This window comes from Natronococcus pandeyae, assembly GCF_008122205.1.
GTDB classification, from domain to species: domain Archaea; phylum Halobacteriota; class Halobacteria; order Halobacteriales; family Natrialbaceae; genus Natronococcus; species Natronococcus pandeyae.
Genome location: NZ_PHNJ01000009.1, coordinates 1 through 55664 on the forward strand (window position 1 = coordinate 1; position 55664 = coordinate 55664).

Consider the following 55664-nt stretch of genomic DNA (forward strand, 5'->3'; position numbering starts at 1 on the left):
TCGTGTTGGCCCTCGGCGACCTCGTGGTGGCTCGCCTCGACCTCGAAGCCCATGTTCTCGAGGCCGTAGATGATGTCACGGCGAACGTCACTCGCGAGGTCCTTCGGTGCGAGGTCGAAGTAGCCGCCGTGGTCGTTGGTCTCGGTCGTCGCGTGACCGTCCTCGTCCTCCTCGAAGAGGAAGAACTCGGGTTCGGGCGCCGCGTTGACCGTATAACCCATCTCCTTGGCGCGCTCGAGGGCCTGTTTCAGCACGTAGCGCGGGTCGCCCTCGAACGGTTCGCCCGTCGAGGTGTTGATCACGTCACAAATCATCCGGGCGGCGGCACTCTCGCCGTTAGTCCGCCACGGGAGGACGGCGAACGTCTCGGGGTCGGGCTTGAGACGCATGTCCGACTCCTGGATACGCACGAAGCCCTCGATCGACGATCCGTCGAAGTAGATTCCCTCAGTAAACGCCTTCTCGGCCTGCCGTGCCGGCACGGAGACGTTCTTGACGGTCCCCAGGATGTCCGTAAACTGCAGGCGGAGGAAGTCGACGTCCTTCGCCTCGATCTGCTCCAGTACCTCTTCTTCTGCGGTGGTCAGGTTCCCATCTGACATCTTCTATTCGAGTAATCCAACGGAACCATCCATTAAAACTCTATTGCTCTGGGCGAATATACGCAGTCTGAGATAGAATTGGACGATTGTTTGCTAATGGTGCTGTTGATAGCGAGCAGGGCTGAAAGACGACCGTGAATCGACCGCGAAAAGTTGAGAACGTCTGGATCGGTCCGTTCTGACGGATCGATTCAGTAATCGTCAGATCGATCTCGAGCCGTCGCCGTTACAGCCGCTACTCCGGCGTCGAAGCTCGCTCGCCAGACGGAGACTGACGTTCGGAGGACTCGACTCCACGCGGCGGTGGGTCGCGGCCCCCTCCCGGAATCGGTATCCGCTGGTCGCTCGGTAATGACGGTGTTACAATCGGGACAGACGTACGCGACGGAGTGCGCCCGCACGTCGCGAATCCAGTCACCCTCGACGGGACTCGCGTGTTCGCATTCCAGGCAGTAGAGCATGGATTTCCCTCGCTCGGGTGTCTCGGAGTCGTGACTGGCGGGTGGACTCATTATCTGTCTATAGGAGGGCACAACATAAAGCACCTTTTATGGATGATTGTTGTTCGTACGTTCTATGCGCGTGCTACACTAACATATTACACTTTTACCGTATCTCGTGATCCATGTTACAGTCTTACCGGGAGATAACTTCTAGATGACCAGTCGGGTTTCGTGACGGAGGTCGGCGTCGACTGCCATCTCGAACGGTCGTTCGGGCACTACTGGTTTCCGACCGTGGGCCGTACCTGGGCTATGGACGCTCGAACCGCAAAACCGACACGACTCGAGGACGGTGAGGACCTCGACGAGTTCGTCGAGCGAAACGACCTCGCGCTCGTCGAGTTCTACACCAAAGGCTGTGAGCGGTGTAATGCGATGGAGCCGGTACTCGGAAACGTTGCGCGCGTAACGGACGTCGCTATCGGGCTACTCAACCCCGGTAACGACATCACGCTCGTCGATCGGTTCGATATCAGGTCCGTTCCGACGCTCGTGCTCTTCGAGGACGGCTCCGAAATCGGTCGGACGGCAGAGGGATTCCAGGGAACGGAGGCCGTCGTCTCCTTCGTGAACGACCACGCGCCCGAGGCCATCGAAGCGGAGTAACGACCGGAAGAACGGTTACTCGTCGTCGGACTCGAGGTCGCTCGGATCGAGGTCGCCAGCGAGGTACCGCTCGCCCTGCTCGCTGATGTCGTACATTCCGGTCGCGTGTTTCGTCACGAGGCCGTGATCGGTGAGTTCCCGGCATCGGTAGGCCACGTGGGGAACGCGGGGCTCGACCTGCTCGGCGATCTGATCGGGCATGAAGATGTCCTCGTCCTGTAGCAACTCGAGGATTTCGTCGTCCACGGGATCCATCCATTCGGCACTGTTGTCGGTCATGTCTCTCTATCGGCGTTCGCGTTCAGTAAATGGCACGGAGTCGCGGTAGCTGAGACCGTTGGTTGCACTCGAGGGAGCCGAGGTCCACCATCGTTCACTCGGCTCCGCTCGACCCGCCGATCAGCGTCGATACCTGGCGAGCAGCGCCAGCGACAGGGCGACCACGGCCGCCACGGCGCCGAACCCGGGCACGTCGTCCGCTTCGTCGTCCGACTCACCGGTCGGATCGTCGTCGTCCTGGACCGTACTGTTCTCCGCATCCGACGATTCGGATTCCGTCGACGTACCGTCGTCGTTCTGGTCGGTAGTGGTATCGTCGTCCTGATCGGTGACGTTCTCGCCGTTTCCGATCTCACCAGCCTCGCCGCCCGTTAGCTGGAGAACGACGACCGCCTGTCCATGTGAGGCGTCCGCCTCGTACGTCCAGCCGCCGGCATCCTCGTGGGGGACCGCGTCTTCGATCGGATCGACGTCGGTGTCCCAGGCGTCGTGTGCCTGCTGGACGTAGCCGACGACCTCGATTCGGTCGGCGTGCTCGCCGTCGACCTCGACTTCACCGTACGACACAGTCTCGTCCTCGGGCAAGCCGTGCCACTCGATGCAGTGCGAGTCCAGGTAACCGTCTCCCTGGGGCAGGTCGGACCTCGTCCCGAACTGGTCGGCGTCGAGCGGTCGCTCGTAGTTGTCCGTCAGCGGGTAGTCGACGACCATCGGATCCGCGTGGGTGTGCCACCCGATCGTGTCTCCGGTCGGTACCGTGACGGTCGTGTTCGGAACGGTTTCGCCGACGACCGGCTCCCCCGCCTCGTTGAGCAGTGTGACACAGATTTTCCCGGAGCCCTCGCCGAGATACGGAGACCGGTACTCGTCGCGCGGGTTGATGTAGCTGATCCAGCTCCCATCGTTCGCCGCCGCTTCGAAGTACGGATCTCCCGGCTCCGGAACGGGTTCGGTGTAGGCCTCTTCGGAGACGGCGGAACCGGTGCTCGCCATCGTTGCCCCGACGACCGCGGGGCCGACGAGGAGACCAACCGCAAGGAGTCCGGCGACCACGGCGAGGACAGCGGCGACGGCGGCGCGGCCGTCCGGGTGGGTAGTTGCACGGGCCACGGTTCACACCCTGACGACAACCGTCTCGCAGTCGTTCTCCGCCGAAGGGGTTCGCAGTGGCTCTGTCGTGACCGTCCGTCGGCGCACGATCGGCGCTTCGCGAACTGTCTCGTCTCGAGTTATTCGATCCGATGATTGTCTCGAACCTGTACTATTCATTCGAGTGTACCGCCGAGGGGATGGGTGTATACTATACGGGGCCTACTCGACGACAGGTGGCATCTACCGACTATACGAAATCGGACAGGGGGCCGTTTCGATCCAACAATGACCGCCAAACGCGAGGACGATCACGCCGGTCGAGACTTGCTTTCGCACACCGAACGAACTTACTAGTGCCGTGTGTAGCGGGTCTAATGGACTTTCGACCCGCCGACAGCGACCAAACCAGTTCGAGGGAAGGGGCGACGAACTCGCTCGTCGGGACGTTTCGAATCGGGCAGCTCGCCCGTCTCGCGATCGTCGGGGTTGCTTTCGTCGTCCTCATGGATCTCGTCGTCCGGTATCTCGAGTCGATCGGACCGGCGGCCACGGTCGACGACGTCAGAAAGCAGCGTGGCAGATCCACGCCGAAGGAGCAGACACGGATCGAGATCGGTCCGTCCGACGAGACCGCGAGGACCGATTCGACGACCGAAGCCGACGGAACCGACGCCGAAAGCGAGCGGGACGAAGCGGTCGACGACGAACAGACGAACGTGGACCTGACCGACGAGGAACGCCCGCCCGACGAGATCGACGAGCGGGCGGAATCCGACGTCCAGGACGAACCGGCGACGCCGGGGGAGATGACGATCGACGAAGACGTCGCCGACGAACTTCAGGAGCAGGACGACGCCGAGGAGGAGTAACGGTGCAGCCTCCGGGTCGCGGTCCGAACCGAGAACGTGGCGCTTATCCGCCGTTCGCCCATAGTCGTCTCGATGACTGAGGGAGACGTCGCCGCCTTTACGCACCTCGGTGCGACGGTTCGCGGGGCGCTTTCTGAACGCGGTTTCTCGACGCCGACAGCGCCACAGCGACTCGCGATTCCGCCGCTGTCGGCCGGCGAGAACACGCTCGTGATCGCTCCGACCGGGAGTGGTAAGACCGAGACGGCGATGTTGCCCGTCTTCGACCACCTGGTGAACGAGCAGCCGGACGGCTTCGGCGCGCTCTACGTTACCCCGTTGCGGGCGCTCAACCGTGACATGCGCGAACGCCTCGAGTGGTGGGGCGAGTACCTGGGTCTCGAGGTCGACGTCCGCCACGGCGATACGACCCAGTACCAGCGGGGCAAGCAGGCCGAGAATCCGCCGGACATCCTCGTGACGACACCCGAGACGCTGCAGGCAATGCTCACCGGCGAACGACTTCGGGAGGCCCTCGAAGACGTCTCTCACGTCGTAATCGACGAGGTCCACGAACTCGCGGCCTCGAAACGGGGGGCACAGCTCTCCGTCGGACTCGAGCGTCTCCACGACCTCGCCGGCGGGATGCAGCGGATCGGACTCTCGGCGACCGTCGGCGACCCCGAGGCCGTGGGTCAGTTCCTCACCGGCGGCCGTGCCTGCGAGATTCGAGAGATCGACGTCGGTAGCAACGTCGACGTCACCGTCCGCAGCCCGGAGATACTCGAGGAGGACGAGGACCTCGCCGGCAAACTCGTCACCGATGCCTCGACGGCCAGTCACGTCCGGCTGATCCGGGATCTCGTCGCGGAACACGAGTCGACGCTGATCTTCGTCAACACCCGCCAGACCGCCGAGGCACTCGGCTCGCGGTTTACCGAACTCGACCTGCCGATCGGGATCCACCACGGCTCGCTCTCGAAGGAGGCCCGGATCGATGTCGAGGACCGGTTCAAGGCCGGCGAACTCGAGGGACTGCTGTGTACTTCCTCGATGGAACTGGGCATCGACGTCGGACGGGTCGACCACGTTATCCAGTACCAGAGCCCCCGACAGGTCGCCCGCCTTCTCCAGCGGATCGGCCGGGCGGGCCACCGCCAGGACGAGGTCTCGAGCGGAACGATCGTCACGACCCGCCCGGACGACACGTTCGAGGCGCTCGCGATCGCGCGCCGCGCTCGAGACGGCGAGGTCGAACCGGCGAGGATCCACGAGGGGAGCCTCGACGTGGTCGCGAATCAGCTCCCGGCGATCGTTCAGAGCCGCGGCGATACCCACGTCCGCGAGGCCATCGAGACGATCACGCGTGCATACCCGTTCAGAAACGTCACCGAGGAGACGATCCGTGATATCGTCGGGGAACTGCACCGAAACCGAATCCTCTGGTTCGACGAGGCCGACGACCGAATCGAGACCACCGGCGGCACCTGGCAGTACGTCTACGCGAACCTCTCGATGATCCCCGACGAGGAGACCTACGAGGTTCACGACATCGCGTCGGGCTCCCAGATCGGGACCTTGGACGAACAGTTCGTCGTCAACTTCGCCCAGCCGGGCGAGGTGTTCATCCAGCGCGGCGAGATGTGGCGCATCGCCGAGATCGACGACGACGAGGGGAAAGTAAAGGTCAGTCCGATCGAGGACCCCGCCGGTGAGGTCCCATCGTGGATCGGTCAGGAGATTCCCGTCCCGGCCGCGGTCGCCGGCGAGGTCGGCGAGATTCGAGGTGTGGCGGAGCCGCAGCTGTCGGCCGGGATCGACGCCGCCGCGGTCGGCCGCGAGTTCGCGGGCCGCTATCCGGCCGACGAGCACACCCTCACCGAGGCCTGCTCACAGCTCGAGGACCAGGTCGATGCCGAGTCGCCGATGCCGACGGCCGACCGGCTGGTCCTCGAACGACAGGGGCGGTCGATCGTCCTCAACGCCTGTTTCGGCCACAAGACGAACGAGACGCTCGGACGCGTCCTGTCGGCGCTTCTCGGCCAGCAGGCCGGCTCGTCCGTGGGTCTCGAGACGGACCCCTATCGGATCGAACTCGAGGTTCCGAACTCGATCGCGACGAGCGACGTGCTCGAAATCCTCGAGGAGACCGACCCCGATCACGTCGAAACGATCGTCGAACTCGGACTCAAGGGCTCCGACGCGCTCGCCTTCCGGCTCGCGCAGGTGTCCGCGAAGTTCGGCACGCTCAAGCGCTGGCAGGGGTCGGGCCGGATGTCGAACGAGCGACTGCTCTCGGCGCTCGAGGAGACCCCGATGTACGACGAGGCGATCCGCGAGGTGTTCCACGAGGATCTGGACGTCGAACGCGCGAGTCGCGTCCTCGAGAGGCTCCAGTCGGGCGACCTCGAACTGGGTACTCACCGCGGCCGGACGCCCGTCGGGATGGGCGGTCGTTCGTCGGGGAAGGAGCTGCTGGCTCCCGAGAACGCGGACGCCAGCGTCATCGAGACGGTCAAAGACCGAATTCGAGACGACCGCGTCATCCTGCTGTGTACCCACTGCCACGAGTGGAAGGTGAAAACGAAGGTCCGACGCGTCGCCGACCAGCCGGAGTGTCCCGAGTGCGGTTCGACCCGGATTGCGTCGCTGAACCCGTGGGCCGACGAGGTCGTCAAGGCGGTCCGCGCCGAGGAGAAGGACGAAGAACAGGAGGAGATGACCGAGCGCGCCTTCAAGAGCGCGAGTCTCGTCCAGAGCCACGGGAAGCAGGCCGTCGTCGCGATGGCCGCCCGCGGCGTCGGCCCGCACAACGCGGCCCTGATCATCAGCAAACTCCGGGAGAACGAGGAGGACTTCTACCGGGATATCCTCTCGAAGGAGCGCGAGTACGCTCGTACCCAGTCGTTCTGGGATTGACGCTCGTCTCCCCGCCTGTCGATCCTACCGTAACGTCAATACGATTCGCTCGCGTGGAATTTGGTATGAACTTCGCTCCGGGGGCCTGGAAGTACGCCATCGTCCCCCTGCTGGCAGCGCCGTTCGCGCTGCTATACAGTGTCGCGGCTAGCTTCGTCGCGCTCGTCGTCGGAGCCGCAGCGCTCGCGTTCTTCCGCGATCCGGACCGAACGCCGCCGCCGACCGGAGTCATCGCGCCCGCCGACGGGACGGTCTCGGTCCTCCGCGAGGAGGGCGACCGCGTCCGTCTCGGGATCTTCATGAACGTCTGGCACGTCCACGTCGTTCGCGCGCCGTTTTCGGGCACGGTCACCGACGTCGAACACGTCTCCGGCGCGAACCGCCCCGCGTTCTCGAAGGAGTCGGACCGCAACGAGCGCGTACACGTCGAGTTCGAGACAGAGTCGCCACAGCTGCCGGATCTGGCGGTCGAGGACGGCGACGAGATGGTCTCGAGCGACGGATCCTCGTCCACACCGGTTGCGGCCGCAGCGACCGTCACCTTCATCGCCGGCGCGTTCGCCCGCCGCATCTTCCCCTACGTCGAACCCGGCGAGGAACTCGAGCGCGGCCAGCGTCTCGGCCACATCGCCTTCGGGAGCCGCGTCGACCTGCTCTTTCCCCCCAGCGTCGACAGGGCGGACATCGCCGTCGAGAAGGGAGACTCGACGACCGCCGGCGAGACGGTCGTGCTCGAGCCGTCCGAGGGTGCGTTGCTCGATACGGGGCTCGACGACTCGCTCGAGCGCGAATCCGACGACACCGACACCGCCGCCGACGCCTCCTAACAAAAGTACTCGCGTCGTCCCGTCGCTTCCCAATTTTCTCGTCGCGGAGCGCTGCTTTTCACGACGGACACCCTCGAGAAGACGTCGCGGTACGTACCAGAGGGGTGCATATTGGTACCGGGTTCTGGTTAGACGCGACTCTGATCGAAGGAGAGTTCTTCGACGATCCTGGTGAGGTCGTCTGGCTCGATCGGTTTCAGGACGTACGCGTCCGCCTGCGGATTTTCCGATTTTAGGTCGTTTAGTTCCGGTTGTATACTCGTTAGAACGACCACTGGAATCTGTTTGAGGCTCTCGTCGCTCTTTAGTTCCGTCAGTATCTCCTCCCCGCTCTTTTTGGGGAAATGCCAATCGAGAAAGATCGCATTCGGACGAGGTGCGTCGGCGTAATCGCCACGCTGATAGAGGAAGTCCAGCGCCTCGATACCGTCGTTAGCAACGTAGTAGGCGCCGTACAAATTCGCTTCTCTGAATATCTCCTTTGTGAGACGAACATCGCCTGGGTTATCCTCAATTAAAAGGATTTCCCCCACATACTTTGGTTCACTCACAACGTATTGTTTCCCTGTCTGGTTATAAATCCTATTTTAATACCACTTGAGTCTCATCTCTGTTTACTAATAATCCGTCGCTCAGTGAGGGCGATCACCGACACAGCGACAGGGTCCTGTACTCGTGGCCCGGCAGTGTCTGCAACAGAGCTACTTCAAACGATCGTGGACGAACCGATCGACTCAGCCGGAAGCGTCCGTCTGCTCGCGCGCCTCCTCGAGGTGGCGCCGCTCGATGACGACCTCGTCGGCCCGCTCGTTGGCCTCGTCGGGTTCGTAGGCGTCCGCGACCTCGCGAATCGCCTTCATCGAGGCCGTTCGGATGAGCGCCTCGAGGTCGGCGCCGGTGTAGCCCTCGAGTTCGGCCGCCAGCGAGGAGAGGTCGACGTCCTCGGCCAGGGGTTTGTCACCGGCGTGGACCGCGAGGATCTTCTCGCGGGCCTCGAGGTCGGGTTCGCCGACGAGGACGTGGGTGTCGAGGCGGCCGGGCCGGAGTAAGGCCGGGTCGATCTGGTCCTTGCGGTTCGTCGCGGCCAGCACGACGAGGTTCGGGTTCTCTCGCATCCCGTCGAGTTCGGTCAGCAGCTGTGAGACGACGCGCTCGGTGACCTCGTGGCCCTCGCCGCGGGCGGCCGTGATGGCGTCGATCTCGTCGAAGAAGACGATCGACGGGGCGGCCTGGCGGGCGCGCTCGAACACCTTGCGGATCGCCTTCTCGCTCTCGCCGACGTAGCGGTCGACGATCTCGGGGCCGTCGACGCGCACGAAATTGACGTCCGTCTCCCCCGCGAGTGCGCGGGCGAGCAGCGTCTTCCCCGTGCCGGGTGGACCGTGCAACAACACGCCCGACGGGGGCTCGGTGTTGGTCTGCTCGAAGAGCCGATCGTAGGTGAGCGGCCACTCGACCGATTCCCGAAGCGTGGCTTTGGCGCCCTCGAGGCCGCCGACGTCCGTGAAGTCGGTCTCTGGCGACTCCGCGACGTACTCGCGCATCGCCGAGGGTTCGACGGACGCGAGCGCGGTGTCGAAGTGGGACCTGGTGACCGTCGGCTCGCGGTTCCACTCCTCGCGGTCGTCGGCGTCGGCCGGCCGCTCCCGGATCGCGGCCATCGCAGCCTCGCTCGCGACGGCGTCTAAGTCCGCGCCGACGAAGCCGTGGGTCCGCCGGGCGATCGTCTCAATGTTGACGTCGTCCGCGAGGGGCATGCCGCGGGTGTGGACCTCGAGGATCTCCTTGCGGCCCGACTCGTCGGGGACGCCGATCTGGATCTCGCGGTCGAACCGCCCCCCGCGGCGCAGTGCGGGGTCGATCGCGTCGACCCGATTCGTGGCGCCGATGACGATCACTTCTCCGCGAGCGTCGAGGCCGTCCATCAGGGTCAGGAGCTGCCCGACGATTCGGTTCTCGGCATCGCTATCGTCGCCGCGGGCACCGGCGATGGAGTCGATCTCGTCGAAGAAGACGATCGTCGGCGCGTTCTCCCGGGCGCGGTCGAACACCTCGCGGAGTTGCTCCTCGGACTCGCCCTTGTACTTCGACATGATCTCCGGGCCGGAGATCGTCTCGAAGGAGGCGTCGACCTCGTTCGCGACCGCGCGGGCGATCAGCGTCTTTCCCGTGCCGGGCGGCCCGTACAGCAGGACGCCGGAGGGAGGCTCGACGCCGAGTCGTCGGAACAGTTCGGGCTCCGACAGCGGCAGTTCGATCATCTCGCGGACCTGCTCGAGTTCCTCGTCCAGCCCGCCGATATCCTCGTAGGTCGGCCCCGCGGTCTGGCTGGGCTCGACGACGGGTTCCGAATCGCTGCTCCCGGCAGCGTCCCCACCAGTACTGGAGGGCTGGCTACTCGAACCGTCGTCAGCGGACGAGCTCCCGGTCTCGGGACTGGTGATCTGGACCGTCGTCGTACTGGTGATCCGCACGTCGCCGTCCGGGGTGGTGTCGACGACGGTGAACGGGTCCTGACTGACGCCCTCGATCCGGATCTGCTCGCCCGACCGGACCGGTCTGTTCCGGAGCTTCTGGGCGGCGTCGCGCTCGGCGACCTGCTGTTCGCTCGCGGCGAGCGACAGGGGTGGTGCGAGCGTGACCCGCTCCGCTTCCCTGATCGTCGAGGTGTCTTTTGATCTGACGGTGACCGTGTCGCCGACGTGGACGCCGGCGTTCGCGCGGGTGTCCCCGTCGATCTGGACGACGGTTTCCGGGACCGACGGATCGGCCGGCCACATCTTCGCGACGGTCGCCTTCGTCCCCTCGATCACGACGGTGTCGCCGCTCAACACGCCCAGTTGTCGCCGTGCCTGCTCCGGGATCCGCGCGACGCCGCGACCCGCGTCGCGTTTCTCCGCGGCTCGAACCGACAGTCGAACTCCGTTCGCATCCGACCCACTCATACGGAGTCCTTTCCGGCGGGCAGTCTTGAGAATTGTCCTCGAGTCGCCGGCCTCCCTCGGCCCCTGCCAGAGAAACGCCTTTGGGGATCCGTGTCGCACCGTTTGCCATGGTGGTCCAGACCGAACGGGACGACGCCACCTGGTACGAATGTGAAACCTGTGGCCTCCTCTTCGACGAGAAGTCCGACGCCACGGAACACGAGAAACACTGCGACGGAAGCGACCCGTCTTACATTCAGTAACCCGAACGAACCGCCGTGCTACTCGAACCGGTCGCGGTGGTCGGCCGCGAGTTCTCGAGCCTGGTCCAGGGTATGCGTCTCGGTCCAGCGAACGCGCTCGCCGTCCCCGTAGGCCAGCGCCGTCTTGAGTTCGTCGCGCAACACCCCGTGATCGACCGACAGAACCGTCCCCGAGCCGTCGCCGAGTTCGTAGACACCGGGCCGATCCGGTGCGCGCGCGACCGCGTCCCGGTCGAGATCGCGCCAGGGCTTTTGCAGCGGCATCAGGCCGCCTCCTCGACGAGTTCGTAGGCGTGCTCGCTCATCTCGTCCTCTGCGAAGACGAAGACGCGACCGTCGACGACCGAGAGGTCGGCCTCGACGCGGATCGAGTACGCGGTCGTCGAGACGGTTACGCCGGGAAACAGCACCTCCTCGTCGTCTCCCTCGAGCATCACGCGGCCGACGCCGGTCGACTCGAGGATGTCGTCGTGGGTGTTTCGGTCGTTGACGTAGGTCATGACGCCCTCGAGACCGTCGGGGTCGGTGACGAGAACGTGGACCTCCTTCCCGGGCGGGGTCTTTATCGCCCTTTCGACGGGTTCGGGCGGGCCGTGGTAGAAGACGTCCCGGCCGTCGAGGTACTCGACGACGACGCCACCCTCCACGAGGTCGACGCCGATCGTGCTGGGTGCGACGTTGTTACGTTGGCTCATACGCACCGGTTCGAACGGACCGGAGAAAAACCGTGTGCTCTGCCAGCGGCGTTCGCTCGCGGCTCTCCGCGCTCGACGTGGACACCCCACTACTCGCCGTGACCGCCAGCGGTAAATAGACCCCGCGACAGAGAGGTGGGTATGGATGGCCGGGCTGTAGCTCCGGCGGCCGGAACTGTGCTGAACGCGCTCGCGACCGGTCGCGGATCGGCGTTCGCGATCGACCTCGAGACGACCGCGACCGTCGAACTCACGACCGACGGCGAGGTCGACGGCACCATCGCGGACCAGCCGGACGCCGACGCAACACTCATCGAGCGCTGTGCAGCACTGACGATCGACGAGTACGCCGAGAGCGCGGGGCTGACGTCGACCAACGTCGGCGCTCGCGTGCGGACGGACAGCGAGGTCCCGATGGCCTCGGGTCTGAAGAGTTCCAGCGCCGCGGCGAACGCGACGGTGCTCGCGACGCTCGACGCGCTCGAGATTCGTGACGCCGTCGACCGCATCGACGCGTGTTGCCTCGGCGTCCGGGCGGCCCGCGAGGCGGGCGTGACGGTGACCGGCGCGTTCGACGACGCCAGCGCGAGCATGCTCGGCGGCGTCACCGTCACCGACAACACTACCGACGAACTGCTCGCCCGCGAGCCGGTGGAGTGGGACGTACTCGTCTACACGCCGCCGGAACAGTCCTACAGCGCCGACGCCGACACCTCGGCCTGTGAGCGGATCGCACCGATGGCCGATCTCGTCGAGGAACTCGCCCTCGAGGGCCGGTACGGCGAGGCGATGACGGTCAACGGCTTCGCCTTCTGCGGCGCACTCGAGTTCTCGACGGGACCGATGGTCGAGGCGCTCCCCGACGTGACGGGCGTCTCGCTCTCGGGAACGGGACCGAGCTACGTCGCCGTCGGGGACCGGACGACGCTCGAGGACGTCCGGGACCGGTGGGACGACCGCGACGGAACGACACGAATACTGACGACGCGAACCGACGGAACACGAACGATATGAACGCAAACGAGACCGACACCGACGAGAGCGAGACGACGGAGCGAGCACCGGAGGAGATGAACCTCGACGAACTGCGCGAGGAAATTCAGACGATCGACCGCGAGATCGTCGAACTGATCGCCCAGCGCACCTACGTCGCGGATACGATCGCGGCGGTCAAAGACGAGAAGGGGTTGCCGACGACCGACGAGAAACAGGAAGAACAGGTGATGGAGCGCGCGGGGCGAAACGCGGAGCAGTTCGACGTCGACGCGAATCTCGTGAAGGCGATCTTCCGTCTCCTGATCGAACTGAACAAGGTTGAACAAAGAGATAGTAGATAGCACTAAGTAGGTTTCTGAGCGCGTGTACCAGCCGAACAGCGCTCAGAAATCTTCCGGTTGCTGTTGAGTTGGTTCGTATCGAATGATTTGAGCAGTAGACCGATCACCGGAAGCTGCGGACACTACGTGTGCGAAGCTAACGCTGTCTTTTCTACCAAATACGGATATGTTAGCAGAGCGCGCTGAATAAAAGCGCAAACTGACCGAACAGGATAATTGAAATTGCTGTTTAACCTAGGAGAAAGCTTTCATGCAATCTTTTCAAGTATAATGATATGAACCGACGTACACTGCTCTCAATAGCTCCTCTCCTGACAGGCATTTCAGGGTGTATTGATAGGAGTGAGAATACTGACACCAGCGAAGAGAACGCCCAATCTGACAGAGATAACGAATCTACTACCAAAGAAGATGGATACTCATGGCAGGCAGGAACATCACTCGTGATGGTAGATGTTAACGAGGATTTCAGTGGCGAGGTTATTCTCGAAGCCGATTGTCGAGGCGAGAAATTTAACATCGAATCAGGTGATGAGTTCGGTCTTGACCGTAAGGAAGACGGTGAATCGTGTTCCTTTCGGCTTCTTCTTGACGGTGAAGAGGTATATGATGCCGGTGTTTCTGGAGCAAGTCGATATAGCTTGTTGGTTGAGAAGGATGGTGAAATAACGGAAGATGGAATAGAAGTCATTTGATTGGTAGTGAGTCTGCCCACTGTATCCAACACGGTATTCTTGGAATCTGTCAGAGAGGTTGGGCACTGCTCCGTTACCTCCTTGACCTATACTGATCACAGCAGATACGTCAGTCTAGCCCGAGACTCAGTTTCAACGCTTCGTCCACCGCCTCCATCGTCTCTGTGTCGAGACTCCCAAGCACCGAGTGAATCCGGTTGTCGATGGAGAGGACACGAATTTGATCGAGGCGAATCGAGGAATCTTTCTCGAACGGTGACTCCGCTGCTTCAACGAGAACCTCGAACGGATAGCCCCGATATGTCCCCGTCGCAGGTGCAACGATAGTCGTACTAGCATTTTTATTCCCAACATCGTTCTGGACGACTACCGCAGGGCGAGTTTTCTTCATCTCGTGCCCTTCCGCAGGATCGAGCCGAACGATAACGACGTCACCGCGACGAATTTCCGAGTCCTCGCTCATTTATCCAGTCCGTCCCACGCCTCGTCCGATGCTTCGTCCCACTCTTCTGCAACCTCTTCCGCACTCTCAGATGCCTCGCGGTACGCAGCAGCCAGTTCATCTTCGTCGGGATGGCCAGATTCTACCTCAACAACGGCGACGGTCACACGCTTGTTCGCGTACTCCGTTCCGAGATAGATTCGACCTCGGTCATCGGTCTCGTTAGTTCGTAGGTCCCGAGCATCTACTTTCGTCATGTTACCGACTTGGACCTACTGCTGGATAAGTGTTGCCCACTATTACCCACGGCAGATATTTTCTGTGACTCGTACCACGGATTTCATCTACCTGAACAAAGTAGAGCAGCGTGAGAACCGGTAGCGATTAGCACAAATTTCACGTATCTACTACTGTTTCTTCTCGTCAGTAGCTTCAGCGTCCGGACGGCGAAACATCTACAGTAACACGCACGTAATACGGGTGTATGTCCGAAGCGGCCACAAACAACGGCGACGACGAGATCGTCACGGTGAACTTCAAAGTCACACGGTCGTTTCTCGACGAAATCGAAGACACGTGGCAAGGACGAGGATTCAACAGCCGGAGCGAATTTATCCGGTATACCTTACGCGATGCCGTCGAACACCCCACGTTCGACCGCGATGAACTCGTCGCACTCCTTCAAGCGGAGGAGGATTTCCGTGAAAAACGGACGATGAGCGCCGAAGAAGCGCGCGAACGATTCGGCACTGACGACACGAATGAGTGACGACGGGTGGGCGTGGGAACTCGCATCGAAAGCACAGGACGACCTCGATGCACTCAATCCGAACGAGCAGCAACGCATTATCGACAAACTCGACGAAATCGTCGATTCTCCGTGGCGCGACCCACCAGACTATGGCGAACCGCTCCAGAACAGTCCACGCCGTAAGGTACGTATCGGTGAGTTCCGTCTCGCGGTCACTTTCCATCGAGACGAGTACCGAATGGTCGTTGCTCGAATCAAACGTCGTGGAGGCGCGTATACCGCTGACGACGACTGAGTAGATGTGCAGAAACCGGCAAAGTAGACGAAATCTGTAACATCTGTCTGGGACCTGAACAAGTTCGAGCAGCGCGAGAACCGGTAGCACGCGATAGAGATATTGCTACCTCATTCATCAGCCGGTTTTAGCGGGACTCGTTCCACCTCGATGTCTTCGTAGTCTTTCTCCGATGAGAGCACGTTCGGCGTACGTGTTATTGGATATTGTCTATTTGAATGAGTTCGAGCAACACGAGAACCGCTGAAAACCTCCTTTCCCTCGCAAAAAGCGTACCGAACCGATTAGTCGTCGGTTGTATCGACGCCCATCAGTTCGTTCGCGGGGCACTTTCGAGTCGGTCACCGACGAGTCGAAAACTATCTTACCACCGTCTTTCAAGCGTTCTAATATGACGACACAGCTGACAAATCACGCCTCGCTTCTCGAGCGCGGATTCGCCTACATCGTCGACGGAATCGTCCTTTTCATCGGCGTGGTCATCGTCGTGCTCGCTCTCGCTCCGGTTCTCGGCGAGGGCGCACAGCTCGTCGCACTTCCGATCGTCGCGACGTACTACATCTACTCAGAAGCGACGTGGGGACAAACGCCCGGGAAAATGGTTCTCGGTATCCGCGTCGTACAGACGAACGGAACCGAGTGTGGATGGGGAGGGTCGATTCTCCGCAATCTGACGAAGCTACTCGGCGGGACGCTGATCGCGACGCTCGTTGCAATCGTTCTGATTCTGGTGACGGACGACTGCCAGCGGGTCGGCGACCTGCTCGCAGACACGACCGTCGTCACCTCCTGATCGCCGCCCGACTTCGCGTCCGCGTGAGGGAGTTCGCGCTCGAGCGCTCAGTCGCCTGATCCCGCCATCGGTGGCTCGACGTTCTGGTTCACCCGGAACAGGTTCGCTGGGTCGTACTCGGTTTTCACCTCGACCAGTCTGTCGTAGTTCTCGCCGTAGGCGTTGTGCTCGTGACCCTCGCGTTCGCCCTCGAAGTTGACGTACGTGCCGCCGGTCGCATCCTCGGCGAGCGCGTCGTGACACGCTCGCACCCACGCGATGCACTCCTCGTCCATCGCCGGATCCTCCCAGCGTGCGCCGGGAGTGATGATGAACTCGGTTTCGCGGTGCGGATAGGCGGTCGCGTCCGGCGCAACGTCGTTGATGACACCGCCGACCTGGTGGATGAGGATCTCGGACTGTGGCGTCGGTGCTCTCTCGGCGTACTCGACGACGGCGTCGAGTGTCGTATCGGTTAGCTCCATGTAATTGTGCGACTTCCAGTAGTTGCGTGCACCCGGCGGGAGCAGGTCGTCGAACGTGCGCTGGGCCATCGCGTACGGAACCGGCGCGACGGCGTCGGCGATGGGGTCGCCGTACTCACGGAACGGTTGGAGCACGCGCTCGCCCTCCTCGAGATCGCCGACGTAGGCTTGCATGAGGACGAGAACCAGGGTCCCGTGGACGTCCTCCGAGAGGAACGGCAACGGCGGCGCGGCTATGCTATCGGCCCAGATGCAGCACTCGTTCGGCGCGTTGCGACTACCGTCGCGATAGTGGCGGAGCACGTCAGCCGCGTCCTCGTAGGGGTAGACGACCGGGCCGAACAGCACCTCCGGGCCGACCTCGTGGAGGTCGAACTCGAACGACGTAACGACCCCGAAATTACCGCTGCCGCCCCGGATCGCCCAGAACAGGTCGGGGCTCTCGTCTTCGCTCGCGGTCACTACGCTCCCGTCTGCCGTGACGATCTCGGCCGCTCGAAGGTTGTCGGCCGCGAGGCCGTACCGCCGGGAGAGCCAGCCAAAGCCGCCACCGAGCGTGAGCCCGGCGACGCCGGTCGTCGAGACGACGCCGCCTGGGGTCGCGAGACCGAACGCCTGCGTCTCGTGGTCCATGTCGCCCAGTGTCGCGCCGGGCCCCACCCGAACCGTGCGAGCCGTCGGATCGACGCGGACCTCCCTCATTCCGGAGAGATCGATCATCAGACCGCCCTCACAGACGGCGCTTCCCGCGACGCTGTGACCGCCTCCCTTTACCGAGACCAGCCGGTCGGTTTCCCGGGCGAAGTCGACCGCAGCCACGACGTCTGCCGCTCCCGTCGGGCGAGCGACGAGCTCTGGCTTTCGGTCGATCGTTCCGTTCCAGACCGTCCGCGCCTCGTCGTAGCCGTCGTTGCCCTCGCTGAGAAGCTCACCGCGGAGTCGTTCTTCGAACGCTGCCACACTGCCGTCTTCAGCCCGCTTTCCGTGCGCCATCTCGATCACGGATCTAGTAGTCGCTCCACGGGAAATAGCGCGCTAGCTATTACCAATCACATCCCTCGGACCACATCCTTCGAATCACATCATTCGAATCACATCATTCGGAGAACGTCCACCGAGTCGCATCGGTTGGATAGTCGGACCAGGCGAACACGACGTCGGGACGAACGCCGAAAAACGGCGTTCCGTGGCGGATATCGTACTTCTCCTCGTACGCCGCGTCGATCCGTTCGACGAGCGCGGAGTCTCCCGTTTCGTCATCGAGGCGCACTGCGGTCCCTTCGATAATGACGACCGCTGTCGCGCTCTCTCGATGGACCACGACCTCACTGTTCTGGGAGAGGTTCCGAACCCAGCGCGTTCGCTCGCCGCCGCCGCAGTAGAACGTTCCGTCAACCCAGACGCCCCACGTCGGCCGGACGTGTGGTCTCCCGTCGGGGCGGATCGTCGTCACCCAGTAGGAACGGTCGGAGCCCATCTTCTCTTCGACGAACGTCCACGGGAGCATTCCCTCCTCGCGCTCGGGAATGCCGTAACTCGCCTCGGTCGACGGCCGCGACCGTCGCGCTTCGTTGGCGGATCCCGAGTGATTCTGTGTCATGGGCACGGCTACGAAGGCTGAGCAGCGCTATCAACCTGGTCGGCACCGTCGGAAAACCGAACGGTGGATCGCACTACGCGATCGGCGATTCGACGACACCGAGTTGCCGAAGCATCCCGTGCATGTCCGGCTGGATCCACCGCTCGACGATCTTCCCGTCCTGAATGCGCGTGAAGACCATGTTCGATACCTCGAACTGACGGTTCGTCGGTTCTATTCCCATGAACGGTCCCTCGTGGGTCCCTCGAAGTGTGACGCGCATCGCGACGGTGTCTCCCTGGGCAACGCTCCCCTCGACGGTCGCCGAGAAGTCCGGGAACGCCTCGAGGAACCGATCGAAGTCCGCCCGGATCTCGCCTCGTCCTCGAGCGTCCCCCATCGGAAGGTGTTCCACGGCGTCTGTGGCGTACACCTCGTCGATCAACTCGAGGTTGCGCTTCGTTGCGATCTCTTCCGGAACCCGACGAGCGAGTCGCTCGTTCGCTTCGACGCTGGTGTGTGTATGTGTGGCCATGCCAATCCCTAGTAGGCCAGCAGCGACAGTAACCCTTCTCAGATCTGATAAGAATACGGAGGATCAGTATGCGTGACTCAATCGTCTTACGGGACCAATTTCCAGTCTTCTCGAATATTCGTGTACCTAGTATAACATTATACCCGATCAATACTCGAGTCCGAGGGTGTTCTCGTCTCGAGACATTCGCCATCAGAGTTGCCAGTTCGGAACAGAAACCGAGAGCGTCGTCTCGGCTATGGGATCGCTCGTTCTGGCAGTCGGACTCGCGTCTCGACTCGTTCGTCCGGCTGCCGGACAGTGAGACGTGCGAAACTCGAGTGTCGAAGCAACACTGGCGCTCCGAGGGCGGTACGGCCGCTGCTCGATCGCTAAAGGTATGAAAGTATGAGTGGAGGCGGCGAATCGGATTTCCCAGAGGCTCGCGCACTCCAGTACTCGCCGAAACGCAGGCGGGCTTATCTTCCGTGTTCGGGATGGGTACGGGAGGAACCCCGCCGCTGTGGCCGCCGTAACGCCGACCGACGGAATCGAACCGTCGTGGACACCAGCGTCGGTTACGGGCGCGACGTGATCGTTCGAATACTCCTTTCGCGGGCATCGGTTTAAGTGCACGGATTTCCGTCGACGGCGTCGAGTGCTCGAGGAGGGCGCCTCGGCGTCGGACGTAGTTTGATTACGTCACGGCTGGATCGTCGCCTATGGACGACGCAGTAATCGTCGATGCCGTCAGGACGCCGTTCGGGTCCCGGGACGGGGCCTTTCGCGACACCCACCCGCAGGATCTGGCCGCCGAACCGCTTCGGGCGCTCGAGGCCCGCAACGAATCCGTTCCCGACGTCGTCGAGGACGTGGTCTACGGCTGCGTGACCCCGGTCGGTGAGCAGGGGCTGAACGTCGGTCGGCTCGCACCGCTGGTCGCCGGCTGGGGCGACGACGTCCCCGGCGTCCAGCTGAATCGTATGTGTGGCTCCGGACAGCAGGCCGTCAACTGGGCTGCGAGCGAGATCAGAGCCGGCTTTCGTGACGCGGTCGTCGCCGGTGGCGTCGAGCACATGACTCGCGTGCCGATGGGATCGGACGGAAACGCAGAGCGCGGCGTCATCGACCAGAAGGCACTCACGGACACCTACTTCGACCACTACGACGAGGCGATCGATCAGGGCGAGTCGGCCGAACGGATCGCCGACAGGTGGGAGTTCGACAGGACCGACGTCGACGAAATCGCTCGTGATTCCCAGCAACGCTGGGCCGAGGCCTGGGAAGACGGCCGGTACGACTCTCAGATCGCTCCAGTCGATACCGAACTCGAGGGCGAGTCAATCACGGTCGAGCGCGACGAGCATCCGCGACCCGAGACGACGGTGGAAAGCCTCGGCGAGCTACCGCTCGCGTTCCGCCCCGACGGCGAGGGCGTCCACCACGCGGGGAACTCCTCCGGAATCGTCGACGGTGCGAGCGCGGTGCTCGTAACCAGCGCGGAGACGGCCGAGGCGCGCGGCTGGGAGCCGAAAGCCCGAATCGTCCAGACGGAAGTCGTCGGCGTCGACCCCGTGATGATGCTCACGGGTCCGATTCCGGCGACCGAAGGCGTCCTCGAGAAGGCGGAGATGACCGTCGGCGACATCGACCTCTTCGAGGTCAACGAGGCGTTCGCGTCGGTCGTACTGGCGTGGCTCGCGGAGACGGGCGCGCCCTGGAAACGAACGAACGTCAACGGCGGTGCGATCGCACACGGCCACCCGCTCGGTGCGACGGGCGCGGCGCTGCTGACGAAACTGGTCCACGAACTCGAGCGCCGCGGCGACCGGTACGGGCTCTGTACGATGTGTATCGGATTCGGGCAGGCGGTCGCGACGATCGTCGAGCGGGTCTGAGCCGTTCGATATCGCCGGTACCGCTCGGCTCCGCCGGGTCAGTGCATCCCGGTCGACTGCTGGCCGTCGCTCCGGGCGTCGGGAGTTGGCGTCCGTTCGTCCCGGTCGTCGAACGCGGGCGGTTCGTGCTCGTCGATCACCGCGTCCGTCTCCTCGAAGGAGGGGGCGCTCTCGAGCGTCGCGTAGTTGCTGAATCGGGTCGCGGTGTGCGCCGAAAACCCGTCGTTTTCGAAGGCCTCCCGCAGTTCGAGACAGTGATCGCGAATCGTCCGCTCGGGCTCGAACTCGAGCGCCGACCGGATCTTCTCGAACTCGACGCGGTAGCTTCGCTCGTCGGTTTGTTCCTCGTGATACTCGATCTCGGCGTCCGGGAACGCGTCCGCGACGACCGTCGCGAGTTCGTCGATTCGGTAGTTCTGTCCGTTCGAGCCGACGTTGAACACCTCGCCGGCGACGTCCTCGAGCGGCGCGGTCAGACAGTCGACGTAGGCGCGCGCGGCGTCTTCGACGTGAACGTTCGGACGGTACTGGTCACCGCCGAAGACGGGGATGACGCCCTGTTCGTGGGCCTTCGCGGGAAGGATGTTTCCGACGAGATCGAACCGCATCCGGGGCGAGCAGCCGTAGACCGTCGCCATGCGGAGGATCGTCGGCGAGAACTGCTCGCCCGCGAGGTCGCGGAGCAAGCGCTCGGACTGGATCTTCATCCGCGCGTACAGCGAGACCGGGTTGAGCGCGTCGTCTTCGGCCAGTCGGCCAGCCCCGGTCGCGCTCTTCCCGTAGACGCTGCAAGTCGAGGCGAACACGAACCGGTTGAGCTGGTGGTACTCACAGACGGACGCGAGCAGCCGCGTCGAGTGGAGGTTGTACTCGAGGGTCTTTCGCGGATCGAGTTCGGTCGCCGGATCGCCGACGATGCCGCCGAGGTGGACGACGGCGTCGACCCCCTCGATCGCATCTAGCACCGTCTCGAGCGACCGAGCGTCGCCCTGGTGGAGCGTGAACCGATCGTGATCCGCGAGCGCCGCGACGCCGGCGTCGCCGTACATGAGCGGATCCAGGACGCGAACCGCGAACCCCTCCTCGAGCAGGATTCGACAGAGCACCGAGCCGACGTAGCCGGCGCCGCCGACCACGAGCACCGTTTCGACGGCGTCCGCTCTCGAATCGGCCGTGGCCATCCCGGTTTCGATCCCACCGGCCGCCACGTCGAGATCGAGAGACGCGTCGCCGTTTGCCAGTCGTTCTGGGGGCGCGTCGACGACGGACGAAATCGGCGTTTCCGGCGTCGCGCCGTCGTACAGTTCTCGTCTGAGCCGGTCGCTCGTCACGGTGCTCACGGGTCGACGTTGTTCGTCGACGACGACGATCCCCTTCCCTTCGGATCGATCGATCCGCGCAACTGCGTCACGGATCGACGTTCCCTCCGCTGTAATCACTGGCCATCTCATAGTTACGGATGCAGCGGCACCGGTTCGTCGACCGTTCGACGACGCGGCGCAGCATAGACAGGACACCGCGATGTGTACCCTTTGTTATGCGTCGGCTGGGACGACTGTCAGTCGCTGGCTACCGTTCCGCCGGAACGTCGTGGTCGTCGAGGGACTGGCTCGTCGCTCGAGCGCTCGCCGACGTGGACGATCCGCGTTCGACCCCGTCACGAACGGCGGCGACGATACGATCGATCTCGTCGTTTCGAAGCTCCGGATGGATCGGGAGGGAGAGAACGCGTTCACTAACCTCCTCAGTTACCGGAAGGAGACCTCGTTCGTAGCCGTATCGCTCCCGGTACGCGTGCGTGAGGTGAACCGGCGGATCCCAGTACACTTTCGAGGCGATACTCCGTTCGGCTAACGTGTCGATAACGGCGTCGCGATCCACGTTCGCAGCGAACGTCACGGTAAAGAGCTGGTAGACGTGCTGATCGGAGCCGGCGGCCGCGTGCGGCTTGACGCCGGTGACGTCCGCCAGTCCCGCGGCGAGTCGCTTCGCAACCCGTCGGCGGCCCGCGATGAGTTCGTCGACCTTCTCGAGTTGCGCACAGCCGACCGAGGCCACGAGATCGGACATTCGGACGTTCGTACCGAGTTCGACGTAGTCGCCGCTCCCGGACGAACTGAAGTAGTCGTCGGAGGCGCGCCCGTGCGAGCGGAACCGCTCGAGTCGGCGGGCGAGATCGTCGTCGTCGGTGACGACGGCGCCGCCCTCTCCGGTCGGAAGAACCTTGTTCTGGCAGAAACTCAGCGTCGCCGTGTCGCCGATCGTTCCGAGCGTTCGCCCGCGGTGCTCGCTCCCGAACGCCTCGGCGGCGTCCTCGATCAGCGGAACGTTCGCGTCGGAAGCGACGTCGGCGAGGGAATCGATTCGACAGGGCGCACCGTACGGGTGAATCGGCATGATGGCGGCCGTCTCCTCGGTGACGTTCTCGACGACGGCGGCCGGATCGAGCCCGTACGTCTCCGCCTCGATGTCGGCGAACACCGGTCGCGCACCGACGAGGCGAACGGCGTTCGCCGTCGCGATGAACGTAAACGCGGGGACGATGACCTCGTCGCCCTCCCCGATTCCGTGCGCCTCGAGGGCGGCGACCAGCGCCGTCGTCCCCGAGTTGACCGTCACCGCGTGCTCGACGCCGAGATAGCTCTCGAGACCTGCTTCGAACTCCTCGATATAGGGCCCGTTGGCCCAGAACGAGCCGCGTGTGATCGAGTCGACCGCGTTCTGTACGTCTCGTTCGTCCCAGGCGATTTCGAACAACGGGATTGCATCGCTCATCGAAGAACACGTTCACGAACCTCTGAATTAAGTAGCTGCCCGCTACCCGTTCGAACGCGCCGATTTCGATCAATCGGCCGCCGCCTACCGGCTGTTCGCGTCCGTCAACGGACGGCGGTCGGCTGGACGCTTTTATTCGTTCCCGTCGAACGTCCTCGTATGTACGACTCGATCCTGATTCCCACCGACGGTCGCGAGAACACCGAGCGAGCGATCGAGGAGGCGATCGAACTCGCCCGCGTCCACGACGCGGCGCTACACGCGCTATACGTCATCAACTCCGCCGAAATCGCACCCGGAATGGACTTCGACGATCTCGAGCCGGCGGGCGAGGAGGCGGTGTCGTACGTCGCTTCTCAGGCGAGCGAGGCGGGCGTCGACGACGTCCGAACGACGGTCACTCACGGCCTTCGTCACCGTGCGATTCTCGATTACGCCGACGAACACGACGCCGATCTCATCGTCATGGGGCGAAACCGGGGTCTCGAGCGGTTCCTCCGCAAGAGCGTCTCCAGCCAGGTCGCGACGGAGTCGTCGCGGCCCGTGCTCGTCGTCGAGTGAGCGCGCGAGTCGGTACCATGTATCGATTCGAAACCGGATCCCTCTGCCGGCTCGAGAAGGCCTTTTTATCGGCGTTGGTTACGGACACTCGATTCTCGTGGGCCGTCGTCTCCCGAACCCGATCCGGTTGGGTATCCTCTGGATCGGACTCGCGCTCGCCCGTCTCGGCCTGATCGAGGCCGAGCGAGCGCGGCGTACGACGGACCTCGCGTGGCCACGCGTCGTCACCGGGATCGCGCGGATGTCGAAGAACGCCGTCGACGTCGCGATGGTCGGCGTCGCTGTCGGTTCCACGGCGATCGCCGGCGTCGGCTTCGCCTCGCCGTTCTGGGGGCTCGCCTTCGCCATCGGCGGCGGCGTCGCCGGTGGGACGATCGCGCTCGTCTCCCAGCGCTACGGCGCCGAGGCGTTCGATTCGCTCGGCCAGGCCGTCCGCTCCAGTACTGTTCTGGTCATCCTCCTCACGCTGCCAGTCACGGCGCTGTTCTGGACCTACCCGACGGAGCTGATCTCGATCATCGGTAACGATCCCGAGACGATCGCGCTGGGCGCGGCGTACCTGCAGATCGTCGGACTCGGCATTCCCTTCGCCGGCCTCAACCTCATCGGTAGCCGCACCTTCGTCGGGATGGACGACTCCTGGACCCCGATGGTCGTCCGCGCCGGTGGGGCCGTCGCCAACATCGTGCTCAACGCCGTCCTCATCTTCGGCCTCGGTATGGGCGTCGAAGGCGCGGCGATGGGGACCGTCCTCGCGAACGTCGTCGTCACCGCGACCTTCGCCGTCGGACTCGTCGCGGGATGGCTCCCCGGCGTGGGGACGTTCCCGGTCAGCATCGACCCCTTCGGGAGCTACTTCCACGCGGAAACCGTCCGGGACCTGACCACCATCGGCCTCCCCGTCCTGGGGACGAAGTCCGTCTGGACGACCGCCGAGTTCCCGATGCTCGCGATCGTCGCGCTCTTCGGACCACAGGTCGTCGCCGCCTACGTCATCGCTCGGCGGATCTGGGGGCTGATGAACACGCCCGGCTGGGGGTTCGGACTGGCCGCCTCGAGCCTGGTCGGCCAGGAACTCGGCGGCGGCGACGAGGGCCAGGCGGAGCGATACGGCCGAGAGATCATCCGGTTCGCCGTCGCGATCTACGTCGTCGCGGCCATCATCGTCTTCGTCTTTGCGGAGCCGATCGTCCTCCTCTTTACCGACGATCCGGCCGAACTCTCGATTCCGACTGCGGTCTCGCTCATCTACGCGGCCTGTCTCGCCGTTATCCTGAAGGGGGTCTCGACGGGTGCCGACGGCGCGCTCAAGGCCAGCGGCGACACGCGCTGGCCCTTTTACAGCCAGCTCGTCGGGATGTTCGGGCTCGCGATTCCGCTGGCGTACCTCGGCGCCGCAGGACTCATGATCCCGTCGCTGTCGGTTCCAGTACTCGGCCTGACCGTTCCCGGCGCCTCCATTCCGCCCCTCGGTCTGACGGGACTGTACCTCGCCTTCGTCGCCGAGACCGCCGCGCCGGCCGCGATCAACTACTACCGGTTCTCGACCGGGCAGTGGAAGGTGATCAGCCGGGGCTACCGACCGGACGCGGCACCCGCCGACGACTGAGACGGTCGGTGAAACGACTTCCCGCTCGATCGTAGCGCCATATTGCGATCGAACGGGCGATTACTTTCAACCGACCGTATGAACGCGACCGCTCAGTCGAGTTCGGGGATCGGAACGACGACGACCGGCCACGACGCAGCCTCGAGGAGATCCCGCGTCGTCGACCCGACCCCAACGTCTGACCCCGACGTGCCGCCGCGGGAGCCGACGACGATCTCGTCGGCGTCGACCTCGGCGGCGGCCTCGAGAAGGACTGGGGCGGGCTCTCCCTCCCGGAGGTCGGTCTCGACGCTGCCGACGGTCGCGAGGCGAACGGGTGCGACGTTCAGCGCCTCCTGTCCGTCGCGCCGGACGACCCGGTCGTCAGCTGGGAACGCGGCGATCACGCTGACGTCGTCCTCGGGAGTTGCTCGCCGCTCGAGGTAGTCACAGATCGCTGCGGTCGTGTGGACGGAGTCGGTGCCGACGAGAAACTGCATACCGCTCCCTGCTCGGGGCGTTCCAAAGAAGCTGCCGGGGAGTTAGCTCACGATCGCTCGCAGCGCGAACAGGACGTTCTCCTTGCGCTCCCGGAGTCGCCGATAGAAGTAGGACATCCACCTGTTGCCGTAGGGAATGTACTGATAGACCGTCACGTCGTCGCTCGCCAGTTCGTACTGGGCGTCGGTCCGGACACCCATCAGCATCTGCACCTCGTACGGCGTTCCGTGCGTTCGGTGAAGCTCTCGAACGTGTGCGATCATGGCCGGATCGTGGCTGCCGATCGCGATCCCGTCCTCGAACTGTTCGAACATGAACTCGAGGTGCTCGCGATAGGCCTTGTCCACCTGGTCCTTTTGCTTGTAAGCGATCTCTGTCGGTTCGTCGTACGCGCCCTTGACGAGTCGGACCTTGCCCGGAACGTCGGCGAGTCGTTCCAGATCCTCGCGGGTTCGTTTGAGGTTCGCCTGCACGCAGAGTCCCATTCCGCCGTCGGAACGCTCACCGCCGTCGTGACGGCGGGCGAGCGACTCGAAGACGTCGAGCGTGACGTCGGTCGTCGTGTGGTCTTCCATATCGACCCAGACGAAGACGCCGCGTTCGGCGCCGTGGTCGGCGATCTTCGTGAGGTTCGCTTCGAACTCGTCGTCGCCCACGCCGAGACCGATCTGGGAGGGTTTCACCGAGACGCAGGCGTCGACGTCCGTCGCAGCGATCTCGTCGATCAGTTCGAGGTACGCGTTCGTATCCGAAATGGCGCTGGCGGGATCGTGGTAGTGTTCGCCGAGAAGATTGAGAATGCCCGAAACGTTCCGTCGGTTGAGTACCGCAACGTGGTCGAGCGCTTCACCGGGTGTTTCACCGGCGACGAACTTGCTCGCGACTGGCGGAATCATCTACTGAAAGCGTGTGAGACGAGGGGCATAAACCGCTACCCGACCAATTCGATCAGCCCGAACGTGGCAGATAAAAAGGCACGAACAGTCGATCACGTCGGTCTCGACGCCCTCGAGGAACTCGATCTCGTCGGTGTCCCCAGATCGGTCGATCTCTCCGTCGACACCTCACAGCGATTCGACGTCGTCGTTCGGATTGAGCAGTTTCGCTTCGGCTTTCCGGAGGTGCTCGAGGAGCGTCGTCTTCGCGAGGCCGGCCTCGTCGGCGAGTTCCCGCGTCGTAATCTCGCGGGGCCACGCGTAGTAGTCGTGCTCGCAGGCGAGTTCGTAGATCTCGCGCTGGCGCTCCGACAGCGTGTCGACCCGGCGCGGAATGTCCGCGGACCGGGACTCGTGCGAGTAGATCTTGGTCACGGAGACTTCCGCGTCGTACTCCGTGCGTATCGCGTCGAGGCGCTCGTTGAGTGTGTCTCGATCGGTTTCGTCGACGAACACCGACCAGTACTCGAGTCCGTCGCGGATTCGAACCGGAGCATCCTGCAAGAACCCCTGGGAGACGAGGCCGTCGCTGATCGTGTTCCGGGGATCGTACTCGACGAACAGTTCCTTCGTCGTGTTCCCCGGGGTCGGCCCGCGATGTTCGAACTCGTAGCGTCGCTGCATCTCGGCGACCGACGACGTAAGCTCTGACTCCCGAGTCGCCTCGATGAGCGCGTCTATCGACTCGAACGAGTCGCCGTAGACGGTGAAGTGGCCCTTGACCTTCCCGTCGGCCGCATTGTACACCGTGTGTGCGATCAGGCCCGCGTCCGTCTTTTCGGTCATCTCGAGCGTCCAGCAGTCCGGGTGCCAGACCTCGAGGGTGAGACGTGCACCGCGGGGGACGTGTCCCTCGAGCGCAGAAGAATCTGGATCAGAGTTCATCTGACACTGTAGCGGTGTGGAGGGGAGATAAAGGTGACCACACCGACCATGGGAGGCGGCCGATACAGGGGGGTGGGATGCCACCAGCGAGTATGAGCCAGCAGACAGGGGCGCAGACGCATCGACATTACATCGCCGGCGAGTGGACTGAGGGGACCGGTTCGGAGACGTTCGAGAGCGAGAACCCGGCGACGGGCGAGACGCTCGCGACGTTCAACCGCGGGACGGCCGACGACGTCGACGCCGCCCTCGAGGCCGCCGAGGACGCCTTCGAGGAGTGGCGCGACCTCTCCTACATCGACCGCGCGGAGTACCTCTGGGACATCTACCACGAGCTGCGCGAACGAACCGACGAACTCGGGGAGATCGTCACGAAGGAGTGCGGCAAGGAGATCTCGGAGGGGAAAGCCGACGTCATCGAGGCCTACCACATGGTCGAGTGGGCCGCAGCGAACGCCCGCCACCCTCACGGCGACGTGATTCCGAGCGAAATCCCCTCGAAGGACGCCTACATGCGCCGGAAACCTCGCGGCGTCATCGGCTGTGTCACGCCCTGGAACTTCCCGGTCGCGATCCCGTTCTGGCACATGGCCGTCGCGCTCGTCGAGGGGAACACGGTCGTCTGGAAGCCCGCCGAGCAGACGCCGTGGTGCGGCCAGATTATCGCCGAGATGTTCGAGGACGCCGGCGTTCCCGAGGGCGTCTTCAACATGGTCCAGGGCTTCGGCGACGCCGGCGCGGCGATCACCGACGACGGCCGCGTCGACACCGTCCTCTTTACGGGATCGGCGGAGGTCGGTCACGAGATCGCGAGCAAGGTCGGCGGCGAACCCGGCAAACTCGCGGCCTGCGAGATGGGTGGCAAGAACGGGGTCATCGTCGCGGACGACGCCGATCTCGACATCGCCGTTCACTCTGCGGTCATGTCGAGTTTCAAGACGACCGGCCAGCGCTGCGTCTCGAGTGAGCGGCTGATCGTTCACGAGGACGTCTACGACGAGTTCAAAGAACGGTTCGTCGAGGTCGCCCAGACCATCGCGGTCGACGACCCGCTCGAGGAGGACACGTTCATGGGGCCGGCCATCGAGGCCGAGCACGTCGAGAAGATCCACAAACACAACGAACTCGCCCGCGAGGAAGAGGCCGAGGTACTGGTCGATCGTGCGGAACTTCCCGAAAGTGAGATTCCGGACGGTCACGAGGACGGCCACTGGGTCGGCCCGTTCGTCTACGAGATCGAGTACGACTCCGACCTGCGCTGTCTCCAGGAGGAGTGTTTCGGTCCCCACGTCGCCCTGCTCGAGTACTCGGGTGATATCGATCGGGCACTCGAGATCCACAACGACACGAACTACGGACTCGCCGGTGCGATCATCTCCGAGGACTACCGCAAGATCCACCAGTTCCGCGACGAGGGCGAGGTCGGCCTCGCCTACGCGAACCTGCCGTGTATCGGTGCGGAGGTTCACCTGCCCTTCGGCGGCGTCAAGAAATCCGGTAACGGCTACCCGAGCGCTCGCGAGGTCATCGAGGCCGTCACCGAGCGCACTGCGTTCACGCTCAACAACTCCGACGACATCGAGATGGCCCAGGGGCTCTCGGCCGACATCACGACCCAGGACGACTGAGCGCCTCGACGGCCGGCCGTTCCATAGCATCCGATTCGGCTCCGTCGAAAGCCGCTATTTTGAGACGAGACCGTCGCTGCGGGCTTCGTCCCACGGCAGCAGGAACCGCTTGCACCAGTGGTGGATCTTCTTCGGGAACCGTCGGTTCCGTTTGCCTCTCTACCTGACAGCTGCTTCGGTCACGAATTGCTTCGGAGAGGAGAATTCTAACAGTCCCTCCGTCTTCGTTTTCCGTTCCCTTCTGTTCCCTTCCGTCCGACTCCCCTCCCGTCGAACGACCGGAAACGGCAGCGCTGATCCGCTCAGTCGCCCCCGGTCGCGGTCGAAAGCGAAAAGCTGGCCAGGTCGTCGCGCTCGTCTCTGAGGAACGTGTGCTGGCCGGTGATGTGAGCGGAGCCGGTCACCTCGGGCGTCGTTACCGTAATTCCCTTCCGCGAGGTCGCCTCGAGGAGCCGTCCCGAAAACCGCGTGCCGATGATACTCTCGTAGCGATACGGTTCCTCGACCGCTAGCTCTCCGTCGTGGTGGAGCAGCGTCATCTTGGCGCAGGTGCCCGTTCCGCAGGGGGAGCGATCCACCTGGCCGTCGCCGAAGACGACGACGTTCCGGTCCGCGTCCTCGCCGCGCTCGTAGCACTCGACGATCGACACCTCGTCTCGCTCGCCCGTAAACGGGTGCGTGATCTCGAGAGCGTCGTTGACGGCGCTGCGGATGGCGAGTCCGAGTTCGACGAACTCGTCGGCGCGTTTGGGCTCGACCGCGACCCCGATCTCGTCGGCGTCGACCAGCGCGAACGCGTTGCCGGCGAAGACGACGTCGACGGGGATCGAGTGGACCGCGCCGTCGTACTCGACCGAGACCGTCACGGCGTCGTAGACGAACGAGTCGACGTTCTCGATCGCGACACGTTCGACGCGCCCGTCGACCATCGTTGGATGCGTGCGAACGAGGCCAGCCGGCGTTTCGACGATCACCGTCTCGCGGTGTGCGAGCTGCCCGGTTTCGATCAGCGCCGTCACGGCGCCGATGGTTCCGTGTCCGCACATGTCGAGATAGCCGCGACTGTCCATGAAGAACAGCCCGAGGTCGGCCTCGTCGGCTCGAGGCTCGGCCGGGACCGCGCCGAACATATCGTCGTGGCCGCGCGGTTCGCACATCAGTAGCTCGCGCAGCCAGTCGTGGCTCTCTGCGAACCGATCTCGCTGGTCGGCGACGCTGCCGCCGCGAATCTGCGATCGGTCGACGCCGCTCGTGACGATACGAGTGGGCTCGCCTGCCGTGTGGGTATCGAGCGTTTCGATGAGTGTGTTGGTCTGCATGATCGAACGTTAGCGGGGTGATTACAGCCGATCGAGCGACTCGATCTCCTCTCGACTCCAGTCGTAGAAGTGCCGATCGGTTTCCTCGAGGACGTCGACGCACTCGTTGTACTGGCGCCGAGCCTGATCCGCCAGCGGGTCGTCTGGATTGTCCTCGACCCACTCGCGCAGTTCGGCGAGCGCTTGCGGCGAGTAGGTGTCGATCCGATCCTGGTGCTCGAGAAGTTCGACCTTGCGCCCCTCCTGGCGCAGGGTGCGGACGAGCGCCCAGCTAGCGATCCCCCAGAACGTGAGCAGCGTGAACGCGAGCATGCCGAGAACGGGGCCTGTCAGCGCCATCAGTCGTCACCTCCTGGAACCTTCGTCGCCTCAGAGCGTGCGTCTCGTCTGCTCACCAGAGACATGAGCACGTAGCCGATAATCGGGAATCCGACGAGTACGGCCATTCCGCCGTACATCTCGGCCGTACCGAAGTTGTCGTAGGCGAAGTACCCCATGATGAAGATCATCACCGCGGGAATCACGTACTTGATAACCGGGTCCCACCAGCGTCCGACGTAGATGCCGGCGTTCTGGTTGACCGCGAGCAGACGCAGGCGTTTTGGCCCCATGACCCAGCCGATGATGCCGATGATCATGAGCGTGGCCAGCGGCAGTCCCCAGTTTGCGAAGACGAAGTCCAGATAGTCCAGGATCGCGACGTCGTACGCACTCGGGATTCCGAGCAGCCAGATACCGCCACAGACGCCGAGAACGGTCTGTGTGCGGTCAAATCGCGTTTCCTCCGCCACCGTCGTCACGCCGACTTCGGTGATGAGGAGACCCGACGTGAACGTCGCCAGGAAGAACCCGACGAAGAACAGTATGCCAACGAGACCACCGAGCGGAATCTCTGGGAACACTTGAACGAGCGAGACGAACGCAAGTCCGGGGCCCGCGTTGGGCTCGGCGCCGACCGCGAAGACGATCGGAAAGATCGCGAGCGCTGCGAGGATGCCGACGCTCGACTCGCCGATCGCCGTGAACACGCCGCCGCCGAGCGGGACGTCGTCGTACTCTCGCAGGTAGCTCCCGATCGTCATCGCGATCCCCCAGCCGAGTCCGGTCGAGAAGAGCGCCTGTCCGAGTGCGGCGATCCAGGTGTCGCTGTAGGTCAGGTACTCCCACTGGATGCCGAAGGTAAACGCCAGACCCTCGCTCGCGCCGGGAAGCGTCAGTCCGCGAACCGTCATGACGACGAGCGAAATCACCAGTGCCGGCACGGCGTACACGACGATCCGCTCGACACCCTCGCGGATACCGAGTGCGAGCACTCCGGCGATCGCTGCCATTACCACGGTGTGAAGCCCGACCACGAGTAGCCCGTTCTCGAACATGTCGTCCATGAACGCTCCTGCCTCGAAGCCGGGTGCCGTGAACGTGAACAGCAGCGAGTGGACCGCGTAGTACAGCGTCCAGCCGATTACGGGCGAGTAGTACGACATCAACGCGATGTTCACCATCAACACGACGACGCCGAACCCGACCATGCCGCCGCGGCCGGTAACGTCGCGAAACGCGCCGACGATTCCCTTGTTTGTGTACCGTCCTAACGCCACTTCTGCCATCAAGCCCGGAACTGCGAGAACGAACAGCAAGACGAGAAACGCGACGATGAACGCGCCCCCGCCGTTGTCGCCCATGACGAAGGGGAAACGCCAGATGTTCCCTGCGCCGACCATGGCGCCGACCATCGCCATCAAGAACCCGAATCGCGTCCCCCACTCTGCTCGTGCAGTCTTTGCCTCTGAATTTGCCATGATTGATCCTATCACACGGGCGGAACCGAACCATACTATATGTGGCGTCGTCCATGGTCGGGTTTCCCGCAGACGACCGTCGATCGGCGTTCGGTCACTCGAGACCGGCCCCGACTATCCAGCGGCCGTCTCGAGCGGATCTAACTATCCGGGACCGTCTCGAGCGGGCGAGAGGCCTCGCACCCGCGTCGGTTCTGACTGAAGTAACGGGCACCCCGAACGCTCCAGATGTGCTATCTATTGACAAACATTTACGCTTCGTCAACGGCTAGTCACTAGAGGAGCACTATGGCAGACAAACCCCACCAGAACCTGGCGATCATCGGCCACGTAGATCACGGGAAGAGCACGCTGGTTGGTCGACTGCTGTTCGAGACGGGGAACGTTCCGGAACACGTCATCGAACAGCACCGAGAGGAAGCAGAAGAGAAGGGAAAAGGCGGCTTCGAGTTCGCCTACGTGATGGACAATCTCGCCGAGGAACGCGAGCGCGGCCTGACGATCGACATCGCTCACCAGGAGTTCGACACGGACGAGTACTATTTCACGGTCGTGGACACACCCGGCCACCGTGACTTCGTCAAGAACATGATAACGGGTGCGAGCCAGGCCGACAACGCCGTCCTCGTCGTCGCTGCCGACGACGGCGTCGCACCCCAGACCCAGGAGCACGTCTTCCTCGCGCGCACGCTGGGTATCGACGAACTCATCATCGGCGTCAACAAGATGGATCTCGTCGAGTACGACGAGGACCGGTATCGCGAGGTCGTCGACGAGGTGAAGAGCTTGCTCAAACAGGTCCGGTTCGCCGTCGACGACGCCTCGTTCGTCCCGATGTCGGCGTTCGACGGGACCAACGTCGCTGAACGAAGCGAGAACACGCCGTGGTACGACGGCCCGACGATCCTCGAGTCCCTGAACGACCTGCCGGAGCCGGAGCCGCCGACGGACGCGCCGCTCCGACTCCCGATCCAGGACGTCTACACGATCTCGGGGATCGGGACCGTCCCCGTCGGCCGGATCGAGACGGGCCAGCTACGGACCGGCGACAGCGTCTCGTTCCAGCCCAGCGACGTGGGCGGCGAAGTGAAGACGATCGAGATGCACCACGAGGAGATCGACGTCGCCGACCCCGGCGACAACGTCGGGTTCAACGTCCGTGGCGTCGGCAAGGACGACATCCGTCGCGGCGACGTCTGCGGCCCGGCCGAAGACCCGCCGAAGGTGGCGGAGACGTTCCAGGCCCAGATCGTCGTCATGCAACACCCCTCGGTCATCACCGCCGGCTACACCCCGGTGTTTCATGCCCACACCGCACAGGTCGCCGGGACGATCGAGTCCCTCGACAAGAAGATGGATCCCGCAAGCGGCGAGGTCGACGAGGAAGATCCCGACTACATCCAGGCCGGCGACGCTGCCGTCGTGACCGTTCGCCCACAGAAGCCACTCAGCATCGAGCCATCCAGCGAGATTCCCGAACTCGGGAGCTTCGCGATCCGAGACATGGGTCAGACCGTCGCCGCCGGCAAGGTCCTCGAGGTCACCGAAAAGTAGTCCGCCGAAACCCGACACCGACGGCTCGTACCCACCGTCGGCCGTTCTCTGCGACGGCCCGACCCGTTATCGCTGTGGAACCGCGGGTTTCGACCGTTCGAGTTCCGTCTCGCTGTCGGTCGCTCGCTCGTAGACGTCGAGAACCCGATCGATCGTTTCCTCCTGGCTCACCTCTCTGGCGGCCTCCCTGCCGTCGGATCGCTCGCCACGCTCGAGGGCCTCGACGAGTCCGTAGACGAGTTCCTCGTCGGAGGTCGCGACCGTCGACGGATCGACGCCCGCGAGTCGCTGTCGCACGTCGCCGACGTCGAGCGCGACGACGGGAAGGTTGCACGCGAGCGCTTCTTTGACCGAGGTCGGCGATCCTTCTCGCTTCGACGTGAGCAACAGCGCGTCGGCGGCGTTCATGTACGTCGGGACGGTTTCGTGATCGACACCGTGAACGGCCTGGAGCCTGACCGGCCGATCGACGCGGTCGTCGACGGCTTCGACGATCCGCTTCGCGCGCGGGTAGTTCTTGACTGTCCGTTCCCGCGAGTAGGGGAACAGTACGTGGTGTTCGTCGTCGGGCCAGCCGACCTCCGCTCGCGCCCGGTCACTGTCGATCGGTCGAAACAGATCGAGATCGATTCCGAAGGTGATCACGGTGCAGTCCGTACCGAGCCGATGACGCATTCCGTCGGTCATGACGATCACTTCCTCGCAACGCGACGCGCAGAGTTTCGTGAGCGGTCCCGCAGGTCCGTCGAGATCCGTTCCCCAGAGGGTCAGAACGACCGGGAGTCGACGCTGGGCGAGTGCCATCGGGGCAGTCAACCCATAGTGAGCGTGTATGAGATCGTATCCGTTGCGAGCCTCACGGATCACCTCGGGAAAGAACCGTAGATAGTCGCTTGCACCCCGGGATTCGTCTGCCGATACGTGTCCAGGTACAGTGAGCCGTTCGAACGAGACGCCTCGCTGTTCGAGCGCATCGATCTGTTGGTTCATGAACGGCGCATCGTCGTACGTGCTGAGAGCGAGAACGTCCATCGGTCGGTGTCGACGACCCTTCGGCGACTGCGGGCATTGTTAATCGTTTGCTTTTGCCTCACAGAACCCGACTCTCAGGGATTCGGACGCACCGTAGGGAGACCGAATAACCGTTCCATTCGTGTACTCTCTGAATTACAAAACCCTCGAAGGTCGGTACTACTTTCCGTAAATGACTTCCAAACTCGCGGACAGGAACGTCCTTATCACGGGTGGATGTGGCTCGATCGGCTCCAAAATCGTCTCGAGGCTCGCCGACCGAGAGCCGAACCTGATCCGCGTCCTGGACAACAGCGAACAGCGCCTGGCAGCGTTTCAGGGTTCGTTCGAGGAGCGGGAGCCGGAGATGGATTACGTGCTCGCGAACATCCGTGACAAGGACCAGTTGACCATCGCAATGCGGGACGTCGACGTCGTCTTTCACGTGGCAGCGATGAAACACGTTCCGATGGTCGAGGACAACCCGTACGGGGCCGTCCAGACGAACATCGAGGGGACCCGGAACGTCGTCGAGGCGGCCGCCGAGTCGGACGTCGATCGACTGCTCGGCGTGAGCACGGACAAAGCCGCGAATCCGTCGTCGACCATGGGATCGACGAAACTCATCGCAGAACGGATCATCTCGTCGTTCGACAAGTACTGCTCGGCCGACGACCTCGTGCTCGGTTCGGTCCGCTTCGGCAACGTCGTCGGAACCGAGGGCTCGGTCGTTCCACTGTTTTACGAGCAGATCGAGGCTGGTGGGCCGCTCACGGTCACGGATCCGTCGATGACGCGGTTCGTGATGCTTCCCGAAGACGCGGCTCAGTTCGCGATCGACTCCTGTCTGAACATGGACGGTGGAGAGGTATTCGTCAAGAAGATGCCGGCACTGACGGTCGGCGACCTCGCCGAAGCGATGCGCAGGCAGTACGCGCCGCAGTTCGGATACGATCCGGACGAGATCGAGATCGAACTGATCGGCGCGAAACCGGGCGAGCGCTACCACGAAAAGCTGGTTGCCAGAGACGAGATCAGGTACACCGACGAGCGGGAGGACCACTTCGTTCTTCATCCACACTACGACGAGTTGGAGTTCACCAACAGTCTCGAGGACGAGTACACGTCGAACTCTACTCGACACATGTCCCAGAGCGAGATCGTCTCGATCGTACAGCAAGCCACGGCGAGTCCCAACGGGGACAGCGATTCCACGATCCAGGAGACCGACGTGGACGCCGACGGCGTGACCCCGTTGCCGATCAATCCCGATACGGCAACCGCCGAGTTCGGCGACGGCGATGAGTAACCGGATCGGCGTTCTGGGAGCGAGCGGCTACGTCGGCGGCGCGGTCGTCCGCGCCCTGCGATCGAACGGGTACGACGTGCGTCCGGCCGCCGGCTCGTCACACGACGCGTATCCGACGGTCGACGTCCGAGATCGTGGCGCGGTCGAATCGTTCGTCGACGGACTCGACGCGGTCGTCAATACGGCCGGACTCGTCGGTGTCGGCGCGTGTGACTCGCAACCGGATCTCGCGTTCGAAGTCAACGCGACGGGCGCGGCGAACGTCGCGTGGGCGTGTCAACAGCGGCAGGTCCCGCTCGTTCATCTCTCGAGCGTCGCCGCGATCGGCGATCCTCCCAACCGGCCGATCGCAGCGACGAGTCCCCGAAACCCGACGACGACGTACGGTCGGACGAAACTCCTCGGCGAGCGGGCAGTTCGCTCTCTTACCGGCGATCGGACACCCAGCATCTCGCTTTGCGTAACCAACGTCTACGGAACGTCCGACGACGCTTCGGAGGGCGGGAACTCGGTCGTCGACTTCTTCGTCGATCGAGGCTGCGCCGGCGAACCGCTCCCCGTTCACCGTCCGGGGACGCAGGAACGCGATCTCGTCCACGTTCGCGACGTCGCAGAGGCGATCGTTGCGGCGCTCGATTCCGTCGACGCGGGCTACTCCGAATCCCGATCGCACGTGCTCGGCAGCGGGACGGCCTACAGCGTGCTCGAGCTAGCGGGATTGGTCGCGAGCGAACTCCGAACCGCGACCGGACGGTCGCCGGGAATCGAGTTACACGAGAATCCGAACGCCGACTCGAGCGTTATCGAGCAGTTCGAGATCGATACGCGTCCGCTCGAGTCCGACCTCGGGTTCACGCCGGATCGGGAACTCCGCGAGTGGATCGCGACCGAGATCGACCGGCGGATGAACTGAACGCGATGATCGTGCGGCTCCTCGACCACGCGCCAGGTACTTCGCCCGGCAAGCGCGATTTTGTATAGCGACATGTAATATAAGTCGCGGTAGCCGTGGCGGGTCCTCGTCTGTCAGCCGAGGTTCGTCTGAAACAGTTGGGAAGGAGATTTTCGCTATCGGTCGTTCGAATCTGTGTCGGTGGCCTCGAGTAACACTCGTCCCAGCAGTATCGCAACGAAAAACGGATCGGGACCACGAGTATCCCCCGCCGTCGACGGAGGCAAAGAGGCCGCAGACTGCCAGAAACACACCGCGAAGAGGTTCGGGGTATGCATCATACAGTTGTACTGATCTGCTGTGTCAGCTGCCTTCGATAATTAACCAGTGCCCCCCGAAGGACGGCGTGGTACGGAATGTTCACCGATCGGTCTCGGCGAGCGGACCGTTCTCTTCGCTACACAGAGGATGGAGAGGCTGGCCACGAGATGCTCGAGCCAGTTCGCGTTCGCGGAGTCATACGAACAGTCGCAATCCTTCCAGTCCGCGGTTCTCCCTCGAACCACAGCTTCGACCGTCGAAACCCGGTCGATAATCCGGGGCTCGAGACGCGCGTGAACGAATATGGGTTTCCCCGACGAGAGTCGGTGACTCTCGTGGGCTTCCTCGAATCGGGCCGACGGTGGTGACCGACCGCCGAGTGTGGACTGAGAACCGACCGGTACTCGAGCAACCCGGGACTGCCATCGAGAGGACGGATGTCGGTAATGTCGTTGGCCGTGCTTGCACCCCTCTCGAGAGTCGGTGGGTGCTCGTCGTCCACGGCGGACGTGGCCCAATCCGTCGGTCGATACACCAACTCGGCGTCGAGGGTCGTGGCCTCCCGGTAGGAGACGAGTTCACTATAGTAGTCACTGAAGGTCAATGCACACCTGATCGCACGACAAGAGCGCGGTTCGGAACGTGCGCGGTTCGGAACGTGCGCGGTTCGGAGCGAGCGCGGTTCGGAGCGAACGAAGTGAGTGAGAACCGCGGAACGCGAACGGGGAGGAACGACCCGTGAGCGACCGAAGTGAGTGAGAACCGCGGACAGTGCGATCAGTGTGTGAATCGTTTCAGTTGGTACTATAGCTGTCGCTCAGTTCAGTGGGTCATCATGGCTCTTCGTGGCTGGGGGTTCGGACTTCCTCCGTGGTTCAGGACAGGTTGAGTAGATATCGTTCACGTCGTGGTTACCCGAGAGTTGCTGGGCTGATCGCACCTGCAACGAATAACAAGAGTTCGAATCACGGTGTGAATTTGCGTTCAGGTCTGGTGGCAAAGCGTGGACAGCAGTTGCTACGCTGCCGATCGTACTGATGAACGACACCGTTTCGATACCAAATGTCGTTGTATCGATGTTCAGGGCAGGGATAAACTGTATATCAATATACAGAATCTGGAGAACGAACTCGAACAGAGCGTCGAACGATCGGTTCCAGACGGCGAGGCTCGAGTCGAGTCCCTTACAATTATTTCCGTAAGAACCGTACGTCCACTATGGGCACCGACGGGTCGGGACGGGGATACAGCCTCACCGAGATCTTCGCCATCAAATTCGTCCTCGCCGACATCGTCATCATCGCGGCACTGCTCTTCGCCGGTCCGATCTACGCCGTCGCGATAACCGCCTTGCTCGTGGTCAGCGTCTTTCTCGTCTGGTATCTCACGCAGCGAGTCGGATCGATCGACGACACCGACGAGATACGCACCGAACACGAGACGGTCGATCCCGTAACGACACTTCAGGAACGATACGCTGCGGGCGAACTCTCGGAAACGGAGTTCGAGGCGAAACTCGAGCAACTGATCGACGCCAACGAGCGGGCCGAACGCGCGGGCGTCGAAACGGAGGAGCTCTCACTCGAGCGGTGACGGTGGGCCACTCGACGACTGTTCGACCGAGCAGTCGATCCAGCGGTAGCCAGATTTAGGGTGATACGGCAGTAGCATTCGAACGAGATGAGCGCCGGCGACGATCACACGATGGAGCACTCGAGCGCCTGCCCTCGGAGTTCGACAGGCCGCCTCGAGCGACGGCGTTCTCGGGACCCTCGCTCACACCGTCGACCGACGGTGGCGTTGCCGGAATCGATCGCCGAGGTGGTCACGTCGTGACCGAGGTTTCGATCACGGACGCGGTCGATACCTACCTCCAGCGGAAAGCCGTCGGAGACCCCGACGGCCCCGGGGCAGGGACCTACGCATCGAACGCCGAGTCGGTCCTCCGACGGTGGGCCGAGTGGCTCGAGGACGAACACGAGATTCGGTCGCTGTTCGCACTCGAGACGGCCCACATGCGATCCTACGCCGACGAACTTCGCGACCGGACCGAACGGGGGGCCTACACGGCTTCGACGGCCGGTACCTACTACGCCGTCGTCCGGGCGTTTCTCTCGTGGTGCGTTAGCGGTGGGATTCTCGAGACGAATCCGGCCGCGATCGAGGAGGCTGAAGACGCGCTACCGACAGCGGATACCTACGAGGAGCGCGACGATCGAGATGGATGGACCGCCGAACGGCGCCGAGAACTCGAGGGGTACGTCCGCGAGCGGGCGCTCGAGTCCTCGGGCGAGGCGTTCGATCGGAACGAACGCTGCACCAGGCTGCGGGAGTACGCCATGGTCGCGTTACTGGCCCACTCGGACGTCCGCGGCGCCGAACTGTTCCGGGTCCCCGAAGACGACCGGCGGACGGGCGCGACCTGGGACGACGTCGACTTCTACACAGGGACGATTCGCGTGCTCGGCAGATCCCAGCGACTCGAGGACGTGCTGCTCGGCGCGGCGGCCCGGACGCCGCTCCGTCGATACCGGGTGGTTCTCGATCCGCCGTCGAACGACTGGCCGGTGTTTCCGACACGACACGCGCCGTCGATCGCCCGTCGCGTCAGAACCGTTCTCCAGGATCGAGGCCACGACGAGGACGAAATCGACACCCTGATGGCCGAGTCGACGGCGAGTGAGGTCGCGCGTGAGCGATCGATCGCACCGCCGGCGATCACGGCCGAGGGTGCCAGGTCGGTCCTGCGGCGTCTCTGCGAGGAGGCCGGCGTCGACGTCGACGGCGACTACCTGACGCCCCGCGGCGTTCGCGGTGACGGAGCGGTCGGCTACAGGCGCGAAGCCTCGAACTCCAGTCCGGCGCTTCGGGCGTCGGTTCTCGAGCAGTCGATCGCCGTTCCGGAACGCCAGCCGGTGTTCGAAACGATCGACTCGGTCGACTCGAGCGTCCGGGACGACACGGAATCGAACTGACGGCATCCCGGAACGGCAAGCGGAGACGAACGGTTCTCTCGGTCTCGAAACTTCGAACAGAGGGAAGGATAGCAACCGCAACCGACGGCGCCGTCAGGAGACGAGCAGCCACAACACGATCGTGAGGATGATCGTGAGCAACAGGACGGTGAGTCCGATACTCGCGCGGAGGTGGATCGTCGACGGGCGACCGCCGTCGGCGGGCCGGTGATCCTCGACGTCGACGACCCAGTTGGGAAGCCGACGAGCCGTCTCGTCGACTGCCAGCGCCGGGTTGTTGCCGATCCAGTAACAGCTCGTAACGAAGCTGACGACGGCGTCGTCGACGGCAGCGTAGAGGTCGGTGATCGCGATCATCGACGTTCGGCCGAGGTGGTACCCCGTCGGGTTCACGATCAGCGCGGGGTCGGAGTAGTCCATCTTCGACAGCGGCTTGCGGATGAGTTTGAAGCCGACCGCCGAGACGGCTATCAGGATGGCCGCGTCCTCGAGGTGACCCACGCTGTACGGCGTAAGCTCCTCGACGCCTTCCGGCCCGGCGAACTGCGTGCCGTCGATCAGCGGCAACAGATCGGTGAAGATCGGCCAGCCGATCGCCGGCAGGCCGAGGACGACACACGCACCGCCGACGGTGAACATCGCGGTCGTCTGTCCAGGCCTGGAGTCACGGACTTCCCGGTCGCTCTCGCCGTGGAAGAAGACGTAGTAGCCGAGTTTGATGAACGAGAGGAAGGTCCCGATCGCGCCGATGAACAGCAGCCAGAACAGCGCGGTGTGTTCGGGGCCGCCGAAGTAGCCCTGCGCCGCGTCGAGCACCATCCCCTTGCTGATGAAGCCGCTGAAGCCGGGGACGGCGGTAATCGAGAGCGCACCGATGAAGAACGCGATCGCCGTCAGCGGCATCTCGCGCCAGAGGCCGCCCAGCTTGTAGAGGTCGTTTTCTTTGGTGCGGTAGATCACGACCCCGACGGCCATGAACAGCAGGCTCTTGTAGAGGACGTTGTTGAACAGGTGTCCCATCGCGCCGGCGGCGCCGATGGTCGTCCCGATACCGATCCCGGCGACCATGTAGCCGAGCTGGGCCTGAATGTGGTAGGACAGCAGCGCCCGCATGTCGTGCTGGAGCAGCGCGAAGACGACGCCGTAGACGGCCATCAGCCCGCCCATGTAGGCGAGGTAGATGTTGCCTTCCGGAACCGCCCGCAGGAGGACGTAGGCGCTCGTCTTGGTGGTGAAGGCCGCGAGGAACACCGAGGCCGCGAAGTGTGGGCGCGGGTAGGTGTCGGGCAGCCAGGTGTGGAACCCGACGAAGGCGACGTTGACGCCGATCCCCAGGATCGCGAGCAGCATCGGTAACCCGGGAGCGATCCCGCCCGCGAGCACCGCGTCGGCATACTCGACCCCCTCGCCGAAGACGAACGTGCGAGCCTGGGCGTAGTGGGCCGCCACCGCGAACAGCACCAGGCTTCCGCCGATACCGTGAGCGAGCGCGTAGCGGTAGCCCGCACGGACCGCGTCGCCGCCGTAGTTCCAGACGAGCAGCGTGCTCGTCAGAGCCATGATCTCCCACATGAACACGAGCGAGAGCCAGTCACCCGCGAACGCTGCACCGATCGCACTCGCGACGTACGCCAGCGCGATCGCGGTCATCTGTCGGGTGGCCTCGCTCGAGTAGGCGTAGATCACGGCGAAGGTGCCGAGGAACCCGAGCGCGATACCCATCATCCGGGTGAACTCGTCGATGTAGAACGGCTGGACGTCCGCAAACCCGAGGAACGTACCGGACAGCAGTGCGCCGTCGGGCGCGAGGAACGAAATTGCAACGACGGACGCGAGGCTCAGCGCGCCGAGCGCGAAGCCGAGCGTCCGCGGCAGTACGAGTACGAGCAGTGCCGCCGCAAAGATTAGCAGCGGCGGGTAGGCCATCGTCAACAGGTCAGCTTCGATCATTCGTCCATCACCTCGAGAATCTCCGCCCAGCTCATCTCACGAATCTCCGAGAGCTCCAGCCCGAAGACGCCCTCGACGATGTAGGTCGCGAGGTCGAGGAACACTGCGTAGTCCGGAATCACGCCGAGCGTGACCGCGCCGACCGCGATGACGCTGATCGGCACGATCATGAGCCACGTGCTCTCGGAGAACGGCGAGTGGCGTTCCCAGCCGCCGGCCGGCGGGCCGCCGTGGTGGTGATCGCCGTGATCGTGATGATCGTCGGCGTGGTCGTCGTGGCTCCCCTTCGGCAGGGGAACGTCGGTGTCGCTCGGGTACTGATCGACCGCGTACCCGGACTCCTCGTCGGTCGCTTCGGGGGTGCCGGCGCCCTTGGCTTCCTTCTCACCTTCCTCGTCGGCAGGCTGTGGCTGTCCCTCGTCGTGGGGTCGCTCTCCACCGTCGGAGCAAAGCTCCGACGAGGATCGCCTCGATTCACTCGGTTCACCCCCATCAGCGGCGAGATCCTCGTTTCCGAAGTACGACTCGCGCTTGCCGCCCGGCGGGAACTCGAACAGCGGTTTCGCGTCGTGGCGCTCCTCGCTCTCGAAGAAGGCCGTGTAGACGACCGGCCAGAGGTAGGCGATGTTGAGGATGCCGGAGAGGATCAGCGCCGAGGCGAAGATCCAGTAGCCGCCGCCGACCGAGCCGGAGCCGATCAGCATGTAGAACTTGCTGACGAAGCCGGCGATCAGCGGCATGCCGGCCATCCCGGCGGCACCGATGGCGAACGCCGACATCGTCAGCGGCATCCGCTTGCCGATGCCGGCCATCTCGCTGACGTAGTCGGTGTGGGTCTCGACGTGGACGGCTCCCGCACAGAAGAACAGGGTGAGCTTCCCGAACGCGTGGGCGGGGATGTGGAACAGCGCCCCGAGGATCGCGTACGGATGCAGTATCGAGAGCCCGAGCACGATGTACGACAGCTGTGCCGTCGTCGAGAACGCGAGCCGGCGCTTGAGGTGGTCTTTCCGCATCGCGATGATGCTGGCTGCAGTCAACGTAAAGGCCGCCAGGATCGCGACCGGGACGTTCAGCCCGACCTCGCCGATAGCCGGAACGGAAAGCGGGAGGTCGTGGATGAGTCCCGGGCCGAACACCTCGAGGATAACTCGAGCGACGCCGAACGCGCCAGACTTGACGACGGCGACCGCGTGGAGCAGCCCCGAAACGGGCGTCGGCGCGACCATCGCATCGGCCAGCCAGGAGTGGAGGGGCATCACCGCGGCCTTCACCCCGAAGCCGGCGATCAGCAGGTAGAACGCGGCCTGCGCGAAGACGGGTTCGAGCTGTGCCGCTTCAGCGAGCGCCGTAATGCCGCCGGTCTCGAAGGCAATCGTCGCACCCTCGGTAGTCAGACTGGTGAGCCAGTAGACCAGCACCGTCCCGGCGAGCAGGAAGACCCCGCCGCCGAAGAACGTGTAGGTGAGGTACTTCCGGCCGGCGATGCGGGCTTCGTCGTCCTCGTTGTGGGCGACCAGCGGGTAGGTGACGAGGCTCAGCAGTTCGTAGAAGATGAAGATCGTCACCAGGTTCCCGGCGAAGGCGATGCCGATCGCCGTCGAGAGGCTGGCCGCGAAGGAGGCGAAAAAGCGCGTCTGGGCGTGTTCGTCGAGCCCGCGCATGTAGCCCGCCGCATAGAACGAGGTGAAGATCCAGAGGAAACTGGCGAGCATCGCGAACAGCATGCCGAGCGGATCGGCGCGGAGCACGAAGTCGATCCCGGCGAGGAACTCGACGCCGAGTGACTGGCTCAGGCTCCACTCGTAGACGGTGCCGTCCATCACACCGGGCAGCATGCTGGCGACGATGCCGAACTTCGCCACCGCGGCCAGCACGGACCAGCCCTCGCGGACGTTCGGATAGCGGTACGACGCAATAATCAAAACCATCGCGACCGCCGAGACGAGAACGGCGGCGAGCGGCAGTACGGATTCTTCAGTCATTAGTTAAACACCTCCGAGGTGAACGGCTCGAGCCACTCGAAGAACAGCCCGCCGGCGAAACCGAGCACCACTGCCGAGATCGCGATGCCGACGAGCAGGATGAACATGCCCAGCGAGACGGCGTCTGGCGAGCCGCGTTCGAACCGACTCTCGTTGGCCAGGACGCCGCCGTCGGTGCGGTGCTCCGACGAGGATTCCTGCCCCTCGTTCGGTTCGCCGCCGTCGGTTGCAACCCCTGGCGGGTGGGGCGATTCGACCGGCGTCGCCGGCGTGAAGTACATCTTCTCGAGCAGTCTGGCGGCGTACGCAAGCGTCAGCATCGTGCTGAGGAAGATCACGGCGGCGATCGACCACAGTTCGGCCTGGATCGCACCGACGGCGATATACCACTTGCCGATGAAGCCGGCCGACGGCGGAATGCCGATCAGCGCGATCAGCAGGATCGCGGTCGAACCGGCGGCGAGCGGTCTGTTCTCGGCGAGGCCGGCGTACTCGTCGACGGTCCGGGCGCCGTAGCTGATCGCGATGACGCCGGCGGCGACGAACAGTCCGGCCTTCATGACGCCGTGACCGATCAGGTGGATGATCGCGCCGACCAGTGCCGTCTCGGTGAGCGCACCGTAGGCGGCGATGACGAGGCCGAACTGGGAGACGGACGAGTAGGCGAACATTCGCTTGACGTCCTGCTGGACCACCGCGAGCGTACTCCCCGCGACCACGCTGACCGCGCCGACGGTGACGACGATTTCCTGGAGATACGGCGTCGTCGCGAGGAACTCGACGCCGAAGGCGGTGAACATCACCCGGCCGAGCGCGTACGCGGAAACGGTCGAGACGAGCGCCGCGATCAGCGGCGTCACGCCGTCGGGGGCGTGCTGGTAGGCGTCGGGCTGCCAGGTGTGCAGCGGCCACTGTGCGACCTTGAGCGCGAAGCCGACGAAAATGAAGGCGAACGCTGCGCGCAGTAGCGTCAGATCGCTGCCGCCCTCCTCGACGATCGCGGGGATCGCCTCCGTTCCAAGGACTTCGATGTTCAGCGCGCCGGTCGCCATGAACAGGAAGCCGACGCCGATCAGGTACAGCGAGGCGCCGACGGTCCCCAGGATGAGGTATTTCAGGGCCGCGACCGCCGACTCGGGGCCGTCGCCGCTCGAGATCATGGCGTACGTACCGAGCCCGACGATCTCGAGGAAGACGAACATGTTGAAGACGTCGCCGGTCAGCGAGAGTCCGATCAGCCCGCCGACGAGCAGCAGGTAGCCGGCGTAGAACGTGTTCCCGCGCGGGCCGCCCGTGCGCGTGTACGCGAGGAGACCGGCGGCGGTCACCGTCACCAGCAGCACGATCAGCGCCGAGAACGGGTCGGCGACGAGTTCGATGCCGATTCCCTGGGGCTCTTCCCAGCCGCCGAGCACGTGGACCTCGCGACCGGTCTCGTAGACGGTGGCTGCGACGTACGACGTCGCGGCGAACAGTCCGACCGTCGTGAGCGCGGTGACCGACCAGCCGGTCCGGTCGAACCACAGCCCGAGCGCGATCGGCACCGCGGCCATGAGGATCGGCACCGCGACCAGCAGCGGCAACAGGAGTTCGGCGTTACTCATCGGCACGCACCTCCCGCAGGGTGTCCTCGCGGAGGGTTCCGTACTCCGCGTGGATCCGGACGATCAGCGCGAGGCCGACGGCGGTCAGCGCGATCCCGACGACGATGGCGGTCAGCACGATCACGTGCGGGAGCGGACTGGCCATCGACAGCGTTCCGGGATCCGGATCGGCGGGGACGACCGGCGACTTTCCGCCCTCGACGTAGGCGACCGCGACGAAGAACAGGAAGATCGCGGTCTGGAAGAGGTTGACCCCGATCAGCTTCTTCACGAGGTTCTGGTTGGCGATCATCATGTACATGCCGACGCCCATCAGGACGAACATCAGGGCGTAGGCGTAGCGGGTCGCGAGGATCTCGAGGCCCCACTCAATCATCGTCGCTCACCTCGCGTCGACCCGGGCTGCGCCGGGTCGGAGTGAACCCCGACGCCGTCGCGAAGAACAGCGTCATGATGACGCCGGCGACGATCAGTGCGACGCCACCGACCTCGATCGCTTCCATCCCCCAGTAGTGGGCGATTCCGAAGGTTTCGACGAACGCGTTGTACTCGAGGAAATTGCCGCCGAGGGCCATCGTCGCGAACCCGGTGCCGATGAAGATGGCGACGCCACCGGTGACGAGTCCGACGACGAAGGAGTTCTTCAGCCACGCTCGCGTCGGTTCGATCCCGAACGCGAACGCGAGCATGAGGACGGTGACGCCGATGATCGCGCCGCCCTGGAAACTCCCGCCGGGGGTGTCGGCCCCGTGAAGACTCAGGAACATCCCGTAGGTGAGGGTAAACGGTGCGATGATCTTGACAGAGGTCATGATCACCTGGCTTTCCGTGTAGGCATCGTCGTAGGATTCAGATTGCGACATTACGTGAACACCTCCCGTTTCAGCACGAGCAAAACGGCGATACCGGCTGCGAATACGACGACGGCCTCGCCGAAGGTGTCGAAGCCACGGTAGGAGGCGAGCACCGCGGAAACGGCGTTCTGGGCGCCGGTGTCGCCGAACGTCTCCTGGACGTAGTAGAGCGAGGGCGTCGTCTCGAGGACGCCGCCGCCCCAGATCGGTGCATCCGAGTCGCCGACGGCGTACATGTCCGGAAGCAGCGTCATGAGCACGAGCACGAACGCGCCGACGACGACGACGGCCGGGACGTTGATCCGCTCGAAGAGCCGATCCGCCGACGGCCGGGTCGTCCGCGCGATCGTCAGCAACAGGAGGATCGTCGTCACACCGGCACCGATCGCCGCCTCGGTCATCGCGACGTCAGGTGCGAGCAGGAACGTATAGAGGATCGCCATCCCGAGGCTGTAGGCACCGAAGACGACGATCGCCGACAGCACGTCCCGGAACAGCGCGGTCGCTACCGCGGCCAGGAGAATGAAGATCACGAGCGTGTACGCGACGCCAGTCTCGATCATCGCGACTCACCCTCCTCGTCGGTGTCGTTTTCCCAGGGAACGATCCCGGATTCGGCCGCTGAACGGGCGATGGCGTGGGCCGCGGTCGGATTCGTGATGAACACGAAGAACAGCAACAACACGGTGTAGGCCGTCGCGTTCTGCCAGCCGAGTGCGAGCGCGACGGCAGCGAGCGCGAGCCCCGCACCGAGCGTGTCCGTCTGGGACGCCGTGTGAGCGCGCGCGTACACGTCCGGCAGGCGGAGCACGCCGACTGCCGAGACGAACGTGAAGAACAGGCCGAACACGATGAGGACGATGATCGCCCAGAAGCGGACGGTCTCGATCACAGCACACCACCTCTCTCGACGGTGAACTTCGAGATGGCGATCGCCATCAGGAAGTTGAGCAGGGCGTAGATCAACGCGATATCGAGGAACCACGGCTCGTCGAGTCCGGCGGCGAGCAGCGCGAGGATCACGACGGTGTTTGTCCCGAGGACGTTCACCGCGAGCAGCCGATCCTGAGTGGTCGGACCGGCGACGGCCCGGTAGAACATCATGATCGCGAGGACGACGAACAGCGCCGCGGCCGCGAGGAACACCTCGTTGATCAGTTCGGCGGTCACAGTTCGTCACCTCCGATAACCTCGGCGTCGCCGCGCTCGCGCGGCGAGGGGATCGCCGACGACTCGCGGCCGTGGAAGACGAACCGGACCGCCCGTTCGAGCGAGCCGTCGAACAGATCGTCGCGAGCGCTCGCGATCAGGGAGTGGACGATCAGTCGCTGGTCGTCGGCCCGGACCGTGAGCGTGCCCGGCGTGAGCGTGATGCTGTTGGCCAGCGCGAGCAGCGGAAGACCGCTTCTGACGCGCGCGTTGACCCGCGTCATCTTCGGATCGATCGGCATCGACGGACGCAGGATGACGATCGAGATTGCGAGATTCGCCTTGACGATCTCCCAGATCAGGTACGGGACGTAGATCGCGAACCGGAGCGTCCGGAGCGGTGACTGTACGCGACCGAGCGGGAACGTGAACGTAATGTGTGCGAGCGAGACGGAGACGATTCCCGCGACGGCCGCGCCGGTGACCAGATCGAACCAGTAGGTCGGATCCCCGAGCACGAGATAGAATCCGTAGGAGATCCAGAACATCGCGAACAGTCGGTCGAAGCGCTGGGTGCCGTCGCCGATCAGGCGCTCGTGGCGCGCCGGTCGCTCGACCGGCGCCTCGTCGTACGTCAGACCGGCGGACTCGAGCTCGCGCTCCAGAGGGTGGAGCATTCCGGCCGACGCCCCGGGCTGGTACTCCGGATCGAGGACGACGTGGTCGATGTCGTGTTCCTCGCCGTACGACGCGAACGTGCTGGCGAAGTCCCGCGGACCGAAGAGGTACTCGTCCATCCCGAGAACCGCCGTCTCGACCGTCACTGACGAGTCGCCGACGTCTTCCGAGACCCAGTTCTCCGCTTTCGAGAGCAGCGATCTGGCCGCGTCGACCTCGGTCTGGCCCTCCGGCATCTCCCTGTCGCTCGGCAGCGCGACGACCAGGTGGCACTCGAGCGAGTCGGCGCGCTCGAGGCCGGCCCGGACCGCGTAGCCGACTGTCTGCCGGACGGTCACCGTCTCCGACAGCGGGACGAGTATCCGTTCAGCCGCCACGGCGTCTCCCTCCAAGTGACCGTCGTTGTACACTCATGTCTCTGGTTGTTAGTCGATTCAAGCGGTAGCCGTAGGAAAACGATTTCGTTATCCACCAGTCGGGCCGAACGTTCGACATCTCGCTATTATACGTTCGATACCATCACGTTCGGTGTGCTGACTGTTGTAATAGCGTACGGGTGTCCGATTTCCGATCCCACTCCGGTGGTCCGACCTGTTCTCGCGGCTGAATACGACCGTTCGATACGGGACCACAACCTTTACAACCTCACTTTCAGTAGTCAAAGTTGAATTTCATGGCGACGAGCGATACCGACTCGGACCGAATCGAAAGCGCGTCCGCCGAACCGACGACGGGCCGATGATGAGAAGGGAAACCGAACGACAGCGAGAGCGACTCGAGACGTGTGTCCTCGTCTGTACGAACGACCGCGACTCGGAGTACGCCTGCTGTGCCGACGTCGGGGCCGAGGAGACGGTCGAGGCCGTCAAGTCGTGGCTCCGCGAACGGGGCGCGTTCTGGTCGCCGATCGGCGTTACGACGACTGGCTGTCTGGGTCTCTGCAGCGAGGACGGCGCGGCGATCGCGATCCAACCGCGCGACGAGTGGTACGCCGACGTGACGCCCGAAGACGTCCCCGAGTTGCTCGAGCAGGAGTTCGGGCCGGACGCCGAGTCGATCGATCGGCGGGCGGTCGACGCGAGCGAACACAGTAGCCACTGACGGTCAGTGGCTACCCGTCAGTGCACACCCGGTCGCACGATGGGAGCGCGGTTCGGAGCGAGCGCGGTTCGGAACGTGCGCGGTTCGGAACGAACGCGGTTCGGAGTGAGCGCGGTTCGGAACGTGCGCGGTTCGGAACGAACGAAGTGAGTGAGAACCGCGGAACGCGAACGGGGAGGAACGACCCGTGAGCGACCGAAGTGAGTGAGAACCGCGAAGCGAACGGGGAGGAACGACCCGTGAGCACGAAGTGAGTGAGAACCGCGGACTGTGCGATCGGTATACGAACCGTTTCAATTGTTACCGTAGAACGGGCGAGTAACGATCATAAAAATTGATCGGGGACGGTGCTGTCCCCACGGGTATGACAGATCCCACCAACGTGGTCGTCCTCGGCGGCGCCCGTACGCCGCACGGAACCCTTCTCGGGTCGCTCGCCGACGTCGAAGCGGTCGAACTGGGACGGGCGGCGCTCGACGGACTGCTCGAGCGAACCGACGTCTCCGGGGGTGACGTCGACTGGGTCGCCCTCGGGAACGCCATCCAGGCCGGTATCGGCCAGGTACCGGCACGTCAGGCCGTCGTCGAATCGTCGCTCCCGAACGAGACGCAGGTGACGACGGTGAACGAGGCTTCGGGATCGGGACTGCGGGCGATCGCGCTGGCGGTCGACCGGATCGACGCGGGCCGCGCCGACCTCGCGGTCGCCGGCGGCTTCGAGTCGATGACGAACGCGCCGTGGATCCTGCCGGACTACCGCACCGGGCGTCGCCACGGCGACGTGACGCTGAAGGATTCGATGATCATGGACTCGCTGTGGGACGTCAACCTCGACGTTCACATGGGCGAGATAACCGAGGGGCTCGTCGACCGCGAGGGTATCTCTCGGGAGGCCCAGGACGAGTACGCCCTCGAGAGCCATCAGCGGGCGACCGACGCGATCGATTCGGGGGCGTTCGACGACGAGATCGTTCCCATCGAAACGGGAGGGGAGACGGTCAACACCGACGAGGGGCCGCGTCCCGACTCGACGCTGTCGGACCTGGCCGACCTGGCCACCTCATTCCGGGAGAACGGGACGATCACTCCAGGGAACGCCTCGAAGCTCAGCGACGGCGCAGGCGCCGTGTTGCTCGCCGACGCGGACGCAGCCGCTGACCGCGGCCTCGAGCCGATGGCGGAACTCGTCGACTACGACCTCGCCTACCGCGACCCGGACCGGTTCAACGAGGCCGTCGGCGACGTCGTCGCGGGGCTGCTCGAGCGCAACGACCTCGCAGTCGACGACGTCGACGCGTTCTGGATCAACGAGGCGTTCGCGGCCCAGTCGGTGTACGTCATGGATCGACTCGACATCCCGCGCGAAAAGATGAATCCATCGGGGGGCGCGGTCGCGTTCGGCCACCCGATCGGCGCCTCCGGCGGGATGCTCACGGCCAGTCTGGCCTACCAGCTCCGGGACGATCCGGACGTCGAGCGCGGACTCGTGGGGATGAGCGTCGGCGGCGGCGGGGCAATTATGGCGCTGCTGGAAGCGCCCGAGTAACTCCGCTCCGCCTTCGCTACTCGAGGACGACACAGGTTCGCGTCCGTCCAACGTTCTCGAGCGACTGAATCTCCTCCGTGACCAGCACTAGCAACTCCTGGGTGTCCGCGGCTTCGACGGTAGCGATGATGTCGAACTCGCCGGCGATGACGTTCGCTCGCCTCGTCGCCTCGAGATCGCGAATCTCGGACAGCACCGAGCGGGCCGTTCCCGCGGGGGTCGTGATCAACAGGTAGGCTTCGACCATGGTCTCGCTACTCGAACGACCCGCAGGAGCAAAAACCCGCCACGGGCCGTTCAGTCGAGCGGACAGTCTGTCCGCCGGTTCGACTCGGACACCTCGGACAGCGCCTCGCTTCGGGAGATTTACCTGCACGCCGTCCCGATTACGCGCAAATGACGCTGTACTCGCGGGTTCGTCCGGTCGCGTTCAAACTCCCCGCCGAGACGGCCCACGACCTCGGCAAGCGGACGCTTCGAGCCGCCCAGTCGACGTGGCCGACCCGGACGGCGCTGTCGGCCGCCTACCGGTACGACCACCCCACCCTCGAGGTCGACCTGTTCGACACCACGTTCCCGAACCCCGTCGGCGTGGCGGCAGGGTTCGACAAGAACGCCGAGGTCACGCACGCGCTCGAGGCGCTCGGCTTCGGATTCGTCGAGATCGGCACCGTCACGCCGTACCCCCAGCCGGGTAACGACCGACCGCGGCTGTTCCGTCTGCGGGAGGATACGGCGATGGTCAACCGAATGGGCTTCAACGGGCAGGGAATGGAGCGCGTGAAGGAACGACTCGAGCAGGACGGGACGCCCAGCATTCCGCTCGGCGTCAACGTCGGCAAGATGAACTCCTCGAACGAGTCCGAAGCGATCGAGGACTACCGCCGGGTCTTCGATCGGCTCTCGCCCTTCGCCGACTACGTCGTGGTCAACGTCTCCTGTCCGAACACGCCCGAGGAGTTCGACGAGGGCTCGCCCGAACACCTGCGGACGATCTTCGAGACGCTCGAGGCCGAAAACGACAGGAACGTCCCGATCCTCGTCAAGATCGGCCCCGACTCGCCCGAGGAGTCGATCCTCGACCTTGTCGACATCGTCCAGGAGTTCGATCTGGATGGGATCGTCGCGACGAACACGACAACTAGCCGCGAGGGACTCGAATCGCCACAGCAGGAGGAGTGGGGCGGACTCAGCGGCAAGCCGCTCAAGGACCGATCGACCGAGGTCATTCGAACGCTGGCCGAGTACACTGACGGCGAGTTGCCGATCGTCGGCGTCGGCGGCGTCGACTCCGCGGCGAGCGCCTACGAAAAGATTCGCGCGGGCGCGTCGCTCGTGCAGTTGTACACCGGGTTCGTCTACGAAGGGCCGTCGACGGCGAAGCAGATTAATCAGGGGCTGGTCGAGTTGCTCGAGCGCGACGGCTTCTCGTCGGTCGAGGACGCGGTCGGCGCGGATCTCGGGTAGGAGACCTACCCCGAAACTATTTCACGATCGTATCACATTTCCAGAACGTGTCCGTTCCCGATACGAATCGAGACCGCATAGACGCCGACGACGCCCTCGGATACGCGTTCTCGAGCGAGTATCTCGTGCTGTTCGGGCTGATCGTCGTCGGCTGGCTCGCCGCGCAGGGCGGTACGGCTCTGCTCGCACTGCAGTTCGGTTCGCCCTCGTCCGAGGGCGTCTTCGTCGTCTCCGGACTGGCGTTCGCGATCGGCGGCGCCGGTGCCGTCTTCCTCGGCGTCGTCGCGACGGCGTACAAGGTCCTCGTCGAGACGCGGGGACCGACGGCCGACCGAGATTGATCCGTCTTCGAAACCGTCTACTGGCCGCTATTCGACGTCGACTCGAGTCCCGTACCCCGATTCCCCGACGACCGCGCCGTCCTCGTAGACGACTTCGCCGCGGACGACCGTCGCGACCGTCTTCCCGGTGAAGGTCTCGCCCTCGAACGGCGTGACGCAGTTCTTCGAGTGGAGTTCCTCGGCGTTCTCGAGCGTCCACTCCGCGCCGGGGTCGACGATCGTGAAGTCGGCGTCGGTACCGACCTGCAGGGATCCCTTCTGGGGGTACATGCCCCAGACCTGGGCGGGTCTGGTCGAGTGGCGGCGGACCCACTCCTCGAGCGTGAACCGACCCTGGTCGACGAAGGTGAGCATGACTGGGACCTCGGTCTCGAGGCCGACGAAGCCGGAGATCGCGTCCCAGGTGTTCCCGAACGGGTCGTCGACTTTCTTCTCTTCGGGGGTGTGGGGCGCGTGGTCGGTCGCGAAGCAGTCGATTGCGCCGTTTTCGATTCCGGTCTCCCAGAGTTTCGCACGCTCTTCGGCATCGCGGATCGGCGGCTGGATCCGGGCGACGTTACCCTTCTCGCGCATCACGTCCTCGGTGAACCAGAGGTAGTGAGGAGTCGTCTCCGCGGTGACGTCGACGCCGCGGTCCTTTCCGCCGGCGACGGCCTCGGCGGCGGATCCCGAGGAGACGTGGAACATGTGAATCTTCGCGCCGGTCTCGTCGGCGAAGGTGATCATTCGCTCGACGGCTTCTTGCTCGGCAATGACTGGACGGGAGTGCGAGTGGTGGATCGGGTCGTTCTTGCCGGCGGCCTGGAACTGCTCCGTGTAGTGGTCGATGATCTCGCCGTTCTCCTCGTGGAAGCCGAGTCGCTTGCCGGTCTCCCGGATCCGCTCCATCGCCTCGAGTATTTCGCCGTCGCTCGGCGGCGGGACGTCCCCCACCGTCGAACCGAGGAAGACCTTGTACCCCAGGACACCCGTCTCGTCGAGTGCGGGGATCAGGTCGAGATTCTCAGATGTGACGACGGCGTAGCTCTGGAAGTCGACGTGGGCCGACGCCTCGCCGCGCTCGTACTTCAGTTCGAGATGCTCCGGTCGGTCGATAACCGGGTCGGTATTGGGCATCCCGACGACGGTCGTCACGCCGCCGGCGGCCGCCGCCCGTGTCGCGGACTCCCAGTCCTCCTTGTACTCGAGGCCGGGTTCGCGGTTGTGAATGTGACAGTCGACGATACCGGGAACGAGCACGTTTCCGTCGGCGTCGACGACCCGCTCGGCCTCGGGAAGCCGGTCGCTTCGACCGACGGCGACGATCGTCCCGTTCTCGACCGCGACGCCTGCGTCGGGGGTCCGTCCGGCGGGCGTCACGACGGTACAGTTGCGCACGACCAGATCCACGGTCATTGCCACCACCTATCCAGCAGGGTCGGATATAGCTTCTGTTGGCCCGTCGCACCCGTACTCGAGCGCTGACGAGATATCTAGGACAGCACTAGATATCCGTAGGCCGGGCGTAGAATCGACAGCGAAATCGGTACGAGTGCTATACTAAACGGCGCGGAGCTCGTCGACCGGATAAATGGATTCGTCAGCGATCAGTGACAAAACCGTGCTCGTGACCGGCGGTGCAGGGTTCATCGGCAGCCACCTCGTCGAGGCGTTGGCACCTCACACCGAGGTTCGGGTGCTCGACGACTTCTCGACGGGGGACCGAACGCACCTGCCCGAGGACGTGACGGTAGTCGAAGGGGACGTTCGCGATCCGATCGCTCTCCAGCAGGCGGCTCGCGGCGTCGACGTGATCTTCCATCACGCCGCGGTCGTCAGCGTCTCGCAGAGCGTCGCCGCTCCCCGACAGAGCAACCGGACGAACGTCGACGCGACCCTTCTGGTACTCGAGCAGGCCCGCCAGGAAGACGCCAGAGTCGTCACGGCCTCGAGCGCGGCGGTCTACGGCCATCCCGCGGAGCTTCCGGTGTCCGAAACGGCAGCGACGGAGCCGACCTCGCCGTACGGTATCCAGAAACTCGCGCTCGACCAGTACACCCGCCGCTACGCGGAACTGTACGACCTGCCGACCGTCGCGCTGCGATACTTCAACGTCTACGGACCGCGCCAGCAAGGCCCCTACAGCGGCGTCATTTCGGCGTTTCTCGAGCAAGCACGCGCCGACGACCCGATCACGATCGACGGCGACGGGGAGCAGACGCGAGACTTCGTTCACGTGAGCGACGTCGTACAGGCGAACCTGCTGGCGGCGACGACCGAGGAAACCGGCGAGGCGTACAACGTCGGGACGGGTGACCGAATCACGATCAGGGAACTCGCGGAGACGATCCGAGATGCGACGGACTCGTCGTCGTCCATCGTCCACCGCGAGCCACGCACCGGCGATATCAGACACAGCGGTGCCGATACCGAAAAGGCGAACCGAACGCTCGGGTACGATGCGCGGGTCGACCTCGAGTCGGGCGTTCGATCGCTCGTTGATAACGACCCCGATCTCATCACGGCTCCGACCGGTCACGAACCCATCGCCGAGATGGATTAACCGGCCGAACTGACCGTTGTACGGGTGACCGTTTCGCCCCAGCCGACCGGGACAGCGACCAGCCGAAC

The 55664-nt window shown here is 64.0% G+C and carries 57 protein-coding genes, 1 rRNA gene and 1 pseudogene; 25 read left to right on the forward strand and 34 right to left on the reverse strand.

What is annotated here, in order from left to right; genetic code table 11:
- A partial coding sequence (locus CV102_RS15795) for a glutamine synthetase beta-grasp domain-containing protein (protein WP_148858981.1) occupies nt 1–602 on the reverse strand: 602 nt, incomplete at its 3' end.
- A 755-nt stretch (nt 603–1357) separates the two neighbouring features.
- Between CV102_RS15795 and CV102_RS15805 the strand changes: the two genes are divergently transcribed.
- Nucleotides 1358–1711 carry a thioredoxin family protein gene (locus CV102_RS15805; RefSeq protein ID WP_148858983.1) on the forward strand — a complete coding sequence of 118 codons (354 nt, stop codon included), beginning with the start codon at nt 1358–1360 and terminating at the stop codon, nt 1709–1711.
- Between the two features lie 15 nt (nt 1712–1726).
- On the opposite strand, the gene CV102_RS15810 is transcribed toward CV102_RS15805, so the two are convergent.
- A complete protein-coding gene (locus tag CV102_RS15810; RefSeq protein WP_148858984.1) occupies nt 1727–1990 on the reverse strand; it encodes a hypothetical protein in 264 nt (87 codons plus the stop codon).
- A 120-nt stretch (nt 1991–2110) separates the two neighbouring features.
- A complete protein-coding gene (locus tag CV102_RS15815) occupies nt 2111–3100 on the reverse strand; it encodes a PGF-CTERM sorting domain-containing protein (RefSeq protein WP_233710711.1) in 990 nt (329 codons plus the stop codon).
- A 356-nt stretch (nt 3101–3456) separates the two neighbouring features.
- On the opposite strand from CV102_RS15815, the gene CV102_RS15820 reads away from it, so the two are divergent.
- The 3 genes from CV102_RS15820 (at nt 3457) to CV102_RS15830 (ending at nt 7676) form a co-directional block, all read left to right on the forward strand.
- Nucleotides 3457–3951 (forward strand): hypothetical protein, encoded by a 495-nt coding sequence (locus CV102_RS15820; RefSeq protein WP_148858985.1) that lies wholly within the window; start codon nt 3457–3459, stop codon nt 3949–3951.
- A 72-nt stretch (nt 3952–4023) separates the two neighbouring features.
- The gene (locus CV102_RS15825) at nt 4024–6849 is read left to right on the forward strand and encodes a DEAD/DEAH box helicase (RefSeq protein ID WP_148858986.1); all 2826 of its coding nucleotides are present in this window, start codon (nt 4024–4026) and stop codon (nt 6847–6849) included.
- A gap of 65 nt (nt 6850–6914) precedes the next feature.
- Nucleotides 6915–7676: a protein sorting system archaetidylserine decarboxylase gene (locus CV102_RS15830; protein WP_148858987.1), complete on the forward strand. Its 762-nt coding sequence runs from the start codon at nt 6915–6917 to the stop codon at nt 7674–7676.
- 128 nt (nt 7677–7804) lie between these two features.
- On the opposite strand, the gene CV102_RS15835 is transcribed toward CV102_RS15830, so the two are convergent.
- Nucleotides 7805–8227, reverse strand: a complete 423-nt coding sequence (locus tag CV102_RS15835; RefSeq protein ID WP_148858988.1) for a response regulator — start codon at nt 8225–8227, stop codon at nt 7805–7807.
- 183 nt (nt 8228–8410) lie between these two features.
- Nucleotides 8411–10621, reverse strand: a complete 2211-nt coding sequence (locus CV102_RS15840; protein ID WP_148858989.1) for an AAA family ATPase — start codon at nt 10619–10621, stop codon at nt 8411–8413.
- 107 nt (nt 10622–10728) lie between these two features.
- Between CV102_RS15840 and CV102_RS27035 the strand changes: the two genes are divergently transcribed.
- Nucleotides 10729–10863 (forward strand): DUF7128 family protein, encoded by a 135-nt coding sequence (locus tag CV102_RS27035; RefSeq protein WP_013880488.1) that lies wholly within the window; start codon nt 10729–10731, stop codon nt 10861–10863.
- A gap of 18 nt (nt 10864–10881) precedes the next feature.
- Here CV102_RS27035 and CV102_RS15845 read toward each other — a convergent pair whose 3' ends face one another.
- Entirely contained in the window at nt 10882–11127 is a 246-nt protein-coding gene (locus CV102_RS15845) for a DUF7508 domain-containing protein (RefSeq protein ID WP_148858990.1), read from the reverse strand.
- Complete coding sequence (locus tag CV102_RS15850) at nt 11127–11558, reverse strand: DUF5796 family protein (RefSeq protein WP_148858991.1); 432 nt, start codon at nt 11556–11558, stop codon at nt 11127–11129. The genes CV102_RS15845 and CV102_RS15850 overlap by 1 nt, the downstream gene beginning before the upstream one ends.
- 141 nt (nt 11559–11699) lie before the next feature.
- Between CV102_RS15850 and CV102_RS15855 the strand changes: the two genes are divergently transcribed.
- The 3 genes from CV102_RS15855 (at nt 11700) to CV102_RS15865 (ending at nt 13590) form a co-directional block, all read left to right on the forward strand.
- Nucleotides 11700–12572 (forward strand): shikimate kinase, encoded by an 873-nt coding sequence (locus CV102_RS15855; protein WP_148858992.1) that lies wholly within the window; start codon nt 11700–11702, stop codon nt 12570–12572.
- Nucleotides 12569–12895 carry a chorismate mutase gene (locus CV102_RS15860; RefSeq protein WP_148858993.1) on the forward strand — a complete coding sequence of 109 codons (327 nt, stop codon included), beginning with the start codon at nt 12569–12571 and terminating at the stop codon, nt 12893–12895. The genes CV102_RS15855 and CV102_RS15860 overlap by 4 nt, the downstream gene beginning before the upstream one ends.
- A 275-nt stretch (nt 12896–13170) precedes the next feature.
- Nucleotides 13171–13590: a hypothetical protein gene (locus CV102_RS15865; RefSeq protein ID WP_148858994.1), complete on the forward strand. Its 420-nt coding sequence runs from the start codon at nt 13171–13173 to the stop codon at nt 13588–13590.
- A gap of 109 nt (nt 13591–13699) precedes the next feature.
- On the opposite strand, the gene CV102_RS15870 is transcribed toward CV102_RS15865, so the two are convergent.
- A complete protein-coding gene (locus CV102_RS15870) occupies nt 13700–14053 on the reverse strand; it encodes a type II toxin-antitoxin system PemK/MazF family toxin (RefSeq protein WP_148858995.1) in 354 nt (117 codons plus the stop codon).
- Nucleotides 14050–14289 (reverse strand): hypothetical protein, encoded by a 240-nt coding sequence (locus tag CV102_RS15875; protein WP_148858996.1) that lies wholly within the window; start codon nt 14287–14289, stop codon nt 14050–14052. The genes CV102_RS15870 and CV102_RS15875 overlap by 4 nt, the downstream gene beginning before the upstream one ends.
- Nucleotides 14290–14516: 227 nt before the next feature.
- Between CV102_RS15875 and CV102_RS15880 the strand changes: the two genes are divergently transcribed.
- Entirely contained in the window at nt 14517–14801 is a 285-nt protein-coding gene (locus tag CV102_RS15880; protein ID WP_148858997.1) for a ribbon-helix-helix domain-containing protein, read from the forward strand.
- Nucleotides 14794–15078, forward strand: coding sequence for a type II toxin-antitoxin system RelE family toxin (locus CV102_RS15885; RefSeq protein ID WP_148858998.1), 285 nt, complete (start codon nt 14794–14796; stop codon nt 15076–15078). Before CV102_RS15880 ends, CV102_RS15885 begins: the two co-directional genes overlap by 8 nt.
- A gap of 110 nt (nt 15079–15188) precedes the next feature.
- On the opposite strand, the pseudogene CV102_RS27240 reads toward CV102_RS15885, so the two are convergent.
- Nucleotides 15189–15275: pseudogene (locus tag CV102_RS27240) on the reverse strand (PIN domain nuclease); the annotation flags it as partial.
- 194 nt (nt 15276–15469) lie between these two features.
- Here CV102_RS27240 and CV102_RS15895 point away from each other — a divergent pair.
- The gene (locus tag CV102_RS15895) at nt 15470–15871 is read left to right on the forward strand and encodes an RDD family protein (protein ID WP_148858999.1); all 402 of its coding nucleotides are present in this window, start codon (nt 15470–15472) and stop codon (nt 15869–15871) included.
- Between the two features lie 47 nt (nt 15872–15918).
- Here the strand turns inward: CV102_RS15895 and CV102_RS15900 are convergent, their stop codons facing one another.
- From CV102_RS15900 to rrf, 4 genes are all read right to left on the reverse strand, one after another.
- Entirely contained in the window at nt 15919–17328 is a 1410-nt protein-coding gene (locus CV102_RS15900) for an FAD-binding oxidoreductase (RefSeq protein ID WP_148859000.1), read from the reverse strand.
- A gap of 103 nt (nt 17329–17431) precedes the next feature.
- On the reverse strand, nt 17432–17935 hold the full coding sequence (locus CV102_RS15905) for a pyridoxamine 5'-phosphate oxidase family protein (RefSeq protein ID WP_148859001.1): 504 nt from the start codon (nt 17933–17935) through the stop codon (nt 17432–17434).
- A 73-nt stretch (nt 17936–18008) separates the two neighbouring features.
- A complete protein-coding gene (locus CV102_RS15910) occupies nt 18009–18449 on the reverse strand; it encodes an ester cyclase (RefSeq protein WP_148859002.1) in 441 nt (146 codons plus the stop codon).
- A 392-nt stretch (nt 18450–18841) separates the two neighbouring features.
- Nucleotides 18842–18963, reverse strand: a 5S ribosomal RNA gene (rrf, locus tag CV102_RS15915).
- A gap of 187 nt (nt 18964–19150) precedes the next feature.
- Here rrf and CV102_RS15920 point away from each other — a divergent pair.
- Nucleotides 19151–20326: a thiolase family protein gene (locus CV102_RS15920; RefSeq protein ID WP_148859003.1), complete on the forward strand. Its 1176-nt coding sequence runs from the start codon at nt 19151–19153 to the stop codon at nt 20324–20326.
- Between the two features lie 38 nt (nt 20327–20364).
- On the opposite strand, the gene CV102_RS15925 is transcribed toward CV102_RS15920, so the two are convergent.
- A complete protein-coding gene (locus CV102_RS15925) occupies nt 20365–21765 on the reverse strand; it encodes an NAD-dependent epimerase/dehydratase family protein (RefSeq protein WP_306438854.1) in 1401 nt (466 codons plus the stop codon).
- Between the two features lie 130 nt (nt 21766–21895).
- Complete coding sequence (locus tag CV102_RS15930; protein ID WP_148859005.1) at nt 21896–23101, reverse strand: DegT/DnrJ/EryC1/StrS family aminotransferase; 1206 nt, start codon at nt 23099–23101, stop codon at nt 21896–21898.
- A 159-nt stretch (nt 23102–23260) separates the two neighbouring features.
- Between CV102_RS15930 and CV102_RS15935 the strand changes: the two genes are divergently transcribed.
- The gene (locus tag CV102_RS15935; RefSeq protein ID WP_148859006.1) at nt 23261–23662 is read left to right on the forward strand and encodes a universal stress protein; all 402 of its coding nucleotides are present in this window, start codon (nt 23261–23263) and stop codon (nt 23660–23662) included.
- Between the two features lie 97 nt (nt 23663–23759).
- Entirely contained in the window at nt 23760–25271 is a 1512-nt protein-coding gene (locus CV102_RS15940) for an MATE family efflux transporter (RefSeq protein ID WP_148859007.1), read from the forward strand.
- A gap of 92 nt (nt 25272–25363) precedes the next feature.
- Here CV102_RS15940 and CV102_RS15945 read toward each other — a convergent pair whose 3' ends face one another.
- From CV102_RS15945 to CV102_RS15955, 3 genes are all read right to left on the reverse strand, one after another.
- Complete coding sequence (locus tag CV102_RS15945) at nt 25364–25750, reverse strand: universal stress protein (RefSeq protein WP_148859008.1); 387 nt, start codon at nt 25748–25750, stop codon at nt 25364–25366.
- A 42-nt stretch (nt 25751–25792) separates the two neighbouring features.
- Nucleotides 25793–26647 carry a proline dehydrogenase family protein gene (locus tag CV102_RS15950; RefSeq protein WP_148859009.1) on the reverse strand — a complete coding sequence of 285 codons (855 nt, stop codon included), beginning with the start codon at nt 26645–26647 and terminating at the stop codon, nt 25793–25795.
- 168 nt (nt 26648–26815) lie between these two features.
- Nucleotides 26816–27571, reverse strand: coding sequence for a helix-turn-helix domain-containing protein (locus tag CV102_RS15955; protein WP_148859010.1), 756 nt, complete (start codon nt 27569–27571; stop codon nt 26816–26818).
- Nucleotides 27572–27663: 92 nt separating this feature from the next.
- Between CV102_RS15955 and CV102_RS15960 the strand changes: the two genes are divergently transcribed.
- A complete protein-coding gene (locus CV102_RS15960) occupies nt 27664–29199 on the forward strand; it encodes an aldehyde dehydrogenase family protein (protein ID WP_148859011.1) in 1536 nt (511 codons plus the stop codon).
- 302 nt (nt 29200–29501) lie between these two features.
- Here CV102_RS15960 and CV102_RS15965 read toward each other — a convergent pair whose 3' ends face one another.
- Genes CV102_RS15965 through CV102_RS15975 form a run of 3 tightly spaced genes read right to left on the reverse strand, consistent with a single transcriptional unit; the run spans nt 29502 to nt 32317 of the window.
- Entirely contained in the window at nt 29502–30518 is a 1017-nt protein-coding gene (locus CV102_RS15965) for a proline racemase family protein (RefSeq protein ID WP_148859012.1), read from the reverse strand.
- Nucleotides 30519–30539: 21 nt separating this feature from the next.
- Nucleotides 30540–30857: a hypothetical protein gene (locus CV102_RS15970; protein ID WP_148859013.1), complete on the reverse strand. Its 318-nt coding sequence runs from the start codon at nt 30855–30857 to the stop codon at nt 30540–30542.
- On the reverse strand, nt 30857–32317 hold the full coding sequence (locus tag CV102_RS15975) for a sodium-dependent transporter (protein ID WP_148859014.1): 1461 nt from the start codon (nt 32315–32317) through the stop codon (nt 30857–30859). Before CV102_RS15975 ends, CV102_RS15970 begins: the two co-directional genes overlap by 1 nt.
- A gap of 288 nt (nt 32318–32605) precedes the next feature.
- On the opposite strand from CV102_RS15975, the gene tuf reads away from it, so the two are divergent.
- Nucleotides 32606–33871: a translation elongation factor EF-1 subunit alpha gene (tuf, locus tag CV102_RS15980; protein ID WP_148859015.1), complete on the forward strand. Its 1266-nt coding sequence runs from the start codon at nt 32606–32608 to the stop codon at nt 33869–33871.
- A gap of 66 nt (nt 33872–33937) precedes the next feature.
- Here the strand turns inward: tuf and CV102_RS15985 are convergent, their stop codons facing one another.
- The gene (locus tag CV102_RS15985) at nt 33938–34903 is read right to left on the reverse strand and encodes a glycosyltransferase (RefSeq protein ID WP_148859016.1); all 966 of its coding nucleotides are present in this window, start codon (nt 34901–34903) and stop codon (nt 33938–33940) included.
- Between the two features lie 172 nt (nt 34904–35075).
- On the opposite strand from CV102_RS15985, the gene CV102_RS15990 reads away from it, so the two are divergent.
- The 4 genes from CV102_RS15990 to CV102_RS16010 all read left to right on the forward strand — a co-directional run bounded on the left by CV102_RS15990 (nt 35076) and on the right by CV102_RS16010 (nt 40379).
- Entirely contained in the window at nt 35076–36191 is a 1116-nt protein-coding gene (locus CV102_RS15990) for an SDR family NAD(P)-dependent oxidoreductase (RefSeq protein ID WP_148859017.1), read from the forward strand.
- Nucleotides 36184–37104 carry an NAD-dependent epimerase/dehydratase family protein gene (locus CV102_RS15995; RefSeq protein WP_148859018.1) on the forward strand — a complete coding sequence of 307 codons (921 nt, stop codon included), beginning with the start codon at nt 36184–36186 and terminating at the stop codon, nt 37102–37104. Before CV102_RS15990 ends, CV102_RS15995 begins: the two co-directional genes overlap by 8 nt.
- 1518 nt (nt 37105–38622) lie before the next feature.
- Nucleotides 38623–38997 carry an SHOCT domain-containing protein gene (locus CV102_RS16005; RefSeq protein WP_148859019.1) on the forward strand — a complete coding sequence of 125 codons (375 nt, stop codon included), beginning with the start codon at nt 38623–38625 and terminating at the stop codon, nt 38995–38997.
- 239 nt (nt 38998–39236) lie between these two features.
- Nucleotides 39237–40379 (forward strand): tyrosine-type recombinase/integrase, encoded by a 1143-nt coding sequence (locus tag CV102_RS16010; protein ID WP_148859020.1) that lies wholly within the window; start codon nt 39237–39239, stop codon nt 40377–40379.
- Nucleotides 40380–40472: 93 nt separating this feature from the next.
- Here the strand turns inward: CV102_RS16010 and CV102_RS16015 are convergent, their stop codons facing one another.
- From CV102_RS16015 to CV102_RS16055, 9 genes are all read right to left on the reverse strand, one after another.
- Nucleotides 40473–42329, reverse strand: a complete 1857-nt coding sequence (locus CV102_RS16015) for a Na(+)/H(+) antiporter subunit D (RefSeq protein WP_148859021.1) — start codon at nt 42327–42329, stop codon at nt 40473–40475.
- On the reverse strand, nt 42326–44314 hold the full coding sequence (locus CV102_RS16020) for a proton-conducting transporter transmembrane domain-containing protein (RefSeq protein WP_148859022.1): 1989 nt from the start codon (nt 44312–44314) through the stop codon (nt 42326–42328). The genes CV102_RS16015 and CV102_RS16020 overlap by 4 nt, the downstream gene beginning before the upstream one ends.
- Nucleotides 44314–45918, reverse strand: coding sequence for a proton-conducting transporter transmembrane domain-containing protein (locus tag CV102_RS16025; protein WP_148859023.1), 1605 nt, complete (start codon nt 45916–45918; stop codon nt 44314–44316). The genes CV102_RS16020 and CV102_RS16025 overlap by 1 nt, the downstream gene beginning before the upstream one ends.
- The gene (locus CV102_RS16030; protein ID WP_148859024.1) at nt 45911–46294 is read right to left on the reverse strand and encodes a cation:proton antiporter subunit C; all 384 of its coding nucleotides are present in this window, start codon (nt 46292–46294) and stop codon (nt 45911–45913) included. Before CV102_RS16030 ends, CV102_RS16025 begins: the two co-directional genes overlap by 8 nt.
- Entirely contained in the window at nt 46287–46781 is a 495-nt protein-coding gene (locus CV102_RS16035) for an MnhB domain-containing protein (protein WP_148859025.1), read from the reverse strand. The genes CV102_RS16030 and CV102_RS16035 overlap by 8 nt, the downstream gene beginning before the upstream one ends.
- Nucleotides 46781–47335, reverse strand: a complete 555-nt coding sequence (locus CV102_RS16040; RefSeq protein WP_148859026.1) for a DUF4040 domain-containing protein — start codon at nt 47333–47335, stop codon at nt 46781–46783. Before CV102_RS16040 ends, CV102_RS16035 begins: the two co-directional genes overlap by 1 nt.
- Nucleotides 47332–47664: a monovalent cation/H(+) antiporter subunit G gene (gene mnhG, locus CV102_RS16045; RefSeq protein ID WP_148859027.1), complete on the reverse strand. Its 333-nt coding sequence runs from the start codon at nt 47662–47664 to the stop codon at nt 47332–47334. The genes CV102_RS16040 and mnhG overlap by 4 nt, the downstream gene beginning before the upstream one ends.
- On the reverse strand, nt 47661–47876 hold the full coding sequence (locus CV102_RS16050; RefSeq protein ID WP_394326824.1) for a cation:proton antiporter: 216 nt from the start codon (nt 47874–47876) through the stop codon (nt 47661–47663). Before CV102_RS16050 ends, mnhG begins: the two co-directional genes overlap by 4 nt.
- A gap of 62 nt (nt 47877–47938) precedes the next feature.
- Complete coding sequence (locus CV102_RS16055; RefSeq protein WP_148859029.1) at nt 47939–48976, reverse strand: monovalent cation/H+ antiporter subunit E; 1038 nt, start codon at nt 48974–48976, stop codon at nt 47939–47941.
- Between the two features lie 364 nt (nt 48977–49340).
- Between CV102_RS16055 and CV102_RS16060 the strand changes: the two genes are divergently transcribed.
- Together CV102_RS16060 and CV102_RS16070 are read left to right on the forward strand one after the other, a co-directional pair.
- On the forward strand, nt 49341–49700 hold the full coding sequence (locus CV102_RS16060; protein WP_148859030.1) for a (2Fe-2S) ferredoxin domain-containing protein: 360 nt from the start codon (nt 49341–49343) through the stop codon (nt 49698–49700).
- A gap of 364 nt (nt 49701–50064) precedes the next feature.
- A complete protein-coding gene (locus CV102_RS16070; protein WP_148859031.1) occupies nt 50065–51246 on the forward strand; it encodes a thiolase family protein in 1182 nt (393 codons plus the stop codon).
- Nucleotides 51247–51262: 16 nt separating this feature from the next.
- On the opposite strand, the gene CV102_RS16075 is transcribed toward CV102_RS16070, so the two are convergent.
- Nucleotides 51263–51493: an Lrp/AsnC ligand binding domain-containing protein gene (locus CV102_RS16075; protein ID WP_148859032.1), complete on the reverse strand. Its 231-nt coding sequence runs from the start codon at nt 51491–51493 to the stop codon at nt 51263–51265.
- Between the two features lie 149 nt (nt 51494–51642).
- Here CV102_RS16075 and CV102_RS16080 point away from each other — a divergent pair, with 149 nt between their 5' ends.
- Nucleotides 51643–52713: a quinone-dependent dihydroorotate dehydrogenase gene (locus tag CV102_RS16080; protein WP_148859033.1), complete on the forward strand. Its 1071-nt coding sequence runs from the start codon at nt 51643–51645 to the stop codon at nt 52711–52713.
- Between the two features lie 47 nt (nt 52714–52760).
- A complete protein-coding gene (locus CV102_RS16085; RefSeq protein WP_148859034.1) occupies nt 52761–53054 on the forward strand; it encodes a hypothetical protein in 294 nt (97 codons plus the stop codon).
- A 27-nt stretch (nt 53055–53081) separates the two neighbouring features.
- Here the strand turns inward: CV102_RS16085 and allB are convergent, their stop codons facing one another.
- The gene (gene allB, locus CV102_RS16090) at nt 53082–54449 is read right to left on the reverse strand and encodes an allantoinase AllB (RefSeq protein ID WP_148859035.1); all 1368 of its coding nucleotides are present in this window, start codon (nt 54447–54449) and stop codon (nt 53082–53084) included.
- A gap of 175 nt (nt 54450–54624) precedes the next feature.
- Here allB and CV102_RS16095 point away from each other — a divergent pair, with 175 nt between their 5' ends.
- Entirely contained in the window at nt 54625–55596 is a 972-nt protein-coding gene (locus CV102_RS16095; RefSeq protein ID WP_148859036.1) for an NAD-dependent epimerase/dehydratase family protein, read from the forward strand.
- The last annotated feature ends 68 nt before the right edge of the window (nt 55597–55664 follow it).

Excerpts from the sequence above, each read along its gene's own strand:
- CV102_RS15805 (WP_148858983.1), top strand. The coding sequence starts at position 1,358 with ATGGACGCTCGAACCGCAAAACCGACACGACTCGAGGACGGTGAGGAC.
- CV102_RS15810 (WP_148858984.1), bottom strand. The coding sequence starts at position 1,990 with ATGACCGACAACAGTGCCGAATGGATGGATCCCGTGGACGACGAAATC.
- CV102_RS15820 (WP_148858985.1), top strand. The coding sequence starts at position 3,457 with ATGGACTTTCGACCCGCCGACAGCGACCAAACCAGTTCGAGGGAAGGG.
- CV102_RS15825 (WP_148858986.1), top strand. The coding sequence starts at position 4,024 with ATGACTGAGGGAGACGTCGCCGCCTTTACGCACCTCGGTGCGACGGTT.
- CV102_RS15830 (WP_148858987.1), top strand. The coding sequence starts at position 6,915 with ATGAACTTCGCTCCGGGGGCCTGGAAGTACGCCATCGTCCCCCTGCTG.
- CV102_RS15840 (WP_148858989.1), bottom strand. The coding sequence starts at position 10,621 with ATGAGTGGGTCGGATGCGAACGGAGTTCGACTGTCGGTTCGAGCCGCG.
- CV102_RS27035 (WP_013880488.1), top strand. The coding sequence starts at position 10,729 with ATGGTGGTCCAGACCGAACGGGACGACGCCACCTGGTACGAATGTGAA.
- CV102_RS15845 (WP_148858990.1), bottom strand. The coding sequence starts at position 11,127 with ATGCCGCTGCAAAAGCCCTGGCGCGATCTCGACCGGGACGCGGTCGCG.
- CV102_RS15850 (WP_148858991.1), bottom strand. The coding sequence starts at position 11,558 with ATGAGCCAACGTAACAACGTCGCACCCAGCACGATCGGCGTCGACCTC.
- CV102_RS15855 (WP_148858992.1), top strand. The coding sequence starts at position 11,700 with ATGGATGGCCGGGCTGTAGCTCCGGCGGCCGGAACTGTGCTGAACGCG.
- CV102_RS15860 (WP_148858993.1), top strand. The coding sequence starts at position 12,569 with ATGAACGCAAACGAGACCGACACCGACGAGAGCGAGACGACGGAGCGA.
- CV102_RS15865 (WP_148858994.1), top strand. The coding sequence starts at position 13,171 with ATGAACCGACGTACACTGCTCTCAATAGCTCCTCTCCTGACAGGCATT.
- CV102_RS15870 (WP_148858995.1), bottom strand. The coding sequence starts at position 14,053 with ATGAGCGAGGACTCGGAAATTCGTCGCGGTGACGTCGTTATCGTTCGG.
- CV102_RS15875 (WP_148858996.1), bottom strand. The coding sequence starts at position 14,289 with ATGACGAAAGTAGATGCTCGGGACCTACGAACTAACGAGACCGATGAC.
- CV102_RS15880 (WP_148858997.1), top strand. The coding sequence starts at position 14,517 with ATGTCCGAAGCGGCCACAAACAACGGCGACGACGAGATCGTCACGGTG.
- CV102_RS15885 (WP_148858998.1), top strand. The coding sequence starts at position 14,794 with ATGAGTGACGACGGGTGGGCGTGGGAACTCGCATCGAAAGCACAGGAC.
- CV102_RS15895 (WP_148858999.1), top strand. The coding sequence starts at position 15,470 with ATGACGACACAGCTGACAAATCACGCCTCGCTTCTCGAGCGCGGATTC.
- CV102_RS15900 (WP_148859000.1), bottom strand. The coding sequence starts at position 17,328 with ATGGCGCACGGAAAGCGGGCTGAAGACGGCAGTGTGGCAGCGTTCGAA.
- CV102_RS15905 (WP_148859001.1), bottom strand. The coding sequence starts at position 17,935 with ATGACACAGAATCACTCGGGATCCGCCAACGAAGCGCGACGGTCGCGG.
- CV102_RS15910 (WP_148859002.1), bottom strand. The coding sequence starts at position 18,449 with ATGGCCACACATACACACACCAGCGTCGAAGCGAACGAGCGACTCGCT.
- CV102_RS15920 (WP_148859003.1), top strand. The coding sequence starts at position 19,151 with ATGGACGACGCAGTAATCGTCGATGCCGTCAGGACGCCGTTCGGGTCC.
- CV102_RS15930 (WP_148859005.1), bottom strand. The coding sequence starts at position 23,101 with ATGAGCGATGCAATCCCGTTGTTCGAAATCGCCTGGGACGAACGAGAC.
- CV102_RS15935 (WP_148859006.1), top strand. The coding sequence starts at position 23,261 with ATGTACGACTCGATCCTGATTCCCACCGACGGTCGCGAGAACACCGAG.
- CV102_RS15945 (WP_148859008.1), bottom strand. The coding sequence starts at position 25,750 with ATGCAGTTTCTCGTCGGCACCGACTCCGTCCACACGACCGCAGCGATC.
- CV102_RS15950 (WP_148859009.1), bottom strand. The coding sequence starts at position 26,647 with ATGATTCCGCCAGTCGCGAGCAAGTTCGTCGCCGGTGAAACACCCGGT.
- CV102_RS15955 (WP_148859010.1), bottom strand. The coding sequence starts at position 27,571 with ATGAACTCTGATCCAGATTCTTCTGCGCTCGAGGGACACGTCCCCCGC.
- CV102_RS15960 (WP_148859011.1), top strand. The coding sequence starts at position 27,664 with ATGAGCCAGCAGACAGGGGCGCAGACGCATCGACATTACATCGCCGGC.
- CV102_RS15965 (WP_148859012.1), bottom strand. The coding sequence starts at position 30,518 with ATGCAGACCAACACACTCATCGAAACGCTCGATACCCACACGGCAGGC.
- CV102_RS15970 (WP_148859013.1), bottom strand. The coding sequence starts at position 30,857 with ATGGCGCTGACAGGCCCCGTTCTCGGCATGCTCGCGTTCACGCTGCTC.
- CV102_RS15975 (WP_148859014.1), bottom strand. The coding sequence starts at position 32,317 with ATGGCAAATTCAGAGGCAAAGACTGCACGAGCAGAGTGGGGGACGCGA.
- tuf (WP_148859015.1), top strand. The coding sequence starts at position 32,606 with ATGGCAGACAAACCCCACCAGAACCTGGCGATCATCGGCCACGTAGAT.
- CV102_RS15985 (WP_148859016.1), bottom strand. The coding sequence starts at position 34,903 with ATGGACGTTCTCGCTCTCAGCACGTACGACGATGCGCCGTTCATGAAC.
- CV102_RS15990 (WP_148859017.1), top strand. The coding sequence starts at position 35,076 with ATGACTTCCAAACTCGCGGACAGGAACGTCCTTATCACGGGTGGATGT.
- CV102_RS15995 (WP_148859018.1), top strand. The coding sequence starts at position 36,184 with ATGAGTAACCGGATCGGCGTTCTGGGAGCGAGCGGCTACGTCGGCGGC.
- CV102_RS16005 (WP_148859019.1), top strand. The coding sequence starts at position 38,623 with ATGGGCACCGACGGGTCGGGACGGGGATACAGCCTCACCGAGATCTTC.
- CV102_RS16015 (WP_148859021.1), bottom strand. The coding sequence starts at position 42,329 with ATGATCGAAGCTGACCTGTTGACGATGGCCTACCCGCCGCTGCTAATC.
- CV102_RS16020 (WP_148859022.1), bottom strand. The coding sequence starts at position 44,314 with ATGACTGAAGAATCCGTACTGCCGCTCGCCGCCGTTCTCGTCTCGGCG.
- CV102_RS16025 (WP_148859023.1), bottom strand. The coding sequence starts at position 45,918 with ATGAGTAACGCCGAACTCCTGTTGCCGCTGCTGGTCGCGGTGCCGATC.
- CV102_RS16030 (WP_148859024.1), bottom strand. The coding sequence starts at position 46,294 with ATGATTGAGTGGGGCCTCGAGATCCTCGCGACCCGCTACGCCTACGCC.
- CV102_RS16035 (WP_148859025.1), bottom strand. The coding sequence starts at position 46,781 with ATGTCGCAATCTGAATCCTACGACGATGCCTACACGGAAAGCCAGGTG.
- CV102_RS16040 (WP_148859026.1), bottom strand. The coding sequence starts at position 47,335 with ATGATCGAGACTGGCGTCGCGTACACGCTCGTGATCTTCATTCTCCTG.
- CV102_RS16050 (WP_394326824.1), bottom strand. The coding sequence starts at position 47,876 with ATGATGTTCTACCGGGCCGTCGCCGGTCCGACCACTCAGGATCGGCTG.
- CV102_RS16060 (WP_148859030.1), top strand. The coding sequence starts at position 49,341 with ATGAGAAGGGAAACCGAACGACAGCGAGAGCGACTCGAGACGTGTGTC.
- CV102_RS16070 (WP_148859031.1), top strand. The coding sequence starts at position 50,065 with ATGACAGATCCCACCAACGTGGTCGTCCTCGGCGGCGCCCGTACGCCG.
- CV102_RS16075 (WP_148859032.1), bottom strand. The coding sequence starts at position 51,493 with ATGGTCGAAGCCTACCTGTTGATCACGACCCCCGCGGGAACGGCCCGC.
- CV102_RS16080 (WP_148859033.1), top strand. The coding sequence starts at position 51,643 with ATGACGCTGTACTCGCGGGTTCGTCCGGTCGCGTTCAAACTCCCCGCC.
- allB (WP_148859035.1), bottom strand. The coding sequence starts at position 54,449 with ATGACCGTGGATCTGGTCGTGCGCAACTGTACCGTCGTGACGCCCGCC.
- CV102_RS16095 (WP_148859036.1), top strand. The coding sequence starts at position 54,625 with ATGGATTCGTCAGCGATCAGTGACAAAACCGTGCTCGTGACCGGCGGT.